Origin of the sequence: Methanoregula sp. (genome assembly GCF_049518935.1) — an archaeon.
GTDB lineage: Archaea > Halobacteriota > Methanomicrobia > Methanomicrobiales > Methanospirillaceae > Methanoregula.
The window spans coordinates 1-57,643 of sequence record NZ_JBEKRH010000011.1 but is presented as its reverse complement, the minus strand read 5'-3'; the positions used below and the strand labels follow the sequence as shown (position 1 = coordinate 57,643).

General features: G+C 54.3%; 55 protein-coding genes and 2 tRNA genes. 23 read left to right on the top strand and 34 right to left on the bottom strand.

Going from position 1 to position 57,643, the window contains the following annotated elements; all coding sequences use genetic code 11:
• Positions 1-15 precede the first annotated feature (15 nt).
• From ilvB to mreA, 5 genes are all read left to right on the top strand, one after another.
• Positions 16-1,689, top strand: coding sequence for a biosynthetic-type acetolactate synthase large subunit (gene ilvB, locus ABSE13_RS08420; protein WP_424028073.1), 1,674 nt, complete (start codon positions 16-18; stop codon positions 1,687-1,689).
• Positions 1,686-2,189, top strand: a complete 504-nt coding sequence (gene ilvN / locus ABSE13_RS08415; protein ID WP_424028071.1) for an acetolactate synthase small subunit — start codon at positions 1,686-1,688, stop codon at positions 2,187-2,189. Before ilvB ends, ilvN begins: the two co-directional genes overlap by 4 nt.
• A 954-nt stretch (positions 2,190-3,143) precedes the next feature.
• Positions 3,144-4,061 (top strand): ATP-binding protein, encoded by a 918-nt coding sequence (locus ABSE13_RS08410; protein ID WP_424028070.1) that lies wholly within the window; start codon positions 3,144-3,146, stop codon positions 4,059-4,061.
• A gap of 1,258 nt (positions 4,062-5,319) precedes the next feature.
• Positions 5,320-5,718, top strand: coding sequence for a response regulator (locus tag ABSE13_RS08405; protein ID WP_424028069.1), 399 nt, complete (start codon positions 5,320-5,322; stop codon positions 5,716-5,718).
• Between the two features lie 111 nt (positions 5,719-5,829).
• Positions 5,830-6,204 (top strand): MreA family transcriptional regulator, encoded by a 375-nt coding sequence (mreA, locus tag ABSE13_RS08400; RefSeq protein ID WP_424028068.1) that lies wholly within the window; start codon positions 5,830-5,832, stop codon positions 6,202-6,204.
• Here mreA and ABSE13_RS08395 read toward each other — a convergent pair.
• The 7 genes from ABSE13_RS08395 to ABSE13_RS08365 form a co-directional block, all read right to left on the bottom strand.
• A complete protein-coding gene (locus tag ABSE13_RS08395) occupies positions 6,107-6,535 on the bottom strand; it encodes a KilA-N domain-containing protein (RefSeq protein ID WP_424028067.1) in 429 nt (142 codons plus the stop codon). The two genes, mreA and ABSE13_RS08395, sit on opposite strands and share 98 nt — an antisense overlap.
• A gap of 234 nt (positions 6,536-6,769) precedes the next feature.
• Positions 6,770-7,618, bottom strand: a complete 849-nt coding sequence (locus tag ABSE13_RS08390; RefSeq protein WP_424028066.1) for a hypothetical protein — start codon at positions 7,616-7,618, stop codon at positions 6,770-6,772.
• A 153-nt stretch (positions 7,619-7,771) separates the two neighbouring features.
• Positions 7,772-8,401 (bottom strand): 2'-5' RNA ligase family protein, encoded by a 630-nt coding sequence (locus ABSE13_RS08385; RefSeq protein ID WP_424028065.1) that lies wholly within the window; start codon positions 8,399-8,401, stop codon positions 7,772-7,774.
• Positions 8,398-8,637 carry a hypothetical protein gene (locus tag ABSE13_RS08380; RefSeq protein ID WP_424028064.1) on the bottom strand — a complete coding sequence of 80 codons (240 nt, stop codon included), beginning with the start codon at positions 8,635-8,637 and terminating at the stop codon, positions 8,398-8,400. Before ABSE13_RS08380 ends, ABSE13_RS08385 begins: the two co-directional genes overlap by 4 nt.
• Positions 8,638-9,128: 491 nt before the next feature.
• Positions 9,129-9,653, bottom strand: a complete 525-nt coding sequence (locus tag ABSE13_RS08375) for a DUF5683 domain-containing protein (protein ID WP_424028063.1) — start codon at positions 9,651-9,653, stop codon at positions 9,129-9,131.
• Positions 9,654-9,885: 232 nt separating this feature from the next.
• On the bottom strand, positions 9,886-11,457 hold the full coding sequence (locus tag ABSE13_RS08370; protein ID WP_424028062.1) for an L-lactate permease: 1,572 nt from the start codon (positions 11,455-11,457) through the stop codon (positions 9,886-9,888).
• A gap of 157 nt (positions 11,458-11,614) precedes the next feature.
• Positions 11,615-13,441 (bottom strand): histidine kinase N-terminal 7TM domain-containing protein, encoded by a 1,827-nt coding sequence (locus ABSE13_RS08365; protein WP_424028061.1) that lies wholly within the window; start codon positions 13,439-13,441, stop codon positions 11,615-11,617.
• A 236-nt stretch (positions 13,442-13,677) separates the two neighbouring features.
• Here ABSE13_RS08365 and ABSE13_RS08360 point away from each other — a divergent pair, with 236 nt between their 5' ends.
• From ABSE13_RS08360 to ABSE13_RS08335, 6 genes are all read left to right on the top strand, one after another.
• On the top strand, positions 13,678-14,994 hold the full coding sequence (locus tag ABSE13_RS08360; RefSeq protein WP_424028060.1) for a protoporphyrinogen/coproporphyrinogen oxidase: 1,317 nt from the start codon (positions 13,678-13,680) through the stop codon (positions 14,992-14,994).
• A gap of 66 nt (positions 14,995-15,060) precedes the next feature.
• Entirely contained in the window at positions 15,061-15,759 is a 699-nt protein-coding gene (locus tag ABSE13_RS08355; protein ID WP_424028059.1) for a glycosyltransferase family 2 protein, read from the top strand.
• 37 nt (positions 15,760-15,796) lie between these two features.
• Positions 15,797-16,219 (top strand): PaaI family thioesterase, encoded by a 423-nt coding sequence (locus ABSE13_RS08350; protein ID WP_424028058.1) that lies wholly within the window; start codon positions 15,797-15,799, stop codon positions 16,217-16,219.
• Between the two features lie 87 nt (positions 16,220-16,306).
• The gene (locus ABSE13_RS08345) at positions 16,307-16,600 is read left to right on the top strand and encodes a hypothetical protein (protein WP_424028057.1); all 294 of its coding nucleotides are present in this window, start codon (positions 16,307-16,309) and stop codon (positions 16,598-16,600) included.
• 95 nt (positions 16,601-16,695) lie between these two features.
• Positions 16,696-17,256 carry a ferredoxin domain-containing protein gene (locus ABSE13_RS08340; RefSeq protein ID WP_424028056.1) on the top strand — a complete coding sequence of 187 codons (561 nt, stop codon included), beginning with the start codon at positions 16,696-16,698 and terminating at the stop codon, positions 17,254-17,256.
• Between the two features lie 219 nt (positions 17,257-17,475).
• Positions 17,476-18,555: a GHMP family kinase ATP-binding protein gene (locus ABSE13_RS08335; RefSeq protein WP_424028055.1), complete on the top strand. Its 1,080-nt coding sequence runs from the start codon at positions 17,476-17,478 to the stop codon at positions 18,553-18,555.
• A 75-nt stretch (positions 18,556-18,630) separates the two neighbouring features.
• On the opposite strand, the gene ABSE13_RS08330 is transcribed toward ABSE13_RS08335, so the two are convergent.
• Entirely contained in the window at positions 18,631-19,272 is a 642-nt protein-coding gene (locus tag ABSE13_RS08330) for a VTT domain-containing protein (protein WP_424028054.1), read from the bottom strand.
• A gap of 207 nt (positions 19,273-19,479) precedes the next feature.
• Here ABSE13_RS08330 and ABSE13_RS08325 point away from each other — a divergent pair, with 207 nt between their 5' ends.
• Complete coding sequence (locus ABSE13_RS08325; RefSeq protein WP_424028053.1) at positions 19,480-20,322, top strand: PEGA domain-containing protein; 843 nt, start codon at positions 19,480-19,482, stop codon at positions 20,320-20,322.
• A 423-nt stretch (positions 20,323-20,745) separates the two neighbouring features.
• Here the strand turns inward: ABSE13_RS08325 and ABSE13_RS08320 are convergent, their stop codons facing one another.
• Positions 20,746-21,306 (bottom strand): class I SAM-dependent methyltransferase, encoded by a 561-nt coding sequence (locus tag ABSE13_RS08320; RefSeq protein WP_424028052.1) that lies wholly within the window; start codon positions 21,304-21,306, stop codon positions 20,746-20,748.
• Between the two features lie 326 nt (positions 21,307-21,632).
• Between ABSE13_RS08320 and ABSE13_RS08315 the strand changes: the two genes are divergently transcribed.
• Positions 21,633-22,427 carry a hypothetical protein gene (locus tag ABSE13_RS08315; RefSeq protein ID WP_424028051.1) on the top strand — a complete coding sequence of 265 codons (795 nt, stop codon included), beginning with the start codon at positions 21,633-21,635 and terminating at the stop codon, positions 22,425-22,427.
• A 5-nt stretch (positions 22,428-22,432) separates the two neighbouring features.
• Here the strand turns inward: ABSE13_RS08315 and ABSE13_RS08310 are convergent, their stop codons facing one another.
• From ABSE13_RS08310 to ABSE13_RS08270, 9 genes are all read right to left on the bottom strand, one after another.
• Positions 22,433-24,286, bottom strand: a complete 1,854-nt coding sequence (locus ABSE13_RS08310; RefSeq protein WP_424028050.1) for an ASKHA domain-containing protein — start codon at positions 24,284-24,286, stop codon at positions 22,433-22,435.
• 88 nt (positions 24,287-24,374) lie between these two features.
• The gene (gene acsC / locus ABSE13_RS08305; protein ID WP_424028049.1) at positions 24,375-25,829 is read right to left on the bottom strand and encodes an acetyl-CoA decarbonylase/synthase complex subunit gamma; all 1,455 of its coding nucleotides are present in this window, start codon (positions 25,827-25,829) and stop codon (positions 24,375-24,377) included.
• Positions 25,826-27,067: a CO dehydrogenase/acetyl-CoA synthase subunit delta gene (gene cdhD / locus ABSE13_RS08300; RefSeq protein ID WP_424028048.1), complete on the bottom strand. Its 1,242-nt coding sequence runs from the start codon at positions 27,065-27,067 to the stop codon at positions 25,826-25,828. Before cdhD ends, acsC begins: the two co-directional genes overlap by 4 nt.
• Positions 27,048-28,451 (bottom strand): CO dehydrogenase/CO-methylating acetyl-CoA synthase complex subunit beta, encoded by a 1,404-nt coding sequence (gene cdhC / locus ABSE13_RS08295; RefSeq protein ID WP_424028047.1) that lies wholly within the window; start codon positions 28,449-28,451, stop codon positions 27,048-27,050. The genes cdhD and cdhC overlap by 20 nt, the downstream gene beginning before the upstream one ends.
• A gap of 11 nt (positions 28,452-28,462) precedes the next feature.
• Positions 28,463-29,002 (bottom strand): CO dehydrogenase/acetyl-CoA synthase complex subunit epsilon, encoded by a 540-nt coding sequence (gene cdhB, locus ABSE13_RS08290; RefSeq protein ID WP_424028046.1) that lies wholly within the window; start codon positions 29,000-29,002, stop codon positions 28,463-28,465.
• A 5-nt stretch (positions 29,003-29,007) separates the two neighbouring features.
• On the bottom strand, positions 29,008-31,380 hold the full coding sequence (gene cdhA, locus ABSE13_RS08285) for a CO dehydrogenase/acetyl-CoA synthase complex subunit alpha (RefSeq protein ID WP_424028045.1): 2,373 nt from the start codon (positions 31,378-31,380) through the stop codon (positions 29,008-29,010).
• 106 nt (positions 31,381-31,486) lie between these two features.
• Positions 31,487-32,257: an ATP-binding protein gene (locus ABSE13_RS08280; protein ID WP_424028044.1), complete on the bottom strand. Its 771-nt coding sequence runs from the start codon at positions 32,255-32,257 to the stop codon at positions 31,487-31,489.
• Between the two features lie 40 nt (positions 32,258-32,297).
• A complete protein-coding gene (locus tag ABSE13_RS08275) occupies positions 32,298-33,071 on the bottom strand; it encodes an ATP-binding protein (RefSeq protein ID WP_424028043.1) in 774 nt (257 codons plus the stop codon).
• Positions 33,068-33,208, bottom strand: coding sequence for a hypothetical protein (locus ABSE13_RS08270; RefSeq protein WP_424028042.1), 141 nt, complete (start codon positions 33,206-33,208; stop codon positions 33,068-33,070). The genes ABSE13_RS08275 and ABSE13_RS08270 overlap by 4 nt, the downstream gene beginning before the upstream one ends.
• A gap of 86 nt (positions 33,209-33,294) precedes the next feature.
• On the opposite strand from ABSE13_RS08270, the gene ABSE13_RS08265 reads away from it, so the two are divergent.
• Positions 33,295-34,290 carry a zinc ribbon domain-containing protein gene (locus ABSE13_RS08265; RefSeq protein WP_424028041.1) on the top strand — a complete coding sequence of 332 codons (996 nt, stop codon included), beginning with the start codon at positions 33,295-33,297 and terminating at the stop codon, positions 34,288-34,290.
• Between the two features lie 37 nt (positions 34,291-34,327).
• Here ABSE13_RS08265 and ABSE13_RS08260 read toward each other — a convergent pair whose 3' ends face one another.
• From ABSE13_RS08260 to ABSE13_RS08240, 5 genes are all read right to left on the bottom strand, one after another.
• Positions 34,328-35,611, bottom strand: coding sequence for a magnesium transporter MgtE N-terminal domain-containing protein (locus ABSE13_RS08260; protein WP_424028040.1), 1,284 nt, complete (start codon positions 35,609-35,611; stop codon positions 34,328-34,330).
• A gap of 2 nt (positions 35,612-35,613) precedes the next feature.
• On the bottom strand, positions 35,614-35,829 hold the full coding sequence (locus ABSE13_RS08255) for a hypothetical protein (RefSeq protein WP_424028039.1): 216 nt from the start codon (positions 35,827-35,829) through the stop codon (positions 35,614-35,616).
• A gap of 19 nt (positions 35,830-35,848) precedes the next feature.
• Positions 35,849-37,117, bottom strand: coding sequence for an NRAMP family divalent metal transporter (locus tag ABSE13_RS08250; protein WP_424028038.1), 1,269 nt, complete (start codon positions 37,115-37,117; stop codon positions 35,849-35,851).
• 617 nt (positions 37,118-37,734) lie between these two features.
• Positions 37,735-37,962: a hypothetical protein gene (locus ABSE13_RS08245; protein ID WP_424028037.1), complete on the bottom strand. Its 228-nt coding sequence runs from the start codon at positions 37,960-37,962 to the stop codon at positions 37,735-37,737.
• Between the two features lie 32 nt (positions 37,963-37,994).
• On the bottom strand, positions 37,995-38,186 hold the full coding sequence (locus ABSE13_RS08240) for a hypothetical protein (RefSeq protein WP_424028036.1): 192 nt from the start codon (positions 38,184-38,186) through the stop codon (positions 37,995-37,997).
• Positions 38,187-38,634: 448 nt separating this feature from the next.
• On the opposite strand from ABSE13_RS08240, the gene ABSE13_RS08235 reads away from it, so the two are divergent.
• Complete coding sequence (locus ABSE13_RS08235; protein ID WP_424028035.1) at positions 38,635-38,883, top strand: hypothetical protein; 249 nt, start codon at positions 38,635-38,637, stop codon at positions 38,881-38,883.
• A 36-nt stretch (positions 38,884-38,919) separates the two neighbouring features.
• On the opposite strand, the gene ABSE13_RS08230 is transcribed toward ABSE13_RS08235, so the two are convergent.
• The gene (locus ABSE13_RS08230) at positions 38,920-39,126 is read right to left on the bottom strand and encodes a hypothetical protein (protein WP_424028034.1); all 207 of its coding nucleotides are present in this window, start codon (positions 39,124-39,126) and stop codon (positions 38,920-38,922) included.
• Positions 39,127-39,471: 345 nt separating this feature from the next.
• Here ABSE13_RS08230 and serS point away from each other — a divergent pair, with 345 nt between their 5' ends.
• Both serS and ABSE13_RS08220 read left to right on the top strand, forming a co-directional pair.
• Positions 39,472-40,749, top strand: a complete 1,278-nt coding sequence (serS, locus tag ABSE13_RS08225; protein ID WP_424028033.1) for a serine--tRNA ligase — start codon at positions 39,472-39,474, stop codon at positions 40,747-40,749.
• Positions 40,750-40,828: 79 nt separating this feature from the next.
• Positions 40,829-42,475, top strand: a complete 1,647-nt coding sequence (locus tag ABSE13_RS08220) for a zinc ribbon domain-containing protein (RefSeq protein WP_424028032.1) — start codon at positions 40,829-40,831, stop codon at positions 42,473-42,475.
• Positions 42,476-42,667: 192 nt separating this feature from the next.
• Here the strand turns inward: ABSE13_RS08220 and ABSE13_RS08215 are convergent.
• Positions 42,668-42,742, bottom strand: a tRNA-Glu gene (locus ABSE13_RS08215).
• A gap of 325 nt (positions 42,743-43,067) precedes the next feature.
• On the opposite strand from ABSE13_RS08215, the gene ABSE13_RS08210 reads away from it, so the two are divergent.
• On the top strand, positions 43,068-45,893 hold the full coding sequence (locus ABSE13_RS08210; RefSeq protein ID WP_424028031.1) for a PAS domain S-box protein: 2,826 nt from the start codon (positions 43,068-43,070) through the stop codon (positions 45,891-45,893).
• Positions 45,894-45,963: 70 nt separating this feature from the next.
• Here ABSE13_RS08210 and ilvE read toward each other — a convergent pair whose 3' ends face one another.
• Genes ilvE through cfbA form a run of 5 tightly spaced genes read right to left on the bottom strand, consistent with a single transcriptional unit; the run spans position 45,964 to position 50,971 of the window.
• A complete protein-coding gene (gene ilvE, locus ABSE13_RS08205) occupies positions 45,964-46,836 on the bottom strand; it encodes a branched-chain-amino-acid transaminase (protein ID WP_424028030.1) in 873 nt (290 codons plus the stop codon).
• A 53-nt stretch (positions 46,837-46,889) separates the two neighbouring features.
• A complete protein-coding gene (cfbB, locus tag ABSE13_RS08200; RefSeq protein ID WP_424028029.1) occupies positions 46,890-48,275 on the bottom strand; it encodes a Ni-sirohydrochlorin a,c-diamide synthase in 1,386 nt (461 codons plus the stop codon).
• Entirely contained in the window at positions 48,272-49,336 is a 1,065-nt protein-coding gene (cfbD, locus tag ABSE13_RS08195; RefSeq protein ID WP_424028072.1) for a Ni-sirohydrochlorin a,c-diamide reductive cyclase catalytic subunit, read from the bottom strand. The genes cfbB and cfbD overlap by 4 nt, the downstream gene beginning before the upstream one ends.
• Before the next feature lie 5 nt (positions 49,337-49,341).
• The gene (gene cfbE, locus ABSE13_RS08190) at positions 49,342-50,562 is read right to left on the bottom strand and encodes a coenzyme F430 synthase (RefSeq protein ID WP_424028028.1); all 1,221 of its coding nucleotides are present in this window, start codon (positions 50,560-50,562) and stop codon (positions 49,342-49,344) included.
• A 7-nt stretch (positions 50,563-50,569) separates the two neighbouring features.
• Positions 50,570-50,971: a sirohydrochlorin nickelochelatase gene (gene cfbA, locus ABSE13_RS08185; RefSeq protein ID WP_424028027.1), complete on the bottom strand. Its 402-nt coding sequence runs from the start codon at positions 50,969-50,971 to the stop codon at positions 50,570-50,572.
• Between the two features lie 78 nt (positions 50,972-51,049).
• Here cfbA and ABSE13_RS08180 point away from each other — a divergent pair, with 78 nt between their 5' ends.
• The 5 genes from ABSE13_RS08180 to ABSE13_RS08160 all read left to right on the top strand — a co-directional run bounded on the left by ABSE13_RS08180 (position 51,050) and on the right by ABSE13_RS08160 (position 55,642).
• The gene (locus tag ABSE13_RS08180; protein WP_424028026.1) at positions 51,050-51,502 is read left to right on the top strand and encodes a PDDEXK family nuclease; all 453 of its coding nucleotides are present in this window, start codon (positions 51,050-51,052) and stop codon (positions 51,500-51,502) included.
• A 187-nt stretch (positions 51,503-51,689) separates the two neighbouring features.
• Positions 51,690-52,829 (top strand): methanogenesis marker 9 domain-containing protein, encoded by a 1,140-nt coding sequence (locus tag ABSE13_RS08175; RefSeq protein WP_424028025.1) that lies wholly within the window; start codon positions 51,690-51,692, stop codon positions 52,827-52,829.
• The gene (locus tag ABSE13_RS08170; protein ID WP_424028024.1) at positions 52,816-53,622 is read left to right on the top strand and encodes a triphosphoribosyl-dephospho-CoA synthase; all 807 of its coding nucleotides are present in this window, start codon (positions 52,816-52,818) and stop codon (positions 53,620-53,622) included. Before ABSE13_RS08175 ends, ABSE13_RS08170 begins: the two co-directional genes overlap by 14 nt.
• Positions 53,610-54,164 (top strand): DUF447 domain-containing protein, encoded by a 555-nt coding sequence (locus ABSE13_RS08165; protein ID WP_424028023.1) that lies wholly within the window; start codon positions 53,610-53,612, stop codon positions 54,162-54,164. Before ABSE13_RS08170 ends, ABSE13_RS08165 begins: the two co-directional genes overlap by 13 nt.
• Positions 54,165-54,235: 71 nt before the next feature.
• Positions 54,236-55,642: an ATP-binding protein gene (locus ABSE13_RS08160; protein WP_424028022.1), complete on the top strand. Its 1,407-nt coding sequence runs from the start codon at positions 54,236-54,238 to the stop codon at positions 55,640-55,642.
• Positions 55,643-55,775: 133 nt separating this feature from the next.
• Here ABSE13_RS08160 and hypE read toward each other — a convergent pair whose 3' ends face one another.
• From hypE to ABSE13_RS08140, 4 genes are all read right to left on the bottom strand, one after another.
• Entirely contained in the window at positions 55,776-56,771 is a 996-nt protein-coding gene (gene hypE / locus ABSE13_RS08155; protein WP_424028021.1) for a hydrogenase expression/formation protein HypE, read from the bottom strand.
• Position 56,772: 1 nt separating this feature from the next.
• On the bottom strand, positions 56,773-57,111 hold the full coding sequence (locus ABSE13_RS08150; RefSeq protein ID WP_424028020.1) for a hydrogenase maturation nickel metallochaperone HypA/HybF: 339 nt from the start codon (positions 57,109-57,111) through the stop codon (positions 56,773-56,775).
• The gene (locus ABSE13_RS08145) at positions 57,111-57,335 is read right to left on the bottom strand and encodes a HypC/HybG/HupF family hydrogenase formation chaperone (RefSeq protein ID WP_424028019.1); all 225 of its coding nucleotides are present in this window, start codon (positions 57,333-57,335) and stop codon (positions 57,111-57,113) included. The genes ABSE13_RS08150 and ABSE13_RS08145 overlap by 1 nt, the downstream gene beginning before the upstream one ends.
• 187 nt (positions 57,336-57,522) lie before the next feature.
• Positions 57,523-57,607 (bottom strand) — tRNA-Ser (locus tag ABSE13_RS08140).
• Positions 57,608-57,643: the final 36 nt, after the last annotated feature.

Genomic DNA, 57,643 nt, shown 5'->3' with positions numbered 1-57,643 from the left:
ACTGAGGGACAGGACATGAAAACCGGGGCAAAAATCCTCGTCGAATCACTCCAGCGCGAAGGGACCGAGATCATCTTCGGGTACCCGGGCGGAGTGGTGCTGCCGATCTATGATGAACTCTACGACTCGTCATTGCGGCACATCCTTGTACGGCACGAACAGGCTGCAGCGCATGCCGCGGACGGCTATGCGAGGGCAAGCGGTCGTGTAGGCGTATGCCTCGCCACGTCAGGGCCCGGTGCCTGTAACCTTGTTACTGGCATTGCCACGGCCTACATGGATTCGATCCCCATAGTAGCACTGACCGGGCAGGTGCCGACGAACCTGCTGGGCAACGACGCCTTCCAGGAGTCCGACATCACCGGCATAACGATGCCGATCACGAAGCACAACTATCTCGTGAAGAAAACCGAAGACCTCAGTCGTGTCATCCAGGAGGCATTCTATATCGCGGGGACGGGACGGCCCGGGCCGGTGCTTGTCGATATCCCGAAGGATGTCAGCACAACCTCGATTAAGGAAACGCCGCTGCCGGATAAAGTGGTTCTGCGGGGATACAATCCGACCTACACGGGCCACAAGCGCCAGATCGAGAAGGCGCTCCAGCTGATCGCAGCAGCCGAGCGGCCAGTGATCTATGCCGGCGGAGGTGTAATCCTCTCCAATGCCTCGGCAGAACTGGTCCGGATCGCTACCGAGCTCGGTATCCCGGTCACCACGACGCTGATGGGGCTTGGCGCAATCCCGGGCGATCACCCGCTCAACCTCGGGATGCTCGGCATGCACGGCACCGAATACGCAAACTTTGCGATCACGGAAAGCGATCTCCTGATCGCGATTGGTGTCCGGTTCGATGACCGGGTCACCGGGAAAACGGATACGTTCGCTCCCCACGCGAAGATCATCCACATCGATATCGACCCGGCTGAGATTGGCAAGAACAAGCGGGTCGACGTCCCGATTGTCGGCGATATAAAGTCCGTGCTGACCGATATGCTCAACTTCCTCAAAAAGAACGGCCTGCACGAAGCCTGGATCAAGAAGATTAAACACTGGAAGCAGCACCACCCGCTCAAGTGCCCGGACGACGGCGGGCTCCACCCGCAGTACATCATCCGGCAGATGAACGAACTCGTGGACGGCAATGCGGTGGTCGTCTCGGAAGTCGGCCAGAACCAGATGTGGACCGCCCAGCACTTCTGCTTCAGGCACCCCCGTTCATGGATCACGTCCGGCGGCCTTGGCACCATGGGCTACGGGTTCCCGGCAGCGATTGGCGCAACCTTTGCCCGGCCTGATGTGCCGGTCTTCGATGTGGCAGGAGACGGCAGCATCCAGATGAACATCCAGGAGATGGGGACGGCTGCCCAGTACAATATTCCGGTGAAGATTGTGATCCTGAACAACATGTTCCTCGGCATGGTCCGGCAGTGGCAGGAACTCTTCTATGACCGGCGCTACTCGTACACCGAGCTGCCGCCCGTGGAGTTTGTCAAGATTGCAAATGCGTACGGTATCGATGGCATCAAGGTGGAATCACCGGAAGACGTCATGCCGGCCCTCAAAGCCGCTATCGACTGCGACGGCCCGTTCGTCATGGACTTCCGCGTTGAGCGGGAAGAGAACGTCTTCCCGATGGTGCCGGCAGGTGCCGCGATCAACGAGATGATCGGGGGGCACCCGCGATGAAGCCGCACACGCTCTCCGTGCTGGTTGAGAACCGGGCTGGTGTCCTGTCACGGGTCACCGGGCTCTTCTCCCGGCGCGGATTCAACATTGAGAGCCTCGCGGTGGGGCCCTGCGAGGAGCCGGGCATGAGCCGGATCACCATCGTCGTAGTAGGCGATGATGAGAAAGTCGAGCAGATCATGAAGCAGCTGAATAAGCTGATCGACGTGATCAAGGTCTCCGATCTCTCGGACAATGAACGGGTTGAGCGCGAACTGGCTCTGATCAAGGTGACCGCGGATACGGGCACTTCCCGGTCCGAGATCATGCAGATCGCCGAGATCTTCCGGGCACAAATCGTAGACGTCAGCCCCAAGTCCCTGATCCTCCAGGTAATCGGGGAGACGGAAAAGATTGAGGCGCTGGAGAAACTGCTGCGCCAGTACGGCGTCAAGGAGTTTGTCCGGACCGGGACTGTGGGGATTCTCCGCGGGTCAAAGGCCGTGTCGGGCGGGAAGTAACTTTTTTTGATGAGAAGCGTTAGTATTTTCTCCGGTATCATCCCATAAAATTTTCATTTATGCACGGGGAATGATCCGGTAACGGGTAGGACGTGCAGGATTCCTCTTCCCACGCATCACCCACCGGACAGCTCACGGCTTCACCACCATGCCCGACCGGCCAGGCCCGCTGCCCGGGTGGACCCCGGTTCAGGCAGTTGGCACGCACCTACGGCCCGGAAAAAAATTCAATAAACCACACCATTCTCAAAAATTCTCAAAAACCCCCAACCCTTGCACAAAATATTTTCAAGACCCCAATGACCCCTCCTCGACATTTTTTCATCACGGTCTCGACCCGGGCGCGATGGATGCAAAAATCCCGTGGATGAAACAGTGGGTTCAAGTGCAATAAGGTGACGGGGACCGGACCCGGCCGGGATATCATCCCTCTTGAAAAATTTTTAATGACCTCTCTACTCCCTCATCAAAAATTTTCCCGGACCCCTCAAATCCTGCCTGAAATTTTTTCTGCGACCTCGCGGACCCGGCGGAATTGTTTTCAAAAAAAAAATTTGCTCATTAAAAATTTTTCCGGAAAACAGGGGAATCGGAGCCCGCACAGGGTGTATTTCGGAGGTACTCTGAAACCGGGGTGTCTCCGACGAAAGGATGGTCTCCAGAGCAGGCGTTGTACCTTTCTGCAAGAACGGCCCAGGCCTCAGTCCAGAGTTCCTGTTTCATGGAATTTGTACGGTTGTTAATCCGCCGCGGGGCGCCTTTCGGGGCGGCGGCCGGTCATCACAATTTTCAGAATTATTACGGCCCGGTAAAAAATTTTCAAAAAAAATTTCCGAAAAAATTTTCGGGTTTTCTAAAAAAATTTCATGGAAGACAATAAAACACCATGCTCCGGATTCCCTCTCCGGAAGCTTCATAGCCTGATCCGATAATATCCAACGCGGGAGACCTGCCATGAAACGGAAGATCATCAGCATTGACGACAGGAAATGTACTGGATGCGGCCAGTGCATCCCGGACTGCCCGGAGGGGGCTCTCCAGCTGATCGAGGGAAAGGCCCGGCTTGTCAGTGACATTTTCTGCGATGGCCTCGGGGCCTGCATCGGCACCTGCCCGGAGGGAGCGATCTCGGTGATCGAGCGCGAGGCCGTACCGTACGACGAGAAGATCGTAATGGAAAATATTGTAAAGCAGGGCTCGTCCGTGATCAAGGCCCATCTCGAACACCTCGTGGGACACGGGCAGACCGCATTCTACAACCAGGCGATCGAGTACTTGATCGAGTACGACATTGCCATTCCCGATCATACAGCACCTGAACGCAGGAAAGCCACTCCACCTCCCTGCGGGGTACATCCCATGGCTGGCAGGATGGGGGAAGGTGTCTGCCCTCCCGAGCCACATGCTCCGCACCTGCCTGCAGTCTGCCCCGGCTCAGCAGCCATGAGTATACCCCGCAACGGCCGTAGTGGAATGCCGCGCCAGCCCACCGGCGGGACGACCGGCTCCGAGCTCCGGCAATGGCCGGTCCAGCTTGCACTCCTGAATCCTGCGGCCCCGTACTTCGACAACGCCGACCTCCTCGTCTCCGCGGACTGCGTCCCGTTCGCGTACCCCGGGTTCCACGCGGAATTCCTGCGGGGCAGGATTTTGATCATCTTCTGCCCGAAACTGGATTCGGATATCGACGGGTATATCGCGAAGCTCGCCGCGATCTTCAAGCAGCACACGATCAAATCGATCACACTCCTCCACATGGAAGTCCCGTGTTGTGGCGGTGTCAGGTATGTTGTGGATAAGGCGCTCGAAATGGCCGGGGTGAAGATCCCGGTTGAAGAGAAGACGGTGACGATTGAAGGGGGGGTGGAGTAACACCGGTAAACGCGTTGCTTCATCCTGCCGAAATAGAGCCTGGGGCAGATCTCCAGACCGTGACGGGTCTGCCTCTTTGTTTTTCAGATTCTGTACAACTTCCACACAGCCCGGTTATTACATCCGTGGAGCAGTCCGCATATCTGGTATAGCATAAACAATCCCGGGTTTTAACAACCGGCATGGACTGGCGATGGGATTATTGTAACTCCAGAGTTCAATTATTCGCACCTCCCGGGGAATATCGCACCGGCCGTATGATTTCAATTTATCATGTCATGGGAAGAGGGGTGGTGAAGGTCAACTGATTAGCAGCAGTTGCCGGAAGGTGAAAACACCCGATGAAACTATTCAGACATCCATACCTTATCGTTGCATTACTGTGGTGTGCAGCCGTTATGCTCGCACCGATTGCCTTTGCACAGTCCGGCCCTGGCAGCATGCCCGGATCGGGAGGATCTGGTCCCGGACCAGCCTCCGGGAATATGAACGCGATGCCTGCCCGGCCGATGGGCGGCACGGGAAACTCCAATGCCCCGGGCGGACCACCGGGTGGCTCGCAGGATAGAGGAAATATGACAATGCCCCAGCAACCGTCAGGAGGTGATGGTAATGCAAACTCCTTCGGAGGTCCCGGGGGTTCGCAGGACATCGGGAACCTGACAATGCCGGAACCGCCTTCCGGCGGGTCCGGTAATACAACCGATACGGGCGGACCAGGTAACTGGCAGGGAAGCGGGAACATGACACGTCCTGATCTCCGGAACCAGGATTCCGGTAATATGACTGCCTCAGGCAATGGTCAGAACGGGTTGCGGGGGAACATGACCCGCCATGCTCCCGGAAACTGGAGTGCGGACAATGCCACCTTTCCGGGCAACGGACCTGGTGACTTGCTGGGGAACGGGAACATGACGTCACCACCACCTGGAAACTGGAGTGCCGGTAATTCGACGGCCCCGGGCAACGGACAGAACGGATGGCAAGCGAACGGGACACCGACTCCCGGCCCAGGCCAGGGCCAGACCAGTCAGTCTTCCGCAGGCACTATCTCAGACCTCGTGAGCAGGCTTCAGTCGCTACTCAATTCATTAATCTAAAAGCACGGAGGCCCTGAGCAGGCGGGAGAGGGAGACATGAGGGCAGGTATGATGAGGGGCATGTATAGCGATGCGGATCCGGATAGGTACCCCATTCGTTCCCCTGTCGTTGAAAAATCCGGGCGGGTATCCGTATCTCCTGCCGCTTCCGGAGAGAAATGATGATCTCCGTGGCCTATGTGGATGATGATCCCCATATTGCGCTCATGGTCTGCCTGCTCTGCCAGAGACAGGGCGGGATCACGATGCATGGATACGCCTCAGGGCAGGAGATGCTTGACATAATTTCACATTCTCCGGTTGAAGTCATCATATCGGATTATGACATGCCGGGGATAAACGGGATTGACCTTCTGGCTACGCTGCGATCGCGGGGAGACCTGACACCATTCATTCTTTTTACCGGTATGGAAGAGGCTGAGGTGATTGGAAAGGCAGTGAACCGATATCCGTTTGCCTGGATTCTTGTTAAAGGATGTACCATACACGGCCAGTTGCATCAGCTGGTTACGATGATCCGCATGGCGGCCCGGTATCCAGCAGTGCACAAAGGATGAATGCAGGAAATTTTTTTTCTGAAAAACTTTTTAAAAATATAACCATAAACTATTTATTAATTCAAATAAAAATTACATGAGAACAACCAAAAAATACACCAGGTGATACTTTTGAGACAAGAGATATTACAATATTTCACTGATAAGGAAGAGGAATTTGTCAATCTTCTCGTACAGGTTGGAATACAGAAAAAGATTGCCAAGGTGCTGGTGTTTCTCGCGAGCACACCGGAGACCACTTCCGTGGCAATTGAGCGCGGAGCCGACATGCGCCAACCTGAAGTGAGCGCAGCAATGAAATACCTGATGGACCAGGGCTGGGTTAAGAGCGAAAAGAACCTCCCCGTGAACAAGGGCCGGCCAAGGAAAATCTACCGGCTGATAAAACCTATAACCGGGATCCTGAATGCAATCGAGAACGAGAAGAGAACAGAGGCGAGCGACCGGCTTGCCCTGGTAAGGAAATTACGGGATTATCCCTGGTGAGGCAGGGGGGAAAACCGGCTTTCCGGCCCGATTTTGAGATGAGGCCGACTGCGTGGGTCTTCTCAATCCATTGCTTATGAGTGAGGGTAAAACTGTTGAGCCCGGCAAGTTTTCTAAACCCGTCGAATTCCACGGGTTTAAAATCCGGATTGTTGGGACGCTCCCGGATTCCCAAAAATTCTACGGTATTACGGTTCCGTATCCAGTTCCGGATTAAATCATCAGTATTTTCCGGATCCTTGTATCGTGCGATGTCGGTGATGCAGATATAGTCCTCATCATTGAGTGAATAAATGGAAATTTCGGTTTCCAGCACACGGATATTTGCCATTCTTATTCCCCGGTCTTATCACCCGTTTATCGGATGATAAATACCCGGGTGCGGGGGGTGAGAGAGAAGATGATGAAGGCATCTTCGAAGTGATGCAGAGTGGATTCTCTGGAAAATTATCCACAGGGAATGCTTGAGAAGAATGCTTCAGCATTCGTTGAGGGGGTTCTGTGGGGAATTCGTTGGATCCACCTGAAACGGTAGTACTCAAAAAAGGAAGACGAAAATTCCTGCCTATCCTCTTTTTCCCTCATTCTTTTTCGTTGGCGTATGTTTGCGGAACTGGTTAAGCGGTACGGATGAACGCTGACCTGCGGGTTTCGATTCGGCAGGAGATTTCCGGGGAGTGGGAGATGATGCTTTCAGGAGTTGTGCCGGATTTTTTTGGGGAGCAGGTGTTCCCGGATCTGCCCGTTTCTTTGGTGTCTCCATAGACGCTGCCGGGAATTCCGGATGAGAGGGATGTGCCTTTTCCGTACTTGAGGAGGGGATCGTCTGTGCAGGTTTCCTGTGAGCGGTCTCTCCTTTTCTTGCAACTCCCAGCCGGGTCTTGTATTTGCTTAAGTATTGCAGCAGTTTGAGAAAGATTTCTGCTTCGTCCTGAAGAGTGTACTCGATCTTCTTGAACTCCTTGTTGACATACCACTTGTTGATACGACCGGCATCAGATTTTTTCGAGGTGAACGTATCGAGTGTGGCTCCTTTGAACCGGCCGTCATTCAGAAGAACGATGACGGGCGCGAGATCAAAACGGGGTCGCTGGTAATACAGCTGGCGACTGGTAAGTTCCGGCAGAGTATATTGTTTGCATTTCGCGATGAGCATCTCGAAGGCATAATCGAGATTCATCCCTACCGGAATAAAATGCGTGACCGGCATCCCGGGCCTGAGAAACTCGTTGTAAAACCGGGTCACGATATCTTTTTCGGAACTCTCCCATCCTTTGAGAACAGTTAACTTCTCCAGCGGTTCACCGGAGGTCAGATCGATCTTCTGGTATTGGATGGTGATTAATGAATCAACTGCGGGATCGGGTTTTTCCCCGGCTTGATATCCTTCCAAAGCGAAATAGTAGGCCGGCATAAACTGATCTTATAACAAGAGATGAAATCCTTTTGTGTAAAGTTTTCTGCAATTCGACGGTTCGATCAGTCATGCATCTCACCGCTCCGGTCGAAGCCCCGGGCATTCCGTATCCGGACCACGCCGGGTCTGGTGAGTTGTCCCCGCACGATCTTACTCCCGTTCCCAGTTTCCGTCAGCCCACGTCTTAAGAATATCAAAATCCCGCATCCTTGTCGCCTTGCTCAGTGCCTGTGCCCGGCTCAGCATCCTCCCTTGAATAAAATCATATTCGCAGAGAATTTTTGAGTTACGGAGCAGTGTTGCCCGGATCGGATGGTGCCGGTAGATGACACTCTCCGGTCCTCTGAAATACCATTTTATTCTCTGGAAGGTGAGCCAGTCAAGTTTCATGGCGAGCGTAGCATGGAACCTGAATTCGTCGGCAGAATCGAGATCATAGTTCCGTAACGAGCAGTACGGGGAGATTGCCCGGGAGAGCTGATAGCGGAACTGTTTCAGGTTCTCGTCCGGTGTAATAGTGACATAGACCACCTTTGTATCGTCAAAAAATCCGTAACTCCCCAGCTCATATTTTGGCGTCACCTTCTGGTTCGTACATATTCGTGTGAAATCTTCCACGAGTTTTTCTTCATTGTCTGTAGAAAAAGGCCCGGCAAGGGTGATATGCGGGACGACCAGTTTTTCCCCGGGATTAAATTTTTCCTGTAGCTGATCGCTCAACGTGCGAAGCTGGTGCTTCACGGAACCCATCAGACGGATATCGATCAGGTAGCGGGTCATTTTTCACACCATTGAACAAAATCCAGTCCACCAGTCTCAGGGTAATAGTTCAGGAAATTTTCCGGAGTAAATGCAATACATTCTGTATGCATTTCCGGCACGAAATAATCTGGGTTGTTCTCCAGAATCTGAGCGAGTGCGTCCCGGATCTCCCACCATGATGACAACGTCCCAAACTTCATCTTACCCCCGTTTTGCCCGCCCCAAAGAGCCCATATGGACATGGTCTGAGACATGGATCTTTCACGACGTGAAAACTGCGGAAAATTACCCCCGGGGATGCACGGAGAAAGACACGCGTTTTCACGAATAAAACCTGGTTTTTTCCCGAAATGAGCAAATGGAGCCCTATACGGGCCCGGTCAGGAGGTACTCCCAAAACAACTCTCCCTCCGACGTGGCAATGGTTTTCGCTCCTCATGAGATACACGAAGAGATTCACGGATCTTCTTTGCAGGTGATGCGCAAATCATGCCAGGAGAAGAACGGTCTTCAGACAGTTTTTCGATAGGACCCCCGGAAAAGGGGAGCCGGTAGTCAGACTCCCGCTCATCTCCCTACCCCCGTTCCGCCGGGACATTCATGCGACTCCCACGATCCCGGGCTTCCGGTGATCGTTATATGGCCTGCACTGCTTTTCTGTACCTTAACCTCATGAAACATTTTGAGGGACGGGCGAGCGCGGGAACTGCGCATGGTCACTTGAGAGAGACTTCGGCTGTGCCGGTCAGAACAACCCGATCGTTTTGAACATCCGGTTGTAGCTGGCCATATCCGGCGAACCGAGCGGACCGAGCTCGGACATCAGGCTCGCCATCACCATCGCGATGATGATCAGGAGGACCGCAACAATCACGATCGCGGCAAAGACAATGAAGCCCACCATGTGCAGGGTATTGATCTCGATGAAATCCATCTCCCCGGAGTTCATCTTTGTTGCCACGGCGTACGCATCGTACATTGCATAGAGCCAGACGATGAGGCCGGGTATGATGAAGACGACCAGTCCCACGAGCGCCAGGATAAAGAGGGCAAACCCTTTCCTTGTCTCGCCATTGTAGACCTGCCCGAGACCGGGAAGGATCGACGAGCAGAACCCCGCGATCATGGTGCTCTTCTGCGGCCGGGGCGGGCCGGCACTGAACGGGAACCCGGCCGTGATGGTCCCGTCCATCCGGGCGCCGCATCCGCTGCAGAACCTCGGGAACTCCTCGTTTGAATCCTTGCCACAGTGCGGACAGGTATTGGCCATACAGGTACTCTTGAGGGAGATTGATCCACGGAAAATAAAAAGACTCGTTCGTCATAAGCGAATTTGTGCAGATACCGGGTTCAATATCCATCAGCTGGACAAGGCAGCCATATTTCCTGCAGGACACGGATTGGTCCATACCCGTCCATGCCCGCATCTTATATGCCCGGTTTTAAACAGTTGAAAAAGCGGGTATGATAAAGCGCGTAACGGGATTCTGCTAAAAAAAGGATCAGAAGATCAGCATCACAACAAGCATGACGCCGGTCAGGATCGTCAGCACGATCGCAACCGGTGCAACCTTGCGGATGACTTCACCTTCAATGCCCAGCTTGTCCACGACTGCTGCCGCGTTGATGATCTTCGCCACGGCCACTCCCGAAGCAATACCACCGGCAACCGCGTGCGCAGCATAGACCTGCATGAAGTTCAGGTTCAGGACATCCGTGGATTTCTTGAGGATCCCGTAGAACATGACGTTCGAAGATGATTCGCTGCCGGAGACGAAGGCACCAAAAAGGCCCAACATCGGGCTGAAGAGCGGGAATGCTACACCAAAGAAGAGGGCGAGCGAAAGTCCGATCACCACGTTCATGTTGAAGGCATTTGCCCCGGGGGCAAAGGTCACAGCACCGTTGACCACCGACTGGCCGGACCAGTCCATGACATAGGCTATCGCAAAGAAGACCATTGCGGCGAGCGTCGGACTCCAGGCCCGCTTCACCCAGAGAGAGAGGATATGCTTTGCCTCTTCACCGGTCCGGATCAGGAGCGGGGCGGCAATGATGGTGCTGATGAGCACCCAGAAGTAGGCCTGGTTCAGGAGCTTCAGGTCAACAAATTTGTTGGCCACGACGGGGATCTTCTGGATCGGCCCGAGGAAGTTGTAGAGACCCGACTGGATGAACGGGATGCTGATGATGATCGCAAAGGTGACGAGCAGGATCCAGGGGAAGGCCGCCTTCCAGAGTGGCATGCCGGCATCCGTTGAGGAGGTATCGACAGGGGCGGGGGCATTGAGGGGTTTTCCCCGGAGGGCCCGCAGGAGGAAGAGGACCGCGATCGTTACAAGACCTGAGAAAACCCCGACAAGGCCTATCGCAGAGGCCGGGAGGATATTGACAAAGATGATCGCGGAGAAACCGAGCGTCAGGCCCGCAATCAGCGCCGTGGAGAATCCTTTCTTCACACCTTCGAACCCGTCAGCGACCCAGAGCATACCCAGCGCAATACCGGTCGAAATGACCGGCAGGAAGAGGGCGACCGTGGTGCCGAGGAGTTTAGGGTCAAAGTTGAAAACCGATGCGGGGATCGTGATCGGAACCGCGAGGAGTGAGAAAGAGGTAAGCGGGTCATAGCCGAGACAGGGCAGGGCAACCGCCGCAATCGGGGAGAAACCGAGTGCCAGCATGATCGGCGGCAGCATCGTTACCGGTGTTGCACCGATCGACACAAGGAATGACCCGAACCCAACGTTCAGGATCATGATCTGTTCGTACCGCTCGGCTGCAATGGACTTGATGTACGCGGTGATCCGGGTAATCGCACCGGTCACGTCCATCATCGTCACCTGCAGGATGGTAAAGAGCACCATCAGCGATATGCCAAACGATGAGAGTACGCCGCTCCATGACGCATACACCGCAATGTCCGGCGAGGTCTGGAAGAACAGGATCGCCAGGATGACGGTCAGCAGCCAGCCGACAACGCCCATGAGCGTTCCCGACTGCTTCAGAAACACAAGCCCGATAAAGATCAGGATGATGGGCAGGATTGCAAGAATAAACTGAACAATGAGATCCACTTTGATCTACCCTCCGGGGTATGAAAAATATTTCTGCTATGCTATAGCATAACATTATCGTTTTGATTGTCCGCACCCGGAACCGTGTACCTCCCGCAGGACACGTACCGGAAGAGGGACGGCATGGTACCCGGATGGCGTGTTCCCTGCATGCCGGTCAGTCATCGCCCCGGCTCCCATTATACCGCCACGCCCCGGCCGGCACACGGATCTCAAACCGGGCGCCGTGACCCGGCTCCCCGTCCTCCGTGATCGTTATCCCGGTGATCGAGAGGATCTCGCGGGAGAGGAAGAGGCCGAGGCCGGTGTTCTTCCCGAACCCCCGCTCGAAGATCAGCGCCTTGTCCTCCGCAGCGATACCCGCGCCGTTGTCGGCAAAGACGAGTGCAAGGATACCGTCCGGGACCGTATCGGCACTGACCGTGATCGCGGAGAGGGTGTCGCCCCCATACCGCAGCGCATTGTCGATCAGGTTGTAGAAGACCTTCTCCAGCAAAGGGTCGGCAGACACTTCGAGGCCGGCCGGGCCAGCCTCCACGCGTATGCCCCGCAGGGGGAGTTCCGCTATCGCCATCCTGATACAGGCATCCACGCGCTGCCAGGCCGGGGCCTTCACCCCCAGGTCCTCGTAGACTTTAGTGAAGTCGATCTGGCGTGAGATCGTGTCGGCGATCGCCTGCTCTTTAACGAGATAATCCGCACGTGCCCGGGGGTCGTCACCAACTTCTTCACTAAGGAGGAGATATGCCTTGAGCCCCATCAGCTGGTTCCGGATATCGTGCCGGGTGATGCTGGAGAGGAGGTTGATCTTCCGGTTTGCCTCCGCAAGCGCAAACTCGGCCTGCTTGCGTTCCGTGATGTCCCGCAGGACGAAGAGGCCTCCCTCGGAACCGATCCCCGCCTCGCCAAGGGGCATCGCAATCACGTCGAAATACCGCGGCTGCCGGCCCCCGGGTGCAATCCGGCACTCGGCCCGTCTTCCCTCGTCCGGCAGGTTCGTTCCCCACAGGCCTTCGGGAAGCATGGGCAGGATCTCCCCGATCTCCCGGCCTATCGCGTCCCGCAGCGGCACCCCGGTAATCTGCTCGGCCGCGGGATTGAGATCGATCACCCGTGATGACCCGTTCGTCACGATCACGCCGTCCTGCATCGTGGCAATGACCTGCGTATACGCGACCGGGACGGAAGTGAACAGGTACCTGAAGAGCCCGAACGCGAGGATGAGACCCGAGATCATGAACGCGATGGGAGTGAAGTCGAGGGCCGGCAGGGGAGAGATCCGGAAGGTGCTCAGGATATTGCAGGCAAGGGGAACCTCAGCGGCGATAAGCATCAGGAGGATGGGGCGCCGGTGGTGTCCACCAGTAGCAGACAGATGGGAGATGATCAGGACGAGAGCAAGGATCGACACGAGGTAGGTGAAGGCGACCGCCAGCCAGAAGAACGGCCCGTGCCCGTGGAGCCAGATAACGGTCCCGTCGTATATCACCGGCGTGAAATCCGGGTAGTACAGGTGATGGAGCGGATTGGTGAACTCCATGAGGCAGAGCACGGCCGGGGCGGCAAAGAAGAGCGGAAGGGTCCTCAGGTTCACGTACCGTTCGCACCGGGTAAAGTACAGCACGAGAAGGAGAAACGCGACCGGGACGACCAGCATGCAGGGGACTTCGATATTATTGAAGAACAGGCCGGTATCGAGGTCCGGGCTCAGGATCTCAAAAATATACGCGTAGGTCCAGATCGTGAGGCTCGCCATAAGGAGAGTGAACGGGAGCGAGATCGGGATGTTCCGGTGGCGCCAGCCGGCAATGGCAAAGTACAGCGTGATTGTACCGGAGACCAGGTAGATGGCCACAAAGAGGAAAACGAGCAGGGAGACCGGGGGGGTCATGGCTGCAGCTTCTGAAGTGACGGCCCGGTGACGTGAGCCGGTATTCCTGCGCCGGATGCCCGGATGCCCGGCACACCGGGCAGCGGCAAGCATTTTCCGGTGGCGGTACCTGCATTGCCTTTCATCATATTTCCGGTATTTTTTCCGATACGATATTTGTTATGATCTGATATTTCGTAACTCCTGCCACATTACAAAGAAGACTCCGGACAAGGTCCCTGACGAGACACAGACCAGCTGGTGCTTCTCAAAACAATAATTCCTTCCTTCTTTTCCCGGCCACGCCGTTACGGTGAACCATATAAATCCTGCACGCCAACGTATGTGCAGTGACGACAGCGATTCTTGGTGCCGGTCTTGCCGGCCTGACTCTTGCCCGGCTCCTGCACGAGAAGGGTGAAGAAATAATCATCCTTGAAGCAGAGCCGGAGTATGGCGGGCTCTGTCGCTCGAAGATCCGGGAGGGGTTCACGTTCGATATCGGCGGGTCCCACATCATCTTCTCGCGGGACAACGAAGTCCTTGCATTCATGCGCCGGATGATCGCCGAGAACGAGCAGCGCAACAAACGGAACACAAAGATCTTCTACAAGAACCGGCACGTCAAGTACCCGTTCGAGAACGGGTTATACGAGCTCCCCCATGAAGACCGGTTTGCCTGCCTCCACGGGTTTGTCAGGAACCTGATCGCAGTCGAGAAAGGGGATGCCCGGAAGCCGGAGAACTTCCGGGAGTGGATTTACTATACCTTTGGCCCAGGCATCGCCGAGTGCTACATGGTGCCCTACAACGAAAAGATCTGGAAATATCCCACGGAGAAGATGTCGCTCCACTGGGTGGACGGGCGGATCCCCCGACCACCTGTCGAGGACATCCTCAAATCCGCGATTGGAATCGAGACCGAGGGCTATACGCACCAGGCAGTCTTCTCGTACCCGCTCGAAGGTGGGATTGAGGCGCTCGTCCGGTCCATTGCCCGACCGGTAGAAAAATTCATCCGCACCGGGTTCAGGGTCAGATCCGTGAAAAAAAACGGCGGCACCTGGCTTATCAGCAACGGAACAGAAACTCTCCGGGCCGACCGGGTGATCAGCACGATACCGGTCCAGCACCTGCTGCCCTGCCTCGAGAGCGTCCCTGCCCCGGTCCGCGAGGCATGCCAGGCACTGACCTACAACTCCCTCATCTGCGTCAACATAGGTATCAAAGGACCCATTCCGGCAATATCCTGGATGTACATTCCTGACAAGACCCTCGGCATGGCCAACCGGGTCTCGTTCCCCTCGAACTTCAGCGATCATGCGGCCCCGGAAGGCTGCAGCTCCGTTCTTGCAGAGATCACCCACCAGCCGGGAGACGAGCTCTCCGGCATCTCTGATGAGGAACTCGTCCGGGAAGTAACGGGAATGCTCGCGTCCATGCAGGTCTGCACCCCGGACAAAATCGTCTTCTCCTCAGTAGAACGCCAGCCATTTGCATATGTGGTATATGACCTCGCATACCAGCAGAATATCGCAGTTGTCAAAGACTATTGCACCGCAATCGGCATCCCTCTCGTAGGCCGGTTCTCCCAGTTTGAGTACCTGAACATGGACGGGGTCATTCGATCCGTCTTCGATTTTGTTGCACAGAACAACAATTCCTGAGCCGTTTTTGTGCATCACGCTTAATATCACTCAAGCCCAAAAATGAGAGAGGAGTCCAGAATTCCCATGATATCGGTGGTCATCCCGACTTTTAACGAGGAGGAGAATATCGCGCAGTGCCTGGTCTCGCTCTGCCACCAGACCGTTCCCCGGAGCGAGTACGAGATCATCGTTGTCGATGGCGGTTCAAAGGACGCCACCTGTGAGATAGCCCGGAAATATGCGGACCTGGTCTTCACCCAGACCAGCAGGAAGGTTGGCGGGGCCCGGAACGATGGCGTGAACGCGGCCAAAGGCGAAATTATTGCAACAACGGATGCGGACTGCATCCTCCCGTCTCACTGGATCAAGCGGATCGGCGAAGATTTCAAAAACCCCGCACTGGTGCAGCTGTACGGCCCGGTATACCCGATCGAAGAGGGGCTCAGGAACAAATTCTCGCTCTTCCTCGCAAACAGCTTCTCCCGGATCGGCTACTACAGCCAGACTTTCTATTACACGCTCGGGTGCAACACCGCGTTCCGGAAAGACGCGTTTCTCAGGGCGGGCATGTACCGCTGCATCGATGCCGGTGACGATCTCGAGATCGCGATGCGGCTCAAGGATCTCGGTTCGATTAAGTTCGACGAGAAACTCAAGGTCGGGTTCTCTATGCGCCGCTATAAGCAGTTTGGCACCATGCAGTCCATTTACGAATGGATCTCCATAGTTTCTGATGGTGGCGAGAGCGCGAAATACTCCTATACCCAGAAGAAATACAAATGATCTGCATCCCCCGGTTCCCGGAACGATCTCCCCCTCCATGACACAGAAATCCGATTCCCCCGGCATCGCACCGGACAGCACGGTGAAGAGGCAGATCGAGGCATTTGACCGGAGTGCCTTCGCTCTTTTGCTGGGCATGCAGGTCACCGAGGCCCGCGATGGCTACGCGCGGGTCACCATGCCATGTTCTGGCAAGAATAATGCCCACGGCGTTGCCCACGGGGGGGCAATCTTCTCGCTCGCGGATCATGCGTTCGGGGTTGCAGCAAACTGTAATGGGATCGACCGGGTTGCAGTCTCAGTGCACATCCAGTACCTCGTCCCTGCAACCGGGGACCTCGTGGCAGTTGCGAACCGGGTAGCTGACAACGGGAAGTACTCCACGTACCGGGTCATCGTATACGACGGCGAGAGGATGGTCGCCGCATTCGATGGCGTTGCGCTCATGGTCTCGGCATAACCTCACACCCTCTGCAAATTCTTCGTTTTTTCAGATTTCCTGCCATCATAGCAATTCTTTTATCGGGCATGCACCAACAGTCATTTCATGACAGAAGTCCGGCAAAAACCAGACCCGCTCCGGCTCGCCTCTGCAGTACTCCTTGGCGGCATGGTCGGCGTAATCCTCTTTCTCATTGTCGCTTTGATCATCGGGTTCTTCAACAACAGCATGGGAATGAACATCCCGCTCAACCTGCTGGCTCTCGAAAATATAACGAGCGTGATCCTGCTCGTCATCTTCATTCTGGCCAGTATCGGATGGTTTGTCCACCTTGTCCTGGTCACGCCGCCAACAGAAGCAGAGGAACCAGGAGAGCCAGACGACACAGATGACGACTGATGCAGGCCGGGATTCTCCGGAATATCCTTAATTCCCTTTTTTGATAGTACCGGAATACCGGCCTTTTATTCACCGGGACTGCCAGATACTCCGGTATGACTGTAGAAAAAGATGCTCTCGACACAGTAGCCGGACTGATGATCCTTGCGGCCCGCACAGCTCCAAAAGCGAGAGGCCAGGATACCCTCCTGTATAAAGTGCTCACGACCGGGGAGATCGCGGCAATCTCTGCCTGGCTTGCAAAAGAGGGAAAGGCACGGGATCTTGCCTTCTTTATCCGGGACTCAAAGAACTTTGCCGGGTCGGAAGCCTGCGTGCTCATCGGGGTGAAAGGAAATGAACCGGTCGGCATCAACTGCGGTGCGTGCGGTTTTGGAACCTGCACAGAGTACACAAAGGATTACGCGAAAAGGAAACATCCTGGTACCGATTACACAGGTCCGAACTGTGCGGTCCGGATGACCGATCTCGGGATTGCCGCAGGTTCGGCCGTGAAGACTGCCCAGATCCACAACGTGGACAACCGGCTCATGTTCACCGGCGGCGTGGCAGCGCTGTACCTCGGCTTCTTTGGCGAGGAATGCACAGTCGCTTATGCGATCCCACTCTCGGCTACGGGCAAGAACATCTTCTTTGACCGGGAACTGAAGAAATAAATTCCCGGTCTCTTTTTGTACTGACGTTTCCGGCATACACCGAACCATCTATTCATGTGACCCTGAAAAAGACCGGAGGGTGCGTTTCATGATCCGTTGCCGGAAGGGAACACGGGCCGGTGCCTGACTAAAAGTGATCCCTGTAATTGTCTTGCCGGATTCTTCCGGAACAAAAGATCACAACCATTTTATCTCCGGCCCCTGACAGTGAATGTATCTATGCCGATCATGAAGATACGTGGCGGCGATCTCGATCTCGTAGAGTACGAGTTCAAGGCGTTTGCCCCGGGAACAGATCTCAAGACACTGGGGCTTGAGAAGAAGAAGTTTGCCTTAAAACCAGTGACAGGAACCGTTCATGTCAGGGCACCCGCCCGTATCCACCTTACGGTGCTTGACATGAACAGGTTTGCGCCGGATCACCCGGGCGGGGGTGGCATCGGGTTTGCAATCCAGTGCTACTGCACGGCAGAAGCCGAATGCACGAAAAAGGAGATCGTCATCGACTATAACCGGGCGCCGATTGTCCGGAACTTCGTGGCGGTTTTCAGGAAAGCTGTGGGATATACCGGGGGGTTCCGGATAAAAATTACAGACCATGAGCACAAACACGTAGGACTCGGCTCAACCAGCACGGTGATGATCGCCGTTGCGACCGCAATGAACGAAGCGGTCGGTTGCCCGCTCTCCACCACGCAGCTCCGCCACCTGATCGGGCACAATTACGTAGAGGAGACCGCGGACGGCAGGATCGCCTTCGGGTTTGAAACCGGCGTAGGGCCGGCCGTGAGTGTTCATGGCGGGATGGCAGTGATGGGCGACGAACTCTCCCTCGCTTACCACCACCCGTTCGCGGAAGGCAGGAACGTCTTCATCATCATCCCGCCCACGGACATCTCCTCTGCCGGCACGCAGGAGTTCGATCTCCTGATGAACAAGGCCCGCACCCTCGATTACCGGGACCGCGAGCTCAAGGCCTACCTCTTCCTCATGGATCTCGTCCCTGCACTGGAGAAAGACGATCTCAGGAAAGCTGGCGACGTGATCTGGGAGATAGAGTTCCGGGGTTCGAAGCGGGCCGAGGTGGAGCACCATAGTTTCGAGATCTACCATCACATGAGCCAGCTTCGGGAGAAGAAACTGGAATTTGTCGGGATGAGTTCAGTTGGCCCGTCAATCGCCGTGGTCACGGAACTGGACAGGAAAGCCGTGGAGAAGCTGATCAAACCGCTCGGCCTCAAAATTGCCATCGCCACCGAAGTTGACAACAAGGGACTTGTCATCACGAGGAAGAAATAATTTTTTTATCTGAGGACCCTGATCCCGCCGGCAGGACGGCGAGAACCCGGAGAAATAAAGTAAACCTGAGGGCCCTTATTCCTTATCTTCTTCAGCAGGTTTTCTGCAGCAATAAGAAGAGATTATACCCCATGCAATGAAAAGCGCGGTTACAGCAGTGACGATAAGGACCCCGATCAGCAGGAAACCCATATTCTCCTGCACGACAGGAAACATTCCTATATAGTACCCGGCAAGCACCACCACGAGCGTCCATGCCGTTGCGCCGAGAATATTATAGAACAGGAACCGGTAGTATTGCATTGACCCCACACCGGCAAGGAAGGGTGCAAAGCTCCGCACGACCGGCACGAACCGGGAAACGAAGATGGTAGTGCCACCGTATTTTTCATAGAAACCGTAGGTTTTGTCAATGTACTCCTTTTTTACCAGGTCCGGGAACCGTTCGAGAAAGACATGGATCCCGACGTAGTTGCCGATCCAGTAATTGATGGTATCGCCAAGTACAGCACCGGCAATAATTGCGACAACCAGCCACCAGAGGTCGAGGATCCCGCTCGCGGCAGCCGCACCGGCAACAAACAGCAGTGAGTCACCGGGCAGGAACGGCATGATGACAAAACCGGTTTCCAGGAATATGATACAGAACAGGAGAAGATACGTCCACATCCCGTACTCATGCACAACGGCGGTGAAATGCCGATCAAGATGCAACATAAGGGGTATAATGGATTCGATCATATCTTCCGGTACTATGCACCCCGGGCATATATTAACCTGAGGAGATAGGCGGGTTTTTGTCGTGACAGGGCAAAGAGAAAATACTTAACGACTCCCGTATCGTACAGATATCTGATAATATCCGGCATGAAATACACCGGCCGCGTTCAACAGTCCGAATATGTACAGGAGGGAATATACTTCATGACACTGACACATTCACGCACCCCGCGCTGTGCACTTATTCTTGTCTGCATGGCGCTGCTGCTTGCCGGTCCGGTCCATGCATTTACTGCCAGTTCACTGGATATCACGGTCGATAAGAATGGCGATGCTGTTGCCATCTTCCGTTTCACGCTCGATGGCCTGATTGAGAATGCGATCCCCCAGTCCGTTCTGCAGGATCAGCTGCAGAAAGGACTTACGACCAGCAATGATCCCCCCCAACTCATCTCGATGGACCGGTCCAGCGCCACCCTCCTCTTAAAAAATTTCTCGGATGTATCAGATGTCCCTACCGGAACACAGTACCAGACCGCCACCATGGACTTCACAAAAGCGGAGATTGCCCTGAAAAATTCCGCGGTCAGCAGCGTAATCACTGCGGATTTCTCCCCGGCAGTTGTCACGGTGACCTTCCCGGACAATTATACCAAGGAGCTGGATAATGTCAATGATCTCCCGGCAATCACTCATATCATCATCGATCCCTCAAAACAGCAGGCAGTCGCGGACCGGTTAAAATATGGTGCGGTAAAGGTCATCTCATCACCATCAACCATCAAGGTATACATGGACGGCACCTATACCGGTGATGCACCCGCCACATTTTCCGATATCGCCCCGGGTACGCACTCCCTGAACTTCCAGAAGGATGGGTATACCCCCGTGACAGAAACGATCAATATCACCGGTGGGCAGACCCTCCAGATCTCGGTCTTCCTTGCCACGATCCCAACGACCCCGACGCCCAACGCCCCCGGGTTTCCAGGTATTCTTGCAGGAGTTGCCCTGGCAATCTGCGTAATAGTGCGGATGAAAAGATAGAAGAGGAAGAAATCATTTTCCGGATAGTTAGTCCGTTTTGAAAAAATAATTAAAAATTTCCCTTTTTCCATGTGCAGGAACAGTGGTTCAGAATTCTCACGTTTTCTAAAGAGCAACGCCCCCACGACGAAGCGGTGCGGAGGCCTCCTAAGAGAATGGGCTGACTTGCCATGAATTGATGCTATTGAAAAATTACCGGAATTTCCCGCTTGCTACTCTGCTTGCTACTCTTCTGGCACCTGCCAGCGCTGTTAAGATAAGCACCACAAGGAGTATTGGCCTGGGTGCTGGTGTAACCTGTACCAGGAGAACGGCAGACATGCACAGGAGCAGGATCACTCTTTGCGTAGTTCATGTGGTCGTTGTTTTTCATGGAGCACATCAGTGCGTGGATGATAAAAGATTTCAAAATGCGAAAAAGAATCAGGTTTTTTTGACAAAGACGGCATTGATCTCCGATCGTACATACGCCGTTCCCATCACCCGCATCGGCCAGGTACAGGTATCCACGGATTCTGCAACAAACCCTTTGAAGAGATCCACAACTTCCAGCACGGTAAAATAGTGGGTCTGGATCCCGGTTCCCCGTAAAAACGTCCCGGGCTCAGTCTCCCTCCCCCGGCCATACCGGAAGTCGTGGGTGGAAAAATCCCGGAAAAAGATCTGCCCCCCGGCCCGGATCACACGGCAGAGTTCCTGGAGGGCAATGGCCCTGTCCGCAACGGACTGGTGACCGAGCACATGGAACGCGAACATGGCATCAAATGATCCGGAACAAAACGGCATCTGCCGGACATCCGCGACGGCAAGGTTGCCTTCCTGCATCCCGGGGAATACCTGCTGTGCCAGGTGTGTTGCGTGAGGCGACAGGTCAATCCCGGTCACGTTCCATCCCTGATGGCTCATAGCGGACAGCGTCTTGCCATTGCCACATCCGAGTTCCAGGACCTGTGCATGGATAGGGAGTACCGGCAGGGAGTGCACTGCCCCTCCCCAGAGGGCCCCCCGTGCGGAATAATTCTCCTCCCAACGTTCCTCACCTCCCGGCATCCCGACCCTACCCTACCTGTCCTCTTAACATAGGTAATCCCGGCAAATACATGTATCGACGTGGGAGAGCCGTTATGACAAGGAATAGTGAATTTTTTATCCCAAAAAAACGTACGGTCTTTACAGGCAAATCTACCAAAGCACTCATATAACTGCATATGATAACATATACTAAGACTGACGTTCAGACGAACAATTCACGGGATATCCTTGCTGCTCGGATTCTTTTACTGCAAAAAAACCGTTGACGGGGCAGAGCCATGACGGAAGTGGTCTATCACGAGTACCAGAAGGTGGACAAGAATCATATCGATCATTCGTACCTCGTGGATGTCGGCGACGAGATCGAGATCCAGCAGGTCATGGAATACAAGTGGAAAGTCTTCGACAGTGTTATCTTAAAACCACCCCACCCGAAAACCCGTTTCTTCGAACTTATGATCAAGGAGTTCCGGGAAGGCGAAACCTCCCTTATCGATGATCTCCAGGTGTACCCGGTGATGGCGTTCAGGGCACCCGATTTTAAGATTCTTGGCCTGACACTGAAGCGGGGAGACTGGCACATCGCCGAGCGGATCTATAAAAAAGCCAATACTACGGAGATCCAATGGATCTACACCGATGATTTTCATCTCTTCGCTATCACGCATGCTCAGGACCAGCTTGACATGATGGTGGACCAGATCGTCGGGAAGATCGATGAGATCGCCACCTCTATCAAGACCGGGTACAGGGTTTATTCCCACATGGAGAACCAGCGGATGCGACGTGAAGCTTTCGATGCGGTCATCGAGAGCCAGAGCGGTATCACCATCAACAAGACCGCGATATTAAAGCATCCCGAATTCCAGCTGATCGCAGAACTCGGCGAAGGAGACCGTAAGAAGATGCAGGACGAGATCCTGCGGGACCTCGTCGCACTCGGGGCAACCCTGGACACCTTTGGCGGGTCCAACAAGATCGTGGCGAAAATCGAGATCCCGGCAAAGACCGATATCAGCAGCCAGATCTCGCATATCGAAGAGCTCCAGGACCTCGGCTGGCTCTTTGAATAACTGTTTTAACGGGGGAAATACTCCGGCCTGCCCGGGATGTACAGGGCCGATGCGTATTCCTCGATAAAGTCCGCATCCACCAGCAGGTCGATGTAGACCATCTTCCGTGCGACGTTCTGTGCATCCTGCCGTTTCATCCGGGAGACAAGAACCGCTGCTGCCCCGGAAAGAGACCCGTTGCCAATCTGGTGGAATGTGGCCTGGAAAAAATCCGGGATGATACCGAACTTCACAATTTTTGCCGTATCTGCATAGGCACCAAACGCCCCGGCAAGGTATACGTGCCGCACATCGCCGACGCGGACCCGGTATTTATTCAGGAGTACACCAATGGAACCGCAGACAGCCGCCTTGGAATCCATCAGGTACGCCATATCATCGCGGGTGATCACGATATCCCGGCCCGTGGCTGTCTGTCCTTTGCCCACAAGGACAAATTCAAGACCATCATCCCCGGTCCCGGTTTCATTCCCCGCACGCTGCCGGACACCGGGTCGTCCATCTACCAGCTTGCCGGTAAAATCCAGTATACCGGCCCCGACCATCGCAGCCGCGGCATCGATGATGCCGGATCCACAAATCCCTTTTGGAGGTTCATTGCCAATCGTAGTCCATGAGACATTCCCCGTGTCGGGATCGATCGTGACATGATCGATAGCACCCTTCATCGCCCGGAGACCGGATGATATCCCGGCACCTTCGAATGCGGGGCCCGATGCACAGGATACCGATGCCATCCACTCAGCATTGCCAAGGATCACCTCGCCATTGGTACCGAGGTCCACGACAAGTGACAGTTCATGGGATGCATACATGCCGGAGGCCACAGTATCCCCGACCGCATCGCCTCCGATGAACCGGCTGACGTCAGGAAGGCACCAGACACAGGCTTCTTTATGGACCCGCAGGCCAAGCGTCCGGGCTTTCACAACTGAAGGGGTGCGGGGAATATCGGCATTCGCGATCTCAAGGATACCCGGCTCATATCCAAGCAGGAGATAATGCATTACCGTGTTTCCTGCAACACAGACATCGTTGATCTCATCCTGTTGAATACCGGCTGCCGAGACCAGCTGGCTGATGACTGCATTGATGCTCTCGGTTGCCGCGAGCTGGAGCTGGGCACGCCCCCCGGGCCGCTTGGCAGCAGCAATCCGGGTCAGCAGTTCTTCGCCATAGGTGATCTGCCGGTTCAGTGCCGAGGCCTCTCCACAGGCCTCTCCCGTGAGAAGGTTGACGAGGAGGCCGACAACCGTCGTGGTGCCAAGATCGACGGCAAGACCATAATTTCTCCCGGTCGTGTCGCCGGGTTCGATCTTCATTACTTCCGGGTAGCCAGTGGACCGGGTGATCGTAACCGTCATGGGTTCGGTACTTCCTGCCATGAGATCGTGCTGCTCCCGGGTCATATGAGGACGCGGGCCGGTATAGTCCGCAAGTTTCAGGGATCGTTGGCCGGAAGATTCGTAGCCGGCCGGGGCAGTGACGAGCAGATGTTTTGTGACCGAGAGAGAGAGATCACGTGATCCACCAACGTATGTCAGCAGGATCTTCGGGGAATCGATCCGGCTCTCGACAGGAATGATGAACTCGCAGGGACCGAGCACATGAGTCTGGCAGGCACGACAGTAGTGCCGGGAAATTTCTTCGGGCGTGAGACCCTTCAGGGATTCCGGGGACCCGGCATCGCAATCCCCCAGAACATGAATCACCCTGCACTTGTTGCACTCCCCTTTCCCCCCACAGATACTCTCGACCTGTATCCCCGCGGACCGGATTGCCTCAAGGACCGTGGTTCTCCCGGTAACCAACGCATCTTTTTCCATCGGGTGGAAGAGCACACGGATCAGATCAGCCATTATTCATCCTTTTGTTACCGGTGCCGCGGCATCTCTTCTTTTAAGAGTGCGGCCCATCAGCCATTGCAGATGATTTCATCCGCCGACACTATGTATATTCGTTTTCAGGCAGCCAGCGTTCCCTGAGAAACTGCGGGATCCCGGACGAATCCTTGGGGCCTACCAGGATCTTCCAGCCGGTGGCTTCCTCAGTCTCCCCACTCAGCCGGGCAGCAAGACCCGGTATGATCAGGGTCGTGTGACTGACCAGGCTGCCGACATCGTAATTTTTCAGTGCATGGGAGATCGAATCGGCGGTAAAATACCGGCCTGCCACGGCACTTTCCACGCTCATCCCCCCGGTGTCGACTACGATCAGGTAACAGTCAAGATTTGCTGCCTTGATATCTGACTCAACAGTGAAGTACGTCAGGGCATAATTGGTAGTGATGAGAACCGGTGAGTGCGGGTCGGGCCGGCCAAAGGTCTTCACGCCGGCCTCAACAGTGACCGGTTTTCGCGGGTCCGTGTAGAGGTTGAAGCGCCAGATCAACTGTGGCAGGAGCACCCAGCCATCCATACTGTGCATGATGAGCATGTCCGCGTACCGGGAGAGGAGGATAGAGGCAGTGATCGCTTCTTTCCACTTGAGCACGTCTTCCGATAGTTCTGCACCGGTCCAGACCGTGAGCGGCACGCCCAGCAGCGGGAACCCGAACAGTTCGTCGAACTGTTTGCAGGCAGCGGCCCGGATCTCCGTGAAATTCGATACCGTATCTGACAGCCCGTCGTCAGGGAACGTACCCGGGTCGAGGACGAGATCGTGCAGGCCGTACTCCATGAGGGTCCGGACAAGAGAACGGAGCAGGGCAGGGTTACCCGGGGCAAAGACGGCAAGTGGCACCTTGTGGGCAAGCGCGATCTCGGCCATCTGCTTCCAGTTCGTTTCCGTTGCCGCATACATCAACGGACGCCGTCGGCTCACTTCGGAGAGGCCGGCCTGCATAACTGCAGGATCCAGCGTGCAGAGGATCAGGGGCAGGGTGCTTGTCGCCGCAACGCGCTGAACCGCCCGGCTGAATGTCGCAGGATCTCCGGATACCGAGCGGATGGCAATCGCGTTCAGTACGAGCGTGCGGCCTATGTAATTATAGGAGAACTGCTCGATATGCCGGATCCGTTCGAGCAGTTCCGCTTCCGGCATGAGATCGTGCACGTCGATTGCGATGGGCGACGGGTTATGGTAGGTGAAGTCGTGTCTCTGGAGCACGTACTTTCCTCCGAGCATAATAGCACGGTCGCCGGTCCCTATCGTGACCGTGCGTACGGGCGGGGCCATCAGGTGAGAAAGGTTCTCGAGGGCATCCTGGTACTCGAGGGTATGGAGCGGCGGGCAGTCCGCAAGCATCAGTTCGCCATTGACGAGACGCGTGGCAAACGCCATGCAGTTTGCCTCCCGGCACTCCCCGCAGTTCGTCTTCGGCAGCAGCTTGTAGGCATCGATCGGGCTGATCTCCTTGATGCTCTTGCGTTTCTTCTCATGAGTCGTAGTGTCAGGGCTCACAGGCGTACCCCCACCCAGTCCGCAATCTGGTCCGGCGATGCGGTGCCGGTCTTGCCGAGACGGGGGATCAGGTCCCTGAGGGTCAGGACTGCTGCCGGGTGCATCATCAGGAAGAGATCGATCCCTGCTAGGAGAAGGGTTAAGGCATTGATCGTCTCCCAGACCGGTCCGCGGAGCTCCCTTGAGCCGAATACCGGGGGCATCTTCATCCATGCCTCCCGTGCCGCCCAGGCGTTGGTGGCAGCGGATATCACGGGGTGAGCGAGCTCGTTGTCACCCATGAGCGCTGCGTACCGGGCCCGCTCGTGAATGGTGAACGAGTATTCAAGACCGTAGCCGAGGGCCACGGTGGTCAGGTCCATCACGACCTGCTCCGGGGGGATGAACTCGTAAAGACGCCGGTTGAGTTCCTTGGCATTGTTCAGGTCAAGACCCGTGAAGGCGAGGAGCACGTGGCCGTGATCCTTTGCGGCCGTGGCAACCGGGCCAAGGGTTTTTGATGTGGCCATATCAAGTGTCACGGAGTTGATAAGCAGCCGTTCGCCTTCTGCCATTGCGGCCACGGCCCTGAAGACCTCGGCATCCTTTTTCGGATCGCCGCACCCACCGATGATGAGCGGGACGTCGACGGCCTGGAGAATGTCTTCAACGGTCTTCACGGCCGTGGCAGGGGATGCATTCCGGAAGAGGGGGTCGGTGCTCATCAGATGGATGGTCACCACATCAGCCCCGAACTTCTTCACGTTCATCTTCGCCCATTCAGCCGGGTCGTCCATCACCTCGGCCACGTTCTCGCGGAGCACCTTGGGGAGGTTAACCGGCATGTCGAAGACGTCAAGCGAGATGACCGGGGCGTGAAGCGGAGGGTGTGAGCGATCGAAGTAGGCAGGCGTTGTCGCGCCCCCAATGGTAACGGAGTGCGACCGGCTGCCGCCCTCGGCCCGCGTTGCCCCGAGGGTGACCTCGCGGATCTTCCCGGGAAAGGAATATGACTTTGGCGTATAGGGTTCCCGGATCAGCTCGACGGGTTTTGCCGGGACGGGATGTGCCGGGACTGCATGTCCATGATTCGGTGTACCAAAGCCGGACGTGGGGATGAAGAGCTCGAGGTCCCCGATCTCCATGGAGAAATTGTCCAGCTCGACCTGGTGAACACCGTTGAGGAGTTCACGAAGATGGGGCGCAAACGCTATTATCTGGTCGGCAGTGATCGCCGGTTTACTGTTTTTTCCCGTCATGGTGTCCACCTCCTTGCGGCGATGCCGGTTTTATGGGTTGTATGATCACTTTTTCAGCCGTGATCTTCGCGTTCTTGAGGATGATCCGGAACCCGCCGGCTGTAATGGGGATGTCGCCACCGGAGAAGACGGAAATGGGGGATCCCGTTGCACCGGTGGGCTTTGCTTCAGCATCCCACCGGGCCGTGACCGGGTGGCGGTGATCCTTGAGAAAGACCCGCAGCTCCTCGATCGTTCCCACGTCTTTTTCTGTGGCGATTGACTGGTAGACCGAGGACGGGATATAATCCTTCAGCCGCTCTTTTATTTCGTGCGGCATCCAGACCACCCGCTCCCAGCCCCCGTCGGCATGCATAAACTTCGTGGAACGCATGTACTCGATCGAGATCCCGTGAAAGCCGTCGATCTGCCGACCGCCGGCAGTGGAGTCGGCCATGGTGGAAAAAGCAAGGCCGTTCACGGTCACGTCCCGGAACCCGCGGAGAACAAGCCCGAAGCCATCTACTTCCGGGATATAGAACGCGATACCCTCGAAACATCCGCAGGATGTATGCGGGTAGCCGAAGGCTGAATACAGGTAGACCCGGTTCACCTCGCCCATGGAGCGCTTCTTGGCGCTCTCATTGATGCCCGTGTACTCCCCTCTCTCCGGATCGATGCACTGGCCCTTGTCGATGGCAAAGATCGGCCCCTTGGGATCGATACCGGCAGCAGCCCTGCCGTCAAACCAGCTGATTGCACCGCAGTTCGCATAGCGCTGGGGAGTGATGACGCAGACATGGGTAGGGGCAAACGACTGGCAGAGAGCACAGCCGTAAAACGTGTCTACTTCCTCGTCGGATAGGCCCCGGGCACGGGCATCCCGGGTCTCGTAGGTCCGCATTGCATCCTCGTACAGGGGATGGATCGCCCCGGAGTCGGTGATGAAGCTGATCTGGATCTTCTCGATGATAGGCAGTTCGTTCCGGAAAAGTTCCTGCATCACTTCGCCAACAAGCCGGAAAGATGTGAGCCCTTTCTTATAGGATTTTTTCGAGAGCCGCATCCAGATGTCGTACCGCTGGTTGAGGTGCATGAACCCTTCGATGTAATTGCAGTATTCATGGATCCTGCGCTCTACCACGCCTTCGAGATCAGGCTCGACTTTCGCACCGGCAATCTCGACGAGGATCCCGAGAGGGTAATGTTTTCCTTCTTCCATTGAGGAAAGATCAGGACCGATGATAGTGATGGCACCATCCGTGATCTGATCGGCAGGCCGTACACGGACAATCTCGAACTTCTCTTTCTCTGCAGGGCCGCCGAGTTCGATCTGCATGTCGTTCTTGCGGACGCGCTCCCCTTCATGGACAAGGCCTACTTCGACCGGGATATGCTCAAACATGGTGTGCTCCGTTAGTCCCCGAGGTTCGTGACGATCCCCTTGAGGTTTGCCGCCCAGTCTTTTATCGTACTATTCGGGAATGACCAGCTCGCATTGGGCTGGTACACGCAATCGAGAGTCATGGTCTTGACCCCGGGCGCAAAGTGCTTGAGCCCGGAGAGGATGGTCCATTCCATGGAATAGGGAAGGCCGACAAAGATCGCAAGATCATAGGATTCTTTCCCGTCAAGGCCTTTCCATTCGGGATCGGTCAGCCGGTTGCTGATATCGATCGCCGACATGATCGCAGCCGGTTCATATTCCCGGGCAAGGAACTCCTTGTTGGTGCTGGCACTGACAACGATCGGGATCTTTCCTTTACGGGCAAGTTCGATAAGGCAATCGATCAGGTAGTTGCCCTCGACCTCATACTCGATTATGCCGTGGCCCACGATCATGATAGGGCGTTTTGCCCTGCGGATCATCGCATCGGCAATATCCGGCTTGATGATGAGGGAGGCCTTCTTCGGCCCGGGGATCTCCGCGGTCTGCCAGGATTCGTTCAGGGGCATTGCGATCACACCTTCTTCTTATGAACCATGCGGGTCAGGAGCGTCGGGTCAGGAATCATACCCTCTTTCCAGCCATGCTCGTCAAGGTGGATGACAATTTCGTCCTTCATGGTCAGAGGGATATCAGACGGGGTCCGGACAAGCCGGTACACATCCGGGGGGATACCACCGACCAGTCGCTTGTGGAGATCGATATAATTGGCCAGCTTATTGGCCCGGCCCTTGCCCGTGTCATTGGGGCGCATAGTCAGTTTTGCCACCATGACCATTGCTTCTTCCTTGGTCTCCGCCGCAAAGAAGAGGTGCTCGGGCACAGGTCCGCCATAGACGCTCTCGCCGGTCCGGGCGTCGGTAACAAACCAGTCGGCATCTTTATCGGCACGGCCAAGGAGCATGCGCCGGTATTTTGTACCGTGGGGGCCGACAACCACGGGGATCCCAAGGCGCCAGAACCCGGCTGCGATCGCCAATGCCTTCTGGGACATCGCGCCCCATGCTACGCCGACCGCACCGACCCGGTTATGGACATAGTCGGCAATCTCCTCGTAATTACCCCGCAGGGGACGCTTTGCAAAGATGCTGGCAATCTTGATAGCCGCACCAGCGATATGGGCATTGGATACGCAGGAGCCGACATTCACAATGCCGCCTGCTTCAAAAGCTCCCGAATACTGCTCGTAGGCAGTCTTGCCATCTTCATTGCGGTACATACCCGCTGACATTGCGGAGCAGCCGGAAGTACAGACAATATAACGGCGCTTGGCAAACTCCATGCACATCTCAGCTACTTCCCGTGAGCCCTTCGGGTAATTCGCACAGCCGACAAAGGCAACGATACCGGGGATCTCTCCAAGAACAATCGGTCCGCCGACCTTGCGGATCTCGACATCCTGGATCGCACCCCGTCCGGTCCGGATGCAGTAGGTCTCTTCCCGGGTCTTCCGGTCTGCAGCGGCTACAATGAGACTGTGTATTGGGATCTTCTGGGTACAGGCCGGCTCGCATCTCCCGCAGCCAAGACAGTCATCGTACAGTTCATCGAGCAGGGAGAGATTTCCCCCGGCTGCGGCTTTTACGGCCTGGGCGACCGGGAGGTCATTGGGACATGCCCGCCGGCAGAGCATGCACTGGGTGCATTTCTTTGCCCAGTCGGTCAGCTGGTGGGAGGTAGGCAGGGCCGAATGCTTCTTCCGCTTCGGTGCAATGGCCTGTGCAACCCTGGTTGCAACCTCCCCGACCTTCACCGTATCAAGGATAAGGGCGCCGGGAACGGTCCCGTTCACGAATCCTTCCACGATATCGTCAACCGCATCCGCAGTGCGATCGGGCAGCCCGAGACAATTTTTTTCGCTCGTCGCGATGAGCGGGGTATGGATGTGTGCCGCTTCCTGCAGGGTATCGGTCCGTACACACTGCTCATCGACAACAATCACATCCGGCACGCCGCTCCGGATATAGCGCAGCTGCCATGAGATGGGACCGATGATCTTTGCCTTGTCCGAATAGCGCGTGAGATCGAGGGCTGTGCAGCAGATACCAGTCACTTCGACCGAGGAAGAGAGCCCATTGTCCCTCAGGTAATCAATGATCGCGGCAGCAGGGGGTACGTTATGGCCGATGACAAGGATAACGGGCTTTGATATATCGACAGTTCCCAGACCAAGATCGGCGAGCGGGGTTTCCGGCTCGGCCCGGGGAAAACCAAGGGCTGATACCTGTGCGATATCCGCAACTTCCATGCCAAGATGGTCGATCATGCCCGCGTGGAAAACCTTGGATTCAAAATCAAGGTTGTTGCCTTCCTGGCCGGTGTGAGTCACCGCAAGAAGCTGGGTGATCTGGTTCTCACAGTAATCCAGCACTGGCTCAAGGTCACCAAGGGTCTCCGGTTTGATACCGGTGACAAGCCGGGTGATCGGTGCTTCCACTTCCACGCCAACCCCGCCAACATTGATAGGGCAGTCCCGGCCGGACCGCTCGATCACATAGTTGAGCAAATCCCGGGCATGGCTGGTGTGGGTGGCAGCCCCGATGCAGGCCGTGATGAGCACGGTCCGGGACTGCTGGGCAGGCATCGAGATCCCGCAGGCCCCGCGTTTTGTTCCCGTCAGGTCGCATTTGCCGTACGTGCAGAGGCAGCAAAGGTCACAAAAGGGCATGTAAAACGGTTTATACCGGGCTAGGAGTTTCTGGTCCCAGGGCCGCAGGGTAGTGAGAGAAGGGAACGGTGTCGGGCCCATCGGTTCGTCCCATCGCTCCTGGTTGATCGCACCGATCGTGATGCTGAGATCCCGGAACTGTGCAAGATCGGATTTGATCTCCTTGATCCTGAAATGGACTCCCTTTCTGTTCACTACGATGCCACCCTTTGAATTCATCTATACATTGAGGGATAAGCAAAATAAGGTTTGTGAAGTGGGCAGGGAGAATTAATTGTTCAACCGTGACATCCGATGCGGGTGGGCGCATTTTTTATTTACCCGTTTACAGGGTGCCGGCAAGAGAATCGAGCATGGCGGCGATTGAGCGGTAGGCTGGGAGATCCAAGGGAAGATCCAGCAGGGATTTGCCGGCAAGGACCTGTTCTGCCACACGGGGGTCTGCGGCAATTTTTCCCAGGTAGGGGAGGCCGGTCTCGGCAGCGGCACGGGAATCGAGTTCTGCCGGGAACCCATAACCCCCGACCACATAGAGCCGGTTGAACCGGATTCCCACTTCCCCGATGACACGGTGCGCCCGGCGCACATGGGCAAAGGATTTATTCGAAGGGCCCATCACATCGAAGATCGTGTCCACGTCACTTGCGATCTTCCGGTTCAGATGCTCGAGCCCGCCAGGAGAGTCGATCAGGATATACCGGTACTGCCGGGTAATGGAAGAGAGTGCGTTCTTGAGCGCAGCATCCGGCATGCAGTAACATCCTTCGATCCATTTCGTCCCCACCGACAGGAGATCGAACTGCTTTCCCTCATAGAGCCCCTCCTGCCAGATCCGGTTCTCGATCCGGGTTGACGGGGGGATGCCGATAGTAGTGCCACCGGTTGTGATAAATGTCTCCGAGAGCAGTTCCGCAATGGTCTTCTTCCCGACAGCATCCAGGTCTACACCCACCATCTCTGCCAGGTTCTGGTCAGGGTCGGCATCCACAAGAAGCAGGGGTGTCGCCCCTGTATCGATGAAGTACCGGGCCATGAGAGAGACAAAACTCGTTTTGCCGGTACCGCCCCTGCCCATGGTTACAAAGGTCTTTGTCATGACGGATCTCGTCTCATCAGGATTGCGGGGCAACCCGGCATCATGCCAGCCCCCGCAGTTTCTTTGCAAGTTCCCCGATCGCTTTGATCGCAGAGGAGGCGGATCGATCCAGCGGTTCTCCGGTCATACCGGCATCAGCCACCAGCGGGTCAAACGGCAGCTGTGCAATCACGTTGAGGTTGTGCTGTTCAGCGAATAGCCGGACTGCTGCTTCCTGCCGATCGTCCGCGATCCGGTTGGAGACAAGCCCGATGGTCCGGATCCCGGATTCCTGCGCCAGCCGGCAGATGTTCGCGGCAGTCTCAAGGGATTTCAGGTTCGCATCCGTCACGACAAGGAGGATCTCAACATGCTCCGCCGTTCCCCGGCCCAGGTGTTCGATCCCGGCCTCCATATCGAGAATCACCACCTCATCACGCTCCACCACAAGGTGGCGCATCAATGCCCTGACTACGGAGTGCGCCGGGCATGCACAGCCGGACCCCATCGCTTTCACCGTCCCCATGACCAGGAGGCTGGCACCGGACGGAGTGGGAACCGCGTACCTGCTGATGATATCGTCCACCGTGAACGAGAGCCGGAAGACCCCGGAATAGTTGGTACCGGTCTTCAGCCGTACCAGTTCTTCGTTCTCTGCAACCGGGACGATCGCTTTCGCCTGTTCCGCAGATAGCCCAAGGGTCAGGGCAAGGTTGGGAGATGAATCGGCATCGATGGCGATTACCGGGTGGCCTGCGAGCACGAACTCCCCGGCAAGGCTGCCGGCAAAGAAGGTCTTTCCCACACCACCTTTTCCACAGACTGCGATCTTCATCCCCAGCGCCCTGCCATCAGGTACCGTTTTCCTGGATGATAGATTATTGCATCGCGGACATTCTTCTTCATCCAGTGATTGGTTTTTGGGGTCCCGGTGCCGGGTCGCATTGCCAGTTCCGGGATGCATAAAATCATACAGGGGTTTTTTATCCTCCGGTAAAATACCGTATAATGCTCAGGTCCACAATGACCAGATCCCTGGAGGCAGGTGAATTCCCGGCATGAATAAAAAAAAGCAGACTATCTGCCCGAGATGCAAAAAACCGGTTCCTGCAAAGACGGTATTTTGTGAATCCTGTGGTGCACGTGTTGCCCACCCGCCGTCATGCTCGCTCTGCGGTACTCTCCTTGCACCAGATTCCCGGTTCTGTTCTTCCTGTGGGACACCGGTCCCCGCGAATCCGGAACGAACGGAGGATTCTGTAAATCCCTCACCGGAACGTTCCGGCGTTGCCGTACCTCCCCGCAAAGACGGAGCAGAAGCAAAAGTACCGGAATGTGCAGCTGACTCCAGTGAACAGAGACTTCCGGCCATACCGGAGAACTCCATCCAAGTCCCTGCTATCAGCAAACCGACCGGAAACCGGAAGGCCGGGCGTGTAAAACGCTCTGCGGTTACGATCGTATCTGAGCCGGACGCACAGATCAGTACAGTATTTTCCAGGATCCCGGTTGCAGGGATTGCCTCGCACAAATACCTGGTCCTCATCCTCATTGCAGTCGTGGTCATCGCCAGCATGGCAGCGTTTGGTATACTACGGTTACCAGCCCCGGATTCTTCTTCCGGAGCCGGGGCGAATCTCTCCGCGGAAGGAGCGCAATCCACGCTGGAATCATCGGTAGTACCTGGTCCGGAACAGGTTGTAACGACAGACACTATTGTTCCCCCTGTCATCAACCTTACGCCCGGTCCGACCCAGGTACCTCCGGACAATCTCCTCGTCTATTTCCAGGCCGAACGGGACCCTATCACCAAAATTGTCTCGGTCCTGTTTATGGGAGGAAAAGGGCAGGCCGGCGTCCGGGATGTTTTTGTCCGGCTCACCCGTTCAGACGGGCAGGTACTCACCGGGAGTTTCAAGCCCATCCAGGTAGGCAGTGGCGTAGAACTCCCGGGGACCGAAAAAGTGGATCGCGTTGAGGTGATCGTGCACTACTATACCGGCGATACGTACACGGTCATCGACCGAACATTTGCATGGAAAAAACAGTTGTGATCCGGACCAGGATGCACCCGACCGTGCCGGATCTGGTTCACTCAACAAAGTGATGGGTGAGGTTCATTACGTCCCGGTACGGGATCACCCCCATAAGGTGGTTCTCTTCATCCACAACCGGGAGGGCACGGAATCCGTACCGTGCAAATTCCTGCGCCGCTTCCTTAAGAGTGTTCACCGTCGATAGAGTGATCACGTTCTCGACCATAACGTCCCGGAGGAATGCCTTGTCATCGGCCTGAAGGAGCTCCTTTAAATCAATGACGCCAAGCAGGTTGTCGCTCTCGTCAACAACATAGATGTACATGATGACATCTTTGTCCCGGGCATGACGCGGGTAGTCATTCTGGACGTACTCGACCATCGTATCGGGCGGGAACTTCAGGATCTTCTGGGTGGTATAGTGGATGACCTTCTCTTCCTGCCGGTTGATGATGGCCTGGACCTTCCGTGCACTCTCGGCGTTCATGGCATCGAGGATGACATGGGCCTCTGATGACGGCAGGACCGAGAGGATATCAGCCGCCTGCCCGGGAGTCATATCGTTGATGAGTTGGACGACCTTCTCCGTGGAGAGTGAGGAGATGATCTCACGCTGCACCTTCGGTTCGATCTCCTCAAGTGTATCGCTCGCGTGCTCGCGATCGAGGCTCGCGAAAACCATGACCCGCTGGTCGTGGTCCATCTCTTCGAGAATATCTGCGAGATCGACGGGATGGATTTCTGAAAGATTCTCTTTGAGGACATTCAACTTGACGTTGCCCTTGAACCTGTCGATATTCGTCGGAAGTGGCTGGATACATGTCCACGGAATCATCTGCTCTGCCTCAGGGTCCGCTGCTGAATAGAGGATCTTTGCGAGGAACCCGAACCCAAGCCTCCGCAGGCGTGCTGCCTTTCCGGTATCGACATCCGTCACATACAGTTTTTTGTTCCGGAGGACGAGCCTTATGTCGTACACAATCTCAACCTCGTTCTCTTCGAGATCGATGACCTTCTTGTCGAGGACATAGTCACGGAGGAGGATGACATCCTCGGCCGGTTCTGCCTCGAATTGTCCGGTCTCACCGATAGTGACTTCGATACCTCTCCCGGTCAGGGTATGGATGTACTCCCACGGGATGAGAAGGCTCGGTTTGCCGAACGACCGGGAGACATACAGCGACCGTACCTCCGGTATCTTTGCAGTCTCAACGATGACCAGATCGTTGAGTGATCCGATCTTTTTCCCGGAGCGGAGGACGGGGACATTCAGGATATCGGAGAGGAGGATCTGGAGGTCTCCAGCCATTGCAGTGTTGTTCGCATTATCCTGCTGCATCTTCATGCACCCCCATGAATGATCGTCCAGAACTTGTACACCAGAAGGACAACGAGAAAGATGAGGTATATCCTGAGAAAGAGAAGGGCGAATTTCGCTCCTCCCGATAATTTGATCTTGGGCGTTGCATATTTCTGGTTGATGCTGCGGATCTTTCCGGTCGATTCATGGATGATGGTCCCAATCCGCTCCCCAAAGACTCTCTCAATTGCTACCATTCATGTACCTCCTTTCTCCTCACCCGAACAGATTCGGGAATAGTGTGCTGATACCGTACAATGAAGACACGACGATGATGCACACCACTATTGTTATGTTTGCGATATTGTCAAAGCGGGTATTTTTGTATTTCCCCATGATCTCCTCGTTATTGAGGAGTATAATCAAAAATACCAATGCCGCTGGCAAAAGGGTGACCGCTATAACCTGCACAAAAAGGGTAATCAGTACTAACGGGGCTCCCGGGATGAGTACGACTCCACCGGCGGTGATAAGACCCAGGAAATAGAATATGTAGAACCAGAACGCCTCTTTCACCTTGTAGTTCAGCGAGTGCGCCCACCCGAATACCTCCCCGAATGCCCATGAGTTCGTGAGCGCGATACAGATTGCCCCAAGGAAACCGGCATCGAAGAGGCCGATAGCGATAAGCGTCCCCACCCACGGGTGAACACCCATCATGACCTGGGCGGCCTGGGCGGCGCTATCGATGTTCATACCATAGAGCAGGGTCCCGGTCACGATAATAATAAAGACCGCGACGAGAACGGTAAAGAAGGCACCGACAACGGTATCGAACTTGCCCCATGGGATATCCTTCTCTTTCATGTTCTTATCGACAACGGCGCTTTGCTGGAAGAAGATCATCCACGGAGCGATCGTCGTCCCGATGTTTGCCATCAGCAGGAAGAAGAGTTCACCATTGAATCCTCCCGGGAAGTTGGGGACAAACCCGTTCCGGAGGATATCGGGGATTGAGGGGTGGACGAGTATCGCCGCAGGGATATAAATAAGATTGACGAGACAGAACCCCATCGTGATCTTCTCCCAGGTCCAGTACCGTCCCGACATGACGATGCCGAGCATCACGAGGATAACGATCATTACGGTTATGACAGGGCGGACGCCGAAGATGCTGAGAGCTGCTGTCATGCCGATAAACTCGGTGACCATTGTCAGCCAGTTGACGACAGTTAAGTCAAGAAGAGAGAACCAGCCCCAGAACGAGCCGAACGCACTGAAGATCGCCTCTGCGTGCCCGTGTTTGGTTACGGCCCCCAGCCGTACCGTCATTTCCTGTACAAAATATGCAACAGGCCCGAGCAGGATCAGGAACCAGATGAGGCCGTACCCGAATTTTGCACCGGTTGCAGCGTAGGTCGTGATACCGCCGGCATCGTTGTCAGCGATCATGACAATGAGGCCTGGTCCGGCAAGCAGCAGGTAGATCTTGATGGTCTTGACGATCTTGCTGTAATTGAAGTATATTTTCGAGAAGAGATCCATGGTATGCCTTCCTTTCCTGGTTTGTTTTTAGTCCATTGTGTCTGTCATCCCCCCATTCGATCCCATTCGATCGGACGGCAGTTGAAGAAAGTTTTCCCTGAATACCGGGACCATATCCTACCATTAAACAGGTGGACGCCGGAATCATATATAATTACCGTTCACGGCGGGCTTTTTTTCGTTATTGTTGACGTTCAGGGGCACGGATTTTCATCACGGGTAAGGATTTGCCTTATTTATTCAAATGGAATCCAAAATTGGATGATTTTAATTTTTCTATTGAGAATATAGAGGGAGATCCTTTTTCTTTATTCTTACCAATAATTATCAGAATGAGAACAGGCGCCATATTAATACTGGTTGTCAGGGAAAGTCCCGTTAGAGGGATTACTGCTCGTCATATTAACAACCGGAAGTACCGTGGTTTCCTTAGCAGGCGCACCCATCAGGTTTAACGATAAATCCATCGTACCTTCCGGAGCGGCAGTGGTATTTTCCGGGATTACTGCAGGATTACTGGTTAGTGAGGATGAAGAGTGACTGGAACATCCTGCCGCCAGGACGATCCCACACACCAGATGAGGGCATAACTATCCGGATTCTCAAGGGGGGCCTGATCAGCGCCGCGATCTCCGGGTCCGAAAGGCAGGCAGCCGGTCGGCCGTCGACCATCCCTTCCCATAACCCGGCGAGTTCCCTGCGGTGCGTGTCGAATGTGACGAGTAGTTCATCCAGCAGGAAAACGAGAGGTCGTCGCCCGATGTGGAACAGATCCTATCGGCTTTATCGAGCTCGAGTTCGATTGCGGGAATCCCGGGCTGGAAATTATCGTTTAACTTCCGCAAAAATTTTCATGGCGATCCGGTCCTCCGGCCGCTCATGGTCCGGCCTTCACGGTCACGGATAGGAGCTCGATAATACCGTACCGGGTCAGGTCCTTCCGCGCCGCGGGGCGGAGCGCCTCACCAGTTTCATTGCGGCACCCGTCCGTCATGAGTTTCCGGGCTCGTCGCATGGATCCCGGTACCGCCAGGAATGATCTCTTCTTGTTCCATTTTTCTTTCACCATGTTTTTCTGTCATCACAAATTTTCCTGAAATTTTTCTTGTTCCTGGTTGTCTGAAATTTTTCCCAATACACGATTCATCTGTCGTGTCCGATCCTCGGGAACCCCAGCCCGAACGAGGGTTACCCCTCCAGAAAGGGGATCTTCCCGGAATGTGACCGGGGCCCTGCCAGCCCTCCAGCCAGTGTTTTTGCCGATCCACTGCTGTAGTCCTGCTGTTGCCCGTGATTTTGGGGCATGGAAACCGCTCATTCCCGCCAGTTGGAGGCCAGAATGAGCGTCTCCCGGAACTACTCCGTGGTTTTCCGTTGAAACACCGTGGTTTGATCCCCGGAACTGGTGAATCGGAATCCAAAATGGCCTCTGTCTGGCACATTTCAGGTACCCTCCTGGTTCATCGAATCGATTTGCACGCAGATGCTGATCATATTCGTCATCAGGACAAGGTGTCGTGCCGTTTTACCGGAGTAAACCAAGCAACCTGCTGCTGGTAAGCGCGATCATAATAACAGCTGCCGGTATCCTCATCCCGCTTACGGTCCTGGATAGTTTCTTCGGTTTTGTACTGCCGCCACTTTCATTCTTCGGCGTACTGGTAGGGCTCGTTATAGGCTATGTACTCCTCGTGGAATTGGGAAAAATAGGGTTCTACCGGAAATACTCATCTTTTATCCGGAATGAAAAATCCACAATTATCTGAAATGTGATCGGGTATCGAAGCAGGGAGACGCCGTAATTACCATTTTTTCTTCCGTACCAGCAGGATCTTGAGGAAATCCGCGGCCGGGCATTCGGTCTTTGCAGCAGCAGCCTTCTCGGCAGAATCAGGGGAACAATAGGTGCCGGTCTCCAGCTTCTTTGAACATGTCGGGATTCCCGCTTCATTGCCTTTTCCGGGATCTGACCCGGCCAAATTTTTACAGATATAGGAAAAATCTGCCATAGAGTCTCATCTTCCGTATAACAACTTATTCCAGATAAAGAATTGTCAGAATTCCAAGTGGAAAACAACGCGCTTTCAACACGTAATAAGAGAAATGCAGGTCCGATCATTTTGAGAAATGACTCTCCTGAGATGTTGTCGGTCAACCGGATATTCTTTTCTCTCTCATCATAAGTATTCAAGCGATACCACGATATGATAGCTCCTTAAGAATGTGCACTATGGCAGGAACCTGTGTCTCCGATTTAGGCATAAAAAAAGTGTTTCAATTGCATGGGGAAGGCGATAAATGAGAAAACGCATAATATAGAAGTATAAACCGCGAAGGACTTTGAGGAATAACGAATGCTCGACATCAGGTTCGTACGGGCCAGCCCGGATATAGTGAAGGCCGATCTCAGGAAACGCAATGACCCGGAGAAGATTGCCTGGGTTGATGACCTGCTTATAAAGGATGCCCGGTCCCGCGAACTCAAAGGGGCAACCGACCAGCTCCGTCAGCGCAGGAACACGATTGCCCGCGATATCAATGCGGCAAAGAAGGCGGGGCAGGATGCATCTGCACTTATGGCAGAAGCAGCCGCGCTTCCCCAGAAAATAAAAGATTGTGATGCAGAGCAGGAAGAGATCAAAAACACCACGCGATCGTACCTGATGCGCCTCCCCAACATCCTGCATGAGAGCGTCCCGGCAGGAAAAGACGATACGGAGAATGTCGAGCTCAAGCAGATCGGAACCCCAAAGACTTTTTCCTACGAGATCAGGAACCACGGACAGCTTGCTACTGAGCAGGGATGGGCAGATTTCGAGCGGGCCGCAAAAACCTCCGGCGCCGGTTTCTATTTTCTCAAGGGAAACCTGGTCCTCCTTGACATGGCACTCCAGCGGTATGCAATCGACCTGTTGGTGCAGAAAGGGTTCACGCCAATCATTCCACCTTACATGATCAACCGGACATCGTACGAAGGGGTGACAGACCTCGCGGATTTCGAGAAAGTCATGTATAAGATCGATGGGGACGATGCCTACCTGATCGCAACGAGCGAGCACCCTATCGGTGCGATGTACCAGAACGAGATCTTTGAAGAAAAAGATCTCCCCCTCAGGCTGGCCGGAATCTCACCCTGTTTCCGGCGCGAGATCGGCGCGCATGGCCTCGATACCAAGGGCCTGTTCCGGGTCCACCAGTTTACCAAAGTCGAGCAGTTCGTCTATTGTAAACCCGAGGACTCATGGCAGATCCACGAGGAGCTCCTCGCGAATGCCGAGGACGTGTTCAAAGGTCTCGGGCTTCCCTACCGCGTTGTGAATATCTGCACCGGGGATATTGGGACCGTGGCGTCGAAAAAATACGATATCGAGGCCTGGATGCCGCGGGAGAATGCATACAAGGAAGTAGTCTCCTGTTCCAACTGCACGGCATACCAGGCAGTACGGCTCAATATCCGTGTGCGCGACAAGAGTGACTTTGAATCAAAGCAGTGGGTGCACACGCTCAACTCCACGGCGATCGCTACCTCACGGGTACTTCGCGCAATTCTTGAGAATTACCAGCAGGAAAACGGGTCTGTTGTCCTGCCGGAAGCGATCCGCCCGTACATGAACGGCCGCGAAATGCTGTGATCGGGCCGGAATTTTGAGCCCGGCCTTACAAACACTTATTTTATTCAGATGACGAAGATAGATAACGGAAAGTGGTTGCATGGCATATCCTGATCTCTACAGCGACGAATCTGTCGTCCTGAACACGCAAAACATCAAGGTTAAATCAGTTTCATTCGAGGCAGTTCTTACCACGCGGCGGCTGATCCTCGTCGATAGCAAGAAGCATCTTATCGCCCCCCAGGAGATCCTTCTCGCTACGCTCCGGGACATCGAGGTGGGGGAAAATGCCATCCGCGATCCGACCATCATGCTCTCGATCATCACCAACACTGGCGCAACCCGCCAGATGATCCTCACGTTCTCCAAGACCAGCGGTGGCGAACGCAAGCGGGAGTGCGACGAATGGGCAAAAGTGCTCCGCCAGCACACATCCTCCACATTCCAGCACCCCATTATGCCGGATATTGCCCGGTCTGAAGACTCTGCCCCCGCTGATACCATGCCAGCACATCCCCGCATGGAAGTGATTAATACTCCTGTGGTACCCGCCCCCAAGAAGAAGATCGAGATTGCCCGTCCGATTAAAAAGATTGTTGAGACCGCCCCGGCTATGCCAAAACCTGTTGAAGTCACCACCCTTCCAACCGGATCATTCTGCAACCGCTGTGGTAATCGAGTTCCTCCGGAATCGGTATTCTGCAACAAATGCGGGACGGCCGTTGTAAGAGATGCCGATCTTGGTGCAATGGATGCAGCACCGGTCGCTGAGCAACTCTCGCCGACGGCCCCCCAGGTACAGATGTCATCGCCACCGGTATTCGGGAATGCAGCGGATAAGAAAGAGCGCCCGATCGAAGACGTGATTCATTCCATCGAGCCGCTCATCGAGGATTCAGTACCCCGTACCGCACCTGCACCCCTGGTACCAAAACATTATGCAACCTCCCAGCCAGCAGAAGAATCGCCGGTACCGGAACCCGCTGCACAAACCACAACCGGACCTGAATCTTCCCCCGTCCGGGAGATCAAGTGGCCGGTGATCCCACATTCTACGGATTCTCCGTCACCATCCATCCCGGGCAATGAGCCCCCGTCACCCCCAACCCCGGCGCCGCATTACCCGGTTCCCCAGGCAACTTCACGAATGCCGAAATTCGTCATTGCTGGCGTGATTGTGATCGTGATCCTTGCAATCATTGCCGTAGTATTCGTGTTTGCCAACCCTCTTGGGGGAGGAAATAACAGTATTGCAACTCCTGTACCAACGACAGCAATAACAACGATTGCTACCATCATTCCGACCCACACAGCCACGCCGTCGCCGGTCGCAACAGTTGTACCAGTCCAGACGTACGTTACTCCAGCCCAGACGCGCATCCCGCCCCAGGGAGTATGGGTCCATGTGATCTATACTAACGGGTTCTCCGGTACTGTCGGCACACCCGGCAATCAGGCCGATGTCGAAGGTACTGGTGACCAGTTCTATCAGGTCCCGACAAGCGAGGGGATTGTTGTTGCAAGCATCCAGAAAGTAGACGGATCATCTGACAAACTGACCGTTGAAGTATACAAGAACGGCAACCTGGTGATGCAAAAATCCACGGTCACCCCGAAAGGCATCGTCGAGGTACAGGCTGACCTGAAACCAGCCCCGACTCCAACGCCCTCGCCCACGCCAACAAAGGCCCCCATTCCCGTAGCAACCACAGACACTGCCAACACCAGCGCAACGACAACACCATAATCTTTTTCTTTTTTTAATGCGGTTTTTTTCCCGGAATATAATCCGCATCGGCTGCTGATTTCACAAATCCGAAAATTTCCGACCAATTGATGCTGCACGGAAACGAGATGCTGCTAGGAGGAAAGCGGGAATTTTTTTGGCGCTATCACTATCTGGAAATTGATTTGGAGAATAGGACCGTCTGCGCTTAAGTGCTGCTATGGGGATTCGAACCCCAGTCGCGGGCGTGAAAGGCCCGCATGATTGGCCGGACTACACTATAGCAGCACGTTGCTCTATTTACTTTCTCGTCACGTCATAAATAGATTATGGAAGAACTGGAATCCGATACTTCATCTCCCCAGGGGTACGTGTGTTTTGATATATGCTGCAATTAAATAATTTATAAAGATACCAGCAAATAAACGTCAGAACATGGATTTTAATCCGGGCTCATTTTGGCAAATCATAAATAGTATCGGCAATGAGTGATCTTCACTGTGAAGTAAAGATGTTTGCTTCGCGTCCCGTTGATTTCTCGGGCAGGCAATATAGTATCTTATATCGACACACTCTCATATCTGGCAGAACCAGACACAGGAACGATCATTTCATGAGCACGGTACCGACTGATACGCAACCAATATCACTTCTCTGTGTCGATGACGACCCATGGGTACTGGATGCGCTGAAAATTTTTTTTGAACGGGAACCGGACTTCTCTCTTTTCACCTGCAGCAGTGGGTCAGAAGCCCTGTCCCTTGTCAGCCAGTACCAGTTCGATGCTATCATCGCAGATTACACAATGCCGGAAATTGACGGAATCACACTCCTCAAAGAAATCCGGTCACAGAACGATCCGGCGCTGTTCATCATGTTCACCGGCCGTCACCTTGCCCAGGTAGCAATCGAAACCCTGAACAACGGCGGTAATTATTACGTCCAGAAAGGCATCGAGATCCTGCAGGAGCTCCCGAAGGTCAGGGACTTCATCCGGAATTCAGTCCGGGTCCGGCGCCGCGATCATCCCCGCACGGTCCCGGTTGCGGAACAGGATAAACGATATCGTTCACTGGTCGAGCAGCAACAGGACCTGCTCTGCTGTTTTTCACCGGACGGGACCTGCACGCTCGCAAACGAGGCCTTCAACCACTTTACCGGTAGCGCCACACCGGGTAATTTCCTTGCAATAATCCCGGAAGAAGAGCGAGAGGAAATCCGGAAACTTCTTGAATCCCTGACACCGGAGAATGCCGGCACATACATAGAGCATGATGTGCTGGACCAGCAGGGAAAGAGACATCTCTATCAGTGGGGATACCGTGGATTTTTTGGCGAATCACGGGAGATAACCGAATACCTTGCACAAGGCAGGGACCTCTCCTACATTGTCCGTCTGGGGGATATTCTTCCCAAAGGCACGGTCAGTACAGAATGCGGATCGGTGGAGGCCGCTGTCAACACTGCCACTGCAACCGGTGTCGTGAAACCGGCAGAATTATGCGATCTTGGTGATTCCATTGAAATGGTCCAGTACCCGATCTTCGCGATCGATCTTGACGGGAAGGTGATAGCATGGAACCATGCCATCGCGGAATTAACCGGTATTAGCGCCATGACCATGATTGGGCAGGGCAATTACGCTTATGCATTCCCAATCTATAGCGAAGCACGACCCATGCTGATCGACTTCATCCTCAATCCCGCGCATGTTGATACCTCCCGTCTACCAACAATCACACGGGATGGGGATAGTTTCAGCGGGGACGTGGAAGAGGTCACTATCCGCGGAAAACCGATGAAGATCGGAAGCATGGGGACCACGATCCATGACAATTCCGGAAACGCTATTGCTGCAATCCAGTCGCTTCTCGTCAGCGGGCAATTCCCTGATGCCGGTGCAGACGATGATGAGGACACGGAGCATTACATAGGCGGCATCTCAAGCATTATCCTCAAGGTTGCGGGCGAAGGATTCTCGGGAGCGATCGCTGGTGCAATCGGATCCGCCACCGGAGGATACGGGGTCTATGCCACAGATCAACGTCTCTTTGTTGTCCACAATCCCAACCTTGATGCATCGCGTTCCAAAGAGATGCAGTTCTCCGATTTCCTCATGAACGAGCTCTTCGGCACCAATGTAGATATGCGACCACGATCGATTGCCGAACTGGAGGAAAACAAGGTATTCGAAGTCTGGCGCAGGGATATCGCAACCATTGAGCTGAAAACACCCCGGTTCCTCTCAGGGTTTCTCATCATCCGGACAAAAGCCGGGGGATCCTTCCGGATTTACGTAGATCACAAGAAGGCCTTTGTCCATCTCGAACAGCTGCTCAAACTTTTCTACCCGGATATCCTCCGGGGCGAAACAACCGAGATCGATACTGCCGATATGGAATGGCTCGACGAAGTCCGCACCTTCGAACTGGTTGGCAAACTTCAACTGGATGATCCTCTCAAGGGCATCTCCCGTAACCTGAATAGCAGCCTCCCGAAACTTCCACCCCTGCCTGCAGCTCCTTCACTATTCCCCACTGCCAAAACCAGTGCCGGAAAATGGAATGACCTTTCGGCATCCATCAAAAAGGTCCATTACCCGATCTTTGCCATTGATATGACCGGGAAAGTGATCGCCTGGAATGATGCAATCAGCGCTCTGACAGGTATCCCTGCCACGGAAATGATTGGGAAGGGAGATTATGAGTACTCCCTCCCATTCTATGGCACACGAAAACCCATGCTGATCGATTATATCATCATGCCCCCGGACACAACGAGTCCGGGCGAACTTCCTGCCATCACACGCGAAGGAGATACATTCATAGGGAGCCTTGAGAGTGTCACGATTCGTGACAAGTCTATGCTGCTCTTGGGTAAAGGGACGGGCATTTACGATCCAAAGGGTGCGATCATAGGGTCCATCCAGTCAATCCTGGTGAGTGAACAGCCCAGTATGAAGGCGATCATGGGGATTTACGAGGAGGAGACCTATATCGGTGGGATATCCAGTATTACAGTGAAAGTACCGGGGGACGGCGTAGCCGGAGCCATTGCCGGAGCCATCGGATCTTCCACAGGAGGATATGGTGTCTATGCCACAGACCAGCGGCTCTTCATCATCCACAACCATGAACTCGATGCAGAACACCCGCACGGCGTTCAGTTCGGAGCCTTCATCATGGATGAACTTTTTGGCACAACAGTCGACACGCGGCCACGATCCATCCCGGAACTCGAAAAAGATAAGGTGTTTGAGATCTGGAGAAAGGATATCGTTACCATCGAGATGAAAAAGCCCCTGCTTTTTGCCGGGCATATAAGTTTCAAGACCCGCAGCAGGGAGTCGTTCAGGGTATATATCGATCACAAGATGGCATTTATCCATCTCGATCAACTGCTCAGGCTTTTCTTCCCGGAGATACTGCGGATTGAATAGTCGGGGCGTTTGTTTACTCTTCTTTGAACAGTAAGATCATAGTTTGGCTCCTGATGCAAAAAAGAGAGCCCTATTTTTTATTGATCGGGTAACCTTCTTTTTCTGTCACTGCCTTGAATGCCGCCATCAGCTGCCGGGTCACCGGGCCGGGTTTCCCGGACCCGATAGTTCGCCCGTCAACCCAGGTAATCGGTGCTACTTCTGCTGCGGTACCGGTGCAGATCATCTCATCTGCGGTGTACAGATCGAAGTACCCGATATTCTGTTCTTTTACCGTGATGCCAAGGGATTTTGAAATCTCTAACACAACCATGCGGGTGATCCCCCGGAGGTTGTTGAGGGTCGGGGGCGTGATGATCTCGCCATTCTTGACAATGTAGAGGTTGTCACCGGATCCTTCCGAGATATATCCGTTCGTATCAAAAAAGATCGCCTCATCCCCACCCTTATAGTTCGCCTCGATCTTGGCGAGAATGTTGTTAAGATAGTTGAGGCTCTTGACATTCGGGGGCATGCATTCTGCCGGGTTTCGACGTACTGAAACGGTCACCGCTTTAAGGCCTTTCTCATACAGGTCGCCATACATCGCGCCCCAGGAAACCGCAATGATAACAACCGAGGCCTTCGGGCACTTGCGCGGGTCGAGGCCCAGGTCACCGACACCGCGGGTGATGATCGGCCGGATGTATGCGTCAGTCAGGTTGTTCCTGCGCAGAGTCTCGCAGATCGCATCGGCCATCTCTTCCTTAGTTATGGGGGGATGGAGATCAATCGTCTTTGCCGAATCAAAGAGCCGGTCCAGATGTTCTTTCAACCGGAAGATCCTTCCATGGTAAGCGCGGATGCCCTCAAACACCCCGTCGCCGTACAGAAACCCGTGATCGAAGACCGAGACACGTGCCTGGTCATCCGGGAGATACTTGCCATCAAAGTAAATGATCATAGATGATGATGGGGTGTTGTGGGTTTTGTAGTTTTTTCTTTTGAAGAAAAAAATCATCCCGAACGTTTTTGTTGCCGGCACAGGTCAACAAAATGCCGGAACATCCCGGCGCTTGCCACCGGGTGAAGATGTGTATAACTCCCGAGCGTATTGTTAATGACAGCGCCATCGCGGTTGTCAAGGATACCGACACCACGGGAAAGCCGGTAGGAAAACCGGGTTTCACGGGGGAGCACCACTTCTGAGTAATGGAACTCATGCCCGCGGAACTGTGCACCGCCCAAGGGAGAATCCACATCACAGGTTCCTTCAACATAACTGACAACACGACGGGCAGGCATCCGGGTTTCACCGGTAAATACGCCACACATCTCTGAGCTGCAATCCTTATCTCTTCCCTGCCAGCCTTCCTTCAGCAGCATGCGTTCCGTGAGGTACATCAGCCCGCCGCATTCTGCATAGACAGGGGTCCCGTTCCGGGAGGTCTCACGCAGGGCTTCACGCATACGGTTATTTGCTTCGAGTTCACGGGTAAAGAGTTCGGGATATCCACCACCAATGATATACCCGTCAGCATCCGGCAGACAGTCATGAATGGGGCTGAAAGGAACTGTCTCAGCGCCAAGCGTTGCAAGGATATCGAACAGGTCAGCATAATAAAAGTTGAATGCCTCATCAAACGCAACGCCGATCTTTACGTCACGAGAGGGGACCAGGTCAAAAAGCGTCGGTTCATTCCTGGAATCCGGGATCTCCTTCATCAGGGACCGGAGCCGGTCAAGGTCCACGTACCGGCCGATGATATCCGTGACCGTGGCGATACGGGCATCGAAGTCACCCCGGCCGGACCCTTCGCGATAGGGTACGAGACCCAGATGGCGCATAGCGAGCTGCATCTCCTCCATTCGCGGGATAGCACCGATAACGGGAACATTACAGTAATGTTCGATCGCGGTCACCGCTTTGGCCTTATGCGATCCTCCCTTGATATTATTGAGGATAACCCCGGCGATACGGATCCCGGGATCAAAGGACTGGAAGCCCTTCACGATGGCTGCCGCGCTCCGCGTGATACTCTGCGCCGAAACAACGAGAATCACGGGGAGATCCAGTTCCTTTGCTATGGCAGCCGTGCTCCCGGTATCGGTAAGAGCCTCGGCACCTTCGTATAGCCCACGGACACCTTCAACGAGCGCAATATCTGCTCCCCTGCACCCGAACCGGAAGATATCGCGAATCTGATGGTTGTCGAGCGTAAAACTGTCGAGGTTCCGGCAGGGCCTGCCCGAAACCGCCGCAAGGTAGGAGGGATCGATATAATCCATCCCGACTTTGAAGGTCTGGACGTTCTGTCCTTTTGCAAGAAGCGCGGCAAGGGCGAGGGTGATACTGGTCTTGCCGCTGCCGGACCGGTCGCCGGTGATAAGGATTGCCTTCATGGGAGACTCCGGAGCACAGCCCCGAATTCACTCTCAACGATCTCGCGTACACCGAGAGTTTTAGGATGGAGATCGATCTCCACAATCACATGTTTATGGCCGATCTCCCGAAGAGGAGCAACCTGCCTTGGACCATTGGTGATTGAGAAGCACTCGATCCCGTCCGTGAATTCAGGTGGAATCGCATGCGGAACACCGGCAATGAGCGCGAATGAGGGGGCAAGCTCACGGAGCCGTTTGCCAAGCTTGTCACCATTCGCTCCATATTCATCAAGTGCACCGATGAATTCCGGCTCTAACCCGCGTTTTGCCAGATCGTCAGAGATCCGCTGCGCATCGGCCCTGGTCTTGGGCAGGCCACGTTGTTCGAGGTTGACAATATAAGTGATGTCCGCATCCGGGCAGACGTCATGGAGCGCGAGTAATTCATCAGCAAACATGTAAGCGGTCTCTTTCTTCGCATTCAGGATAGCAACACCCTTTGCCCCGCTTCGTGCGCATTGCAGGAGATCCTGAGCGGTTTTATGCTTGAGATCCCCGCGGGAGGCCTCGATATATGATTTTGAGGCCGCCCCCCTGACGCGCTCGATTTCGTTGGCCTTCTCCATCATAAAACGCTGCCGGGAAAGTTCCTCGGGAGAGAGCCAGCCGGCCTTCTCCGCAGCCTCAAGGGTTGAGAGGACGCCGGCAATATTCTCGAGATAACCCGCGTGAATATCCACTGCAATTGTGGGAGTTATCACACCCGCCCCGTCAATTGCTGACTGGAGATCTTCTCCGATGATCATGGAAACGCAGGTACCTACAACAGCCATTCGCCGGGGTTTGAAGTGATCCTCGGCATACCGCAACACATCCTCCAGCGGTTTCTGGCCACCGAAGATGAACTCATTGTCGGCAAGCGAGGTTGTCAGGACACGCATTCCATCCTCTTCGAGCAAGCGGGCGTGCTTGAACGAGCAGCCGGAAGGCCCGTGCAGGATTGCAACATCCACGTTAAGATCACGGGCCGTGTACAGGGCTGCGACAATCGAGCTTGGTCGGGGGTGCATATATTTCACAGGTATCATCTCCATGTTTTAACCGCGAGGACAATGGATCCCGAGGGAGTTCTGCTCTTTGCGAGGGCGAGTCCCTCATCGAGAGTCTGCACGTGAGCGGTGACAAGCGGGCCAAGACGGATATATTCGGGTGTCCCGGGATCAGGGAACCGGCCGACCCAAATCAGGTGTACCGGTCTTATCGCTTCAACTGCTGCAAGCACCTGATCAGGCGTGAAGCCTTCACATACTGCTCCATCCCCCTCCTGCTGCCCGATCACAAGCGTCAATTCCTCACTACCGGTAGTACTACGGGCGTACCGGGCTGCATCTATTGTAGTGACGAGATTTGTACCGCTGTTTGAGTTGTCCAGTACAAGAATGGTATTCTCATACGAGACCGACATCCTGCCGATGAGCGCGGCAAACGAGGTCAGCGGTGAGGGATCGATGCCAATGATCTGTGCAGCGGTAGCGGCAAGCTGGAGTGGAGCATTGTAAGCCGGGAGAGCCAGCAGGGGGTTGGTGAAACGATGGGTTTTACCATCGAGCGTGAGGGTGCATTCCGTACCGTCACACGATGCCACATCCTCAATATGGATCACACTATCCCGGAACTCTGCCCGGATTCCTTCTGCAAGAAGCAGGTGCCTGCAGTGTCTGGCCGAGGCAAGCTTTGCAGTGATCGCATGTTTCTTCCCAGCAGCAAAGGTATAATCCTCATCAGATGTGAGTATCGCAAGTGTGCCAGCTCCGGTGACTCCCAGCGATTCCTCAACAATCAGCCAGCCATGGATCTCCCGTGCGAGTTTTACCGCTGCAAGAACCGATCCCGGGGTGATGCTGGTTCTCGATATCCAGTTCTTTTCCGGGAAACGGAAGGTACCTGTAGAAGTATGCAGGATGCCGTTTCCCGGTAGCAGCGAGGCCAGCGCGTGTGCTGTTGTCGTTTTGCCCCGGGCGCCCGTGATCTCAATCATGGGTTGAGGTAGATCAGAGCCGAGAAGCTGCCGTACTGCCTCATGATGTGTGATCACCGGTACCTGTGCATGTTTCAGGAGCGGATGATCCGGATCGAGATGGACCGGCGCAACGATAAGATCATAGGTTCGTAAGAGCGCGGCCCGGACATCCACGCAGCTATCTCCCCGGTACACGTCAACAAGATCCACCTGGTCACCGCGGGATGCAAAGGCTTCACTGAGCAGTTTCCCACCGTGGATTGTGTCCAGTACCAGGATATGCATAAAAAAATCAGAGATTGGAGAGGGCTTTGTTGGCATTCTTGATCATGAGATCGGCAAGCAGGGGATCGCTGCCGATTGGACCTGCATACAGGAGAGGGATCGTCTTCCCGTTCATCACGAAACTTCCTTTCCTGGACCCCTCGGGCAGTCCAATCTCGCCGGGAATGTCTTTTTCAATGTGGACTCCCCGTGCAAGGAACAGGGGAACGACAACAAGCGCATCGATCGGTTCCTGCCGAAAGGCCTCGAGTGATTCCCTGATGGTAGGCTTGTTCATGTTCATGAACCCGCATTTCACGATAAAATCCGTATTCTGATTTCGGATAAAAGCTGCTGTAGTCTCGATAAGTTCCTGATTGTAGGGCATCGTGCTTCCATGACCTACGAGTAACATTCCCTTCTTACTCATATAGCATTAAGTATTACCGGGCAGATTAAAAATTATTACGAAATGGTTTTTTTAGCGATTGCAGCCAATTGGTAATAAATGAGTGATTTTGAGCGGGAGATTGTCCACTGCCTCAACCGTTTTTTCAAGACCCGCCACATCCAGGGGTTTGCCTACCGGCTTAAACAGTATAAGTTCACCAGCCAGTACGTGGACGTACTTGCAGACTCCCTCAACCCTACCTATTATCTCTCGATCGAATGCAAGTCCATCATCGACAAGAAACTCTACTTCTCCCAGCACTTCCACTCTGACAAGAAGAGTGTTCACCAGATTGACGCTATTTCGGATTTCCTCAGCAAGACCGGGCGAATTGGGTTCCTTGCAGTGGAGTTCCGTCAGGGACCGGGCAAAGCCAGCGAAGCATATCTCATCCCGTGGACGAGTGTTATCGAGCACTTCCGGAACAACAAGGGGATCAGTATTGAAGATGCCCGGGCCTGTATCGTACTTACGCGTTCCAAAGACGGGTACGTGCTCGAAGGCTTGTGATATACCGGTACATCCGGTTGAACAATCGAAGACCTCGCGCTTCGCGTTCAGTCTTCTCCTGCTCCGGTACATGCTTCTCTCCAAGTCTATCCCGGTGCCCACCCTGCTCGCCACGGGATTAATCGTGCGCATGTGCCGGAGCAAACCCAAAGTAATTTGTTTGAGCATCGTCAACAAATATCAACTTATGATGGATGCATTTGAGCGCTTTGGGTTGCTCATCAACGATCGGGTCGTCCGGACACCCGTGGCCATCGCGTCCATGGCGGGGATTGTCGATGCGGGCTATGTGCTCGAACGGGCGAATCATATCGGCATCGCATTCATCGGGGGATATTCCATTGATGGTCCGACAATGGAAGCAGCACGGGAGATCGCTTCTTCCGGTGAGAGGAAGGAATTTGTCTATGACGACCCGGTGATCGAACTCAAAAACCAGATCGATCAGATGGCAAAGAGCGACGTCATCCTGGGGATCAATCTCCGTGGCAGTTCGCCGGAATCATTTGGCGGCATAGCCCGGGCGCTGGGCGACAGCGTAGTGTATGAGGTCGATGCTCATTGCCGGCAACCGGCAATGGTAGCAGCCGGTTCCGGGGAATTTTACCTGAAACATCCAGAAAAGCTTATCGCCGTTGTTCGTGCCCTGAAATCCGAAAGCGTGACCGTATCAGTCAAGATACGGGCCGGAGTTGCTGACGATGACCGCAAGATTGTGGGCGAACTCTGGAAAGCGGGAGCTGATATTCTCCACGTGGATCTCATGGATTTTGGCACGGCAAAGCTCCGGCAGATCAGGAATACATGCCCGCTCATGCTGATCGCCAACAATTCCATCACCACATTCGATCGCATGAAGGACATGCTCTCCCATGGGGCGGATCTCGTCTCCCTCGCACGCCAGTCGGATATCAGGACCCTTGCCGGGCTTGATGCAGCCATTTCGAGGTACGCTGACGAAGAGGGATGGTATAACGCCCCAAAACAGCTCTGCCGGGGCGGCGATATCCGGTCCCTAACGTTCTGTTGCATGCCGGTAAAAGAGTGCCCGCTTATTCCAGCCCTCTCACGAATCAACATGCCCAAAGAAACATACATTAAAATGAAACTCGAGGCGGTTCGCGGTACACAGCTCGATGACGGTAAACAGACCTGCTTTGGCAGCCTTTCCTGGTGCTGCAAAATCTCATCTCCCTGCATGTTCCGGGACATGACTCTTAAACATGCTGGGATTTCCAAGAAAGAGTATATGCGCCTAAAACGCGATCTCTCTAATACGTTAATGAGCCGGGTATTCCATGACAACACTCCGGATGAAGCCAGTTGAACGTGCGCAACTCGCCATGATGCTCGAGGTCTGCGCGTACCCAAAGCCGGGCAACGTGGATCGCTGCCATGATTATCCCGACACCCGGCTTGAACACTTCCTTGCGTCAACCATTCTTTCGCGTACAGCTCTTGAAGAAGCAGAGACGGGAACAGGCCGTATCGGTGAAATTATCAAGCATGCCGTCAGGGATACAAATACACACGGGGGAGGCAATACACATTTTGGCGCATTTATTCTCCTTATTCCGCTCGTATACGGCAATGATATTCCGGGCGCCATGAAAGCCATTGAAAAAACGGATGTGTCCGATGCAATAGCATTCTACAAGGCCTTTGCCATGACAACCGTCCGGATGAACGCCACGGATGAGCTCGATGTCAATGATCCGCATACCCTCACGGTGATCCGTGACCGCGAAATGACACTGATGGATGTGATGACCCATTCTGCTGGCTATGATATGATAGCCAGGGAATGGGTAACCGGCTTTCCGTTAACACGGAGGGGTGCTGATATACTTATCCGGACCGGCCCAGGACGGGATGCAATTGTCCAGATGTTCCTGTATCTCCTTGCGACCGAGCCAGACACGTTCATTATTAAAAAACACGGTTCTGCGGTAGCCACGGAGATTATGAGGGCAGCTCGAGATGTCCTCGATGGAAAACGAACTGCCGAGAATTTGGATGCAGAATGTATTAGAAGGAATATCAACCCGGGATCTATAGCGGATATTGTTATTGCATCCATTTATATCGCACTCGGCGAGGGATGGTCATGGGACTCTTAAAACCGGGCATCAATGAGGTTATCGCTACCACCACCTTCAATGCAGCACCTATCGGCATTCATTTCCGGAATAACACGGCACACATGATACTCTTCCGGGGAAGCCACACGTTTGAGAATATCCAGCGGGACGGCTGGGTCGTGGCGAATTTTGTTCAGGATCCGATCATATATGTGAAGACTGCTTTTGAGGACCTAACCCCGGAATCGTTTGTCGATGAGACTGTCGGAGATCTGACCATGCAGCGGCTAACCGGGGCTGATGCATGGGCCGCATTCACAACTACCATCGAAAGGACAACATCCGAATCCATGATCGTGTCGCTCTCACTCAGGAAAGAAATTATCGAGGATCTTATCTTTCACCCTGTCAACCGGGGTTTCTGTAACATAATCGATGCAACAGTCCACGCCACCAGATATGTGGAAAACCGGGACCAGGCATTGAAGCAGCTGATCGATTACCATGCCGGGATTATCAGAAAGTGCGGGGGGAAACGGGAACTGGCGGCCCTTGACCTGCTGATGCACCACATTACATAACAAGCAGGTAAATATCTTGAGTTTTTGTTCTCACCACGGATCTATATATTTATCACTGATCGTTACTACTGTTGATCACAGACCAGTCCATCCATGAACCGGTGTCTGAGGCTACCATGACGATGCGGCCATTATCCCGGAAAAAGCAGATGCTCTACGATGTCTGTAGCATCTCCAGCATTCTTGCAGCAATTGTTATCACCTATTTCAGTCTGACTTCAGGGATATACGACGTATTTCCATATTTTTATCTGATCCCGATCATCCTGATTGCCTTCTCGCGTCCCAATATGAGTATCTATGGTACGGTGCTTGTTGGGTGGCTGTACCTTGCACTGGTATTTGTGATCGGGCTTCCCAATACCCGGTTGTACGCGGTAGCGACGGTATGGTTTTATATATTCGTCTCCCTCGGGGTCTTGATCTCCACCTACTCTCAGGTCTACCGCAGGGAAGGCGAGAAGAGTTGCGGGGCTTATTACAACTCACAGGCAGGTGTATTTAGTTACGATCGCCGGAGCCTCAAAATAACAGATGCCAACAAAAAGTTCGCTCATATAATCCGGTACGAATGTGATGAGCTGATGCAGAAATCCCTGCCGGACCTCATCCCTGACCGGGTTGAACGGGAGAGTTTTATCGCCAAAGTCAGGGACCTGCACAGGGTCGGGGATATCGAAGTCAGGTTCCGGGCATGGGATGGCAGCATGCGGTGGGCCCTTGTGTCTGCGGCAGAAACCGGTGAGCCCGGCATCATATGCACGGTTGTTGACATCACCGACAACAAGCTCTCCCAAGAGGCCCTGACGCAGGCGAATAAGAAACTCAACCTGCTCAACAACGTGACACGGCATGATATCCTCAATCAGCTCACCGCACTCCTTGGGTATCTCGAATTATCCAAACAGGATACCAAGGATCCCCACCTTCTCAAGTACCTGATGAAGGAAGAACAGGCGGCAAATGCGATCCGGAACCAGATCCTGTTCACCCGGGATTACCAGAACATCGGAGTCCACTCCCCTCAGTGGCAGAACATCGCGGAGATTGTATCGCTTGCAATGGCAAGCATCGACCTCCATCAAGTACTGGTGAATGTCAAAATGCCACCTCTCGAGATCTATGCGGATCCCCTCCTCGAAAAAGTCTTCTATAACCTTATAGACAATTCAATCCGGCATGGAGAACAGGTCCGCGAGATCACTATCAGATCAGAAGAATCCGATGACAGCCGGGATATTATCGTGGAAGACAATGGGATGGGGGTCCCTGACAAGGAAAAAGAACGGATTTTCCGAAGAGAGTATTTCAAAAACACCGGTTTTGGCCTTTTCCTCTCGCGGGAAATCCTGGCAATTACGAATCTTTCGATAAAAGAGACCGGGAAATACGGGAACGGTGCCCGGTTTGTAATTCATGTGCCTCGCGAAGCATATCGATCACTGGTGACACCGGATGCAGATTGCAGCAATGAATAATAGGTAATCCTCGTTTTTCTGCAGATCTGATTTCGTTGGCTGACTCCGAGAACCTTGGAATGAACAATTTTAAAAATTGCAAAAGATAAAAAAACTTCTTATTTAGATAATGGGCATGCTGATGATCATTGGATCAGCAGACACGGGGAACCGGATCACCCATAGGGGGTTCAATAAAGCGTTCTCCACCAATTTTCGTTTCCATGATCACATGGGCACCTTTCACGACGGTACCTATAATGGCTGCATCCTTCCCGTACTTGTGGGAGTGAAGTGCAGCAAGGATATTCTCTGCGTCCACTGCCGGTACTCCCATAATGACCTTGCCCTCATTAGCCACTTCAAGCGGGTCAATCCCCAGCATTCCGGCAGCACTTTTCACGCTCTTCCGCACGGGTATGGTTTCTTCCCGTATCCGGACACATATACCGCTTTTGCGGGCCATCTCATTGATTGCGCTGGCAAAGCCGCCGCGGGTCGGGTCTTTCATGGCATGAATGGTACCTGCTTCAAGTACTTTTTCCATCATCTTCCAGAGCGGGGAGACATCAGAGAGGATCTGTTCTCCGAGATCAAATCCTTCCCGGTGAGCCATGATTGCAATACCATGATCGCCGAGTGTCCCGGATGCGATGATCACATCGCCGGGAACTAGACCATTGTCTCTAACAACGGTTTTCGCAATCCCTATACCGGATGTGTTTATTGCAATACCGTCAAGGGCACCACGTTCAACCACTTTGGTATCACCGGTGACAAGGCTGGCACCCGCCTCACCCAGCGCTTCGTCCATGGAAGCGACAATCCGTGCAAGATCATCGATCTCGAAGCCTTCCTCAATGATCATCCCGCAGGAAAGAGCGATGGGCCTGCCCCCCATCATCGCGAGATCATTAACCGTCCCGCAGACGGAAATCCTGCCGATATCCCCGCCGGGGAAAAATATGGGGCGGACCACATGGGAATCGGTGGTGAAGACAAGGTTCTCACCATTGAATGGGATGACCGCGCCATCATCCATCGCTTCAAGACCAATCCCGCCGGCATTGTTGTGCCGGAACTTTGTAAGTGTCTGGAGCAGTTCACCCATTACTTCCCCTCCGGCACCATGCATCATGTTGACTTTCATGTTAGTCCTCCACCTCGATCTCTACATTTGTTACTACGATTTCCCGTCCCCTAACAAGTTCCGGTAGTGCCCCGCAGATTGGGCAGATATAGATCTCATCCCCGGCGTATCCGCAAGGGCATTTCGTTTTTGGCGATACCTCACGGCACTCAAGTACAGCCTGCCGGAACAGAGGATCCTCATCCTTGATAGTATCGAAGAGGAAGACCACCTGGTCCGGATTCACCATCGCCATTTTCCCGACTTCAACACTGATTTTTTTTACTTTTGTTGCTTTGTGCTCGTGCGCTGCGGTACGTGCGGTGGCGTACAGGTCATATGCGATAGAGTACTCGTGCATCAGTTCTCCAGCGCTGCATAAACCTGTTTGAAAATTTCGCGGGTCTCAAGCCCCTCTTCCCGGGAGAGCCGCTGGATTGCATATCCGACGTGGACAAGGACAAACTCACCGACCTTTACATCCACGAGATCGAGCCTGACCTCCTGTCGGAGGTCACCATAGTCCACGAGACCGATATTTCCCTCTTTTATTTCAATTACTTCCGCGGGAACTGCAACACACATCGATGATCCTCTGGTATCTCTAACCTGTACTGTGAGCGGTTCAACCACATAAAAACAGTGATATGACGCGTGAACAGAACCGTTATTCCGGATTATTGCTGTAAAATATTCCTGATGGATCTGAATGACAGACCATTTTCTGGTACTTATTGCATTGACAGGAAAATGTAAAACGGGAAAAATGTGACGCCGGGGAAGAGATTTGAACTCTTGAGGTGCAGGGCACCAGTAGCTTTCAAGGCTACCGCCTTCCCGGACTAGACTACCCCGGCAATGCTCCATATGTTGGTGGTCAGATGTAAAAAAGG

Bases quoted from the DNA above. Each gene is read 5' to 3' on its own strand.
- ilvB (WP_424028073.1), top strand. From the start codon at position 16: ATGAAAACCGGGGCAAAAATCCTCGTCGAATCACTCCAGCGCGAAGGG.
- ilvN (WP_424028071.1), top strand. From the start codon at position 1,686: ATGAAGCCGCACACGCTCTCCGTGCTGGTTGAGAACCGGGCTGGTGTC.
- ABSE13_RS08410 (WP_424028070.1), top strand. From the start codon at position 3,144: ATGAAACGGAAGATCATCAGCATTGACGACAGGAAATGTACTGGATGC.
- ABSE13_RS08405 (WP_424028069.1), top strand. From the start codon at position 5,320: ATGATGATCTCCGTGGCCTATGTGGATGATGATCCCCATATTGCGCTC.
- ABSE13_RS08395 (WP_424028067.1), bottom strand. From the start codon at position 6,535: ATGGCAAATATCCGTGTGCTGGAAACCGAAATTTCCATTTATTCACTC.
- ABSE13_RS08390 (WP_424028066.1), bottom strand. From the start codon at position 7,618: ATGCCGGCCTACTATTTCGCTTTGGAAGGATATCAAGCCGGGGAAAAA.
- ABSE13_RS08385 (WP_424028065.1), bottom strand. From the start codon at position 8,401: ATGACCCGCTACCTGATCGATATCCGTCTGATGGGTTCCGTGAAGCAC.
- ABSE13_RS08380 (WP_424028064.1), bottom strand. From the start codon at position 8,637: ATGTCTCAGACCATGTCCATATGGGCTCTTTGGGGCGGGCAAAACGGG.
- ABSE13_RS08375 (WP_424028063.1), bottom strand. From the start codon at position 9,653: ATGGCCAATACCTGTCCGCACTGTGGCAAGGATTCAAACGAGGAGTTC.
- ABSE13_RS08365 (WP_424028061.1), bottom strand. From the start codon at position 13,441: ATGCTTGCCGCTGCCCGGTGTGCCGGGCATCCGGGCATCCGGCGCAGG.
- ABSE13_RS08355 (WP_424028059.1), top strand. From the start codon at position 15,061: ATGATATCGGTGGTCATCCCGACTTTTAACGAGGAGGAGAATATCGCG.
- ABSE13_RS08350 (WP_424028058.1), top strand. From the start codon at position 15,797: ATGACACAGAAATCCGATTCCCCCGGCATCGCACCGGACAGCACGGTG.
- ABSE13_RS08345 (WP_424028057.1), top strand. From the start codon at position 16,307: ATGACAGAAGTCCGGCAAAAACCAGACCCGCTCCGGCTCGCCTCTGCA.
- ABSE13_RS08340 (WP_424028056.1), top strand. From the start codon at position 16,696: ATGACTGTAGAAAAAGATGCTCTCGACACAGTAGCCGGACTGATGATC.
- ABSE13_RS08335 (WP_424028055.1), top strand. From the start codon at position 17,476: ATGCCGATCATGAAGATACGTGGCGGCGATCTCGATCTCGTAGAGTAC.
- ABSE13_RS08330 (WP_424028054.1), bottom strand. From the start codon at position 19,272: ATGTTGCATCTTGATCGGCATTTCACCGCCGTTGTGCATGAGTACGGG.
- ABSE13_RS08325 (WP_424028053.1), top strand. From the start codon at position 19,480: ATGACACTGACACATTCACGCACCCCGCGCTGTGCACTTATTCTTGTC.
- ABSE13_RS08315 (WP_424028051.1), top strand. From the start codon at position 21,633: ATGACGGAAGTGGTCTATCACGAGTACCAGAAGGTGGACAAGAATCAT.
- ABSE13_RS08310 (WP_424028050.1), bottom strand. From the start codon at position 24,286: ATGGCTGATCTGATCCGTGTGCTCTTCCACCCGATGGAAAAAGATGCG.
- cdhD (WP_424028048.1), bottom strand. From the start codon at position 27,067: ATGACGGGAAAAAACAGTAAACCGGCGATCACTGCCGACCAGATAATA.
- cdhC (WP_424028047.1), bottom strand. From the start codon at position 28,451: ATGTTTGAGCATATCCCGGTCGAAGTAGGCCTTGTCCATGAAGGGGAG.
- cdhB (WP_424028046.1), bottom strand. From the start codon at position 29,002: ATGCCCCTGAACGAATCCTGGCAGACCGCGGAGATCCCCGGGCCGAAG.
- cdhA (WP_424028045.1), bottom strand. From the start codon at position 31,380: ATGAATTCAAAGGGTGGCATCGTAGTGAACAGAAAGGGAGTCCATTTC.
- ABSE13_RS08280 (WP_424028044.1), bottom strand. From the start codon at position 32,257: ATGACAAAGACCTTTGTAACCATGGGCAGGGGCGGTACCGGCAAAACG.
- ABSE13_RS08275 (WP_424028043.1), bottom strand. From the start codon at position 33,071: ATGAAGATCGCAGTCTGTGGAAAAGGTGGTGTGGGAAAGACCTTCTTT.
- ABSE13_RS08270 (WP_424028042.1), bottom strand. From the start codon at position 33,208: ATGATTTTATGCATCCCGGAACTGGCAATGCGACCCGGCACCGGGACC.
- ABSE13_RS08265 (WP_424028041.1), top strand. From the start codon at position 33,295: ATGAATAAAAAAAAGCAGACTATCTGCCCGAGATGCAAAAAACCGGTT.
- ABSE13_RS08260 (WP_424028040.1), bottom strand. From the start codon at position 35,611: ATGCAGCAGGATAATGCGAACAACACTGCAATGGCTGGAGACCTCCAG.
- ABSE13_RS08255 (WP_424028039.1), bottom strand. From the start codon at position 35,829: ATGGTAGCAATTGAGAGAGTCTTTGGGGAGCGGATTGGGACCATCATC.
- ABSE13_RS08250 (WP_424028038.1), bottom strand. From the start codon at position 37,117: ATGGATCTCTTCTCGAAAATATACTTCAATTACAGCAAGATCGTCAAG.
- ABSE13_RS08240 (WP_424028036.1), bottom strand. From the start codon at position 38,186: ATGGTGAAAGAAAAATGGAACAAGAAGAGATCATTCCTGGCGGTACCG.
- ABSE13_RS08230 (WP_424028034.1), bottom strand. From the start codon at position 39,126: ATGGCAGATTTTTCCTATATCTGTAAAAATTTGGCCGGGTCAGATCCC.
- serS (WP_424028033.1), top strand. From the start codon at position 39,472: ATGCTCGACATCAGGTTCGTACGGGCCAGCCCGGATATAGTGAAGGCC.
- ABSE13_RS08220 (WP_424028032.1), top strand. From the start codon at position 40,829: ATGGCATATCCTGATCTCTACAGCGACGAATCTGTCGTCCTGAACACG.
- ABSE13_RS08210 (WP_424028031.1), top strand. From the start codon at position 43,068: ATGAGCACGGTACCGACTGATACGCAACCAATATCACTTCTCTGTGTC.
- ilvE (WP_424028030.1), bottom strand. From the start codon at position 46,836: ATGATCATTTACTTTGATGGCAAGTATCTCCCGGATGACCAGGCACGT.
- cfbB (WP_424028029.1), bottom strand. From the start codon at position 48,275: ATGAAGGCAATCCTTATCACCGGCGACCGGTCCGGCAGCGGCAAGACC.
- cfbE (WP_424028028.1), bottom strand. From the start codon at position 50,562: ATGCATATCCTGGTACTGGACACAATCCACGGTGGGAAACTGCTCAGT.
- cfbA (WP_424028027.1), bottom strand. From the start codon at position 50,971: ATGAGTAAGAAGGGAATGTTACTCGTAGGTCATGGAAGCACGATGCCC.
- ABSE13_RS08180 (WP_424028026.1), top strand. From the start codon at position 51,050: ATGAGTGATTTTGAGCGGGAGATTGTCCACTGCCTCAACCGTTTTTTC.
- ABSE13_RS08175 (WP_424028025.1), top strand. From the start codon at position 51,690: ATGATGGATGCATTTGAGCGCTTTGGGTTGCTCATCAACGATCGGGTC.
- ABSE13_RS08170 (WP_424028024.1), top strand. From the start codon at position 52,816: ATGAAGCCAGTTGAACGTGCGCAACTCGCCATGATGCTCGAGGTCTGC.
- ABSE13_RS08165 (WP_424028023.1), top strand. From the start codon at position 53,610: ATGGGACTCTTAAAACCGGGCATCAATGAGGTTATCGCTACCACCACC.
- hypE (WP_424028021.1), bottom strand. From the start codon at position 56,771: ATGAAAGTCAACATGATGCATGGTGCCGGAGGGGAAGTAATGGGTGAA.
- ABSE13_RS08150 (WP_424028020.1), bottom strand. From the start codon at position 57,111: ATGCACGAGTACTCTATCGCATATGACCTGTACGCCACCGCACGTACC.
- ABSE13_RS08145 (WP_424028019.1), bottom strand. From the start codon at position 57,335: ATGTGTGTTGCAGTTCCCGCGGAAGTAATTGAAATAAAAGAGGGAAAT.